The sequence below is a fragment of the Siphonobacter aquaeclarae genome (assembly GCF_900103285.1).
GTDB lineage: Bacteria > Bacteroidota > Bacteroidia > Cytophagales > Spirosomataceae > Siphonobacter > Siphonobacter aquaeclarae.
Map to the genome: position 1 here is coordinate 173,014 of NZ_FNGS01000011.1, position 47,526 is coordinate 220,539.

At 54.3% G+C, this 47,526-nt stretch carries 40 protein-coding genes (1 of these 40 only partly in view); 15 read left to right on the top strand and 25 right to left on the bottom strand.

The features are described from left to right. From BLR09_RS23665 to BLR09_RS23675, 3 genes are all read right to left on the bottom strand, one after another. Positions 1–505, bottom strand: partial view of a 3-oxoacyl-ACP synthase III family protein gene (locus BLR09_RS23665; RefSeq protein ID WP_093208540.1) — the 5' portion only. 440 nt of this gene lie to the left of the window's left edge; the window shows 505 of its 945 coding nt (coding positions 1–505); the start codon lies at positions 503–505; its stop codon lies beyond the left edge, outside the window. Between the two features lie 392 nt (positions 506–897). Further along, complete coding sequence (locus tag BLR09_RS23670; protein ID WP_093208542.1) at positions 898–2,793, bottom strand: DUF3857 domain-containing protein; 1,896 nt, start codon at positions 2,791–2,793, stop codon at positions 898–900. Position 2,794: 1 nt separating this feature from the next. Then, positions 2,795–4,732, bottom strand: a complete 1,938-nt coding sequence (locus tag BLR09_RS23675) for a DUF3857 domain-containing protein (RefSeq protein ID WP_093208544.1) — start codon at positions 4,730–4,732, stop codon at positions 2,795–2,797. Positions 4,733–5,030: 298 nt separating this feature from the next. On the opposite strand from BLR09_RS23675, the gene BLR09_RS23680 reads away from it, so the two are divergent. Continuing rightward, positions 5,031–6,092 (top strand): alkaline phosphatase, encoded by a 1,062-nt coding sequence (locus tag BLR09_RS23680; protein WP_143011208.1) that lies wholly within the window; start codon positions 5,031–5,033, stop codon positions 6,090–6,092. Between the two features lie 62 nt (positions 6,093–6,154). Here the strand turns inward: BLR09_RS23680 and BLR09_RS23685 are convergent, their stop codons facing one another. After that, entirely contained in the window at positions 6,155–7,954 is a 1,800-nt protein-coding gene (locus BLR09_RS23685; protein ID WP_093208548.1) for an acyl-CoA dehydrogenase family protein, read from the bottom strand. Positions 7,955–8,130: 176 nt separating this feature from the next. On the opposite strand from BLR09_RS23685, the gene BLR09_RS23690 reads away from it, so the two are divergent. Next, positions 8,131–8,628 (top strand): cytidine deaminase, encoded by a 498-nt coding sequence (locus BLR09_RS23690; protein ID WP_218126708.1) that lies wholly within the window; start codon positions 8,131–8,133, stop codon positions 8,626–8,628. Here BLR09_RS23690 and BLR09_RS23695 read toward each other — a convergent pair. From BLR09_RS23695 to BLR09_RS23705, 3 genes are all read right to left on the bottom strand, one after another. Beyond that, positions 8,625–11,138: a glycosyl hydrolase gene (locus BLR09_RS23695; protein ID WP_093208679.1), complete on the bottom strand. Its 2,514-nt coding sequence runs from the start codon at positions 11,136–11,138 to the stop codon at positions 8,625–8,627. The two genes, BLR09_RS23690 and BLR09_RS23695, sit on opposite strands and share 4 nt — an antisense overlap. Positions 11,139–11,340: 202 nt before the next feature. Next, positions 11,341–12,282: an ROK family protein gene (locus tag BLR09_RS23700; RefSeq protein ID WP_093208550.1), complete on the bottom strand. Its 942-nt coding sequence runs from the start codon at positions 12,280–12,282 to the stop codon at positions 11,341–11,343. A 102-nt stretch (positions 12,283–12,384) separates the two neighbouring features. After that, the gene (locus BLR09_RS23705; RefSeq protein WP_093208552.1) at positions 12,385–13,116 is read right to left on the bottom strand and encodes an SDR family NAD(P)-dependent oxidoreductase; all 732 of its coding nucleotides are present in this window, start codon (positions 13,114–13,116) and stop codon (positions 12,385–12,387) included. A gap of 108 nt (positions 13,117–13,224) precedes the next feature. Here BLR09_RS23705 and BLR09_RS23710 point away from each other — a divergent pair, with 108 nt between their 5' ends. From BLR09_RS23710 to gloA2, 4 genes are read left to right on the top strand one after another with little or no spacing between them, the layout of a single operon-like run. Then, a complete protein-coding gene (locus BLR09_RS23710; protein WP_093208556.1) occupies positions 13,225–13,971 on the top strand; it encodes a hypothetical protein in 747 nt (248 codons plus the stop codon). Positions 13,972–13,997: 26 nt separating this feature from the next. Continuing rightward, a complete protein-coding gene (locus tag BLR09_RS23715) occupies positions 13,998–14,726 on the top strand; it encodes an MlaE family ABC transporter permease (RefSeq protein WP_093208683.1) in 729 nt (242 codons plus the stop codon). A 35-nt stretch (positions 14,727–14,761) separates the two neighbouring features. After that, positions 14,762–15,511: an ABC transporter ATP-binding protein gene (locus BLR09_RS23720; RefSeq protein ID WP_093208559.1), complete on the top strand. Its 750-nt coding sequence runs from the start codon at positions 14,762–14,764 to the stop codon at positions 15,509–15,511. A 3-nt stretch (positions 15,512–15,514) separates the two neighbouring features. Further along, the gene (gene gloA2, locus BLR09_RS23725) at positions 15,515–15,898 is read left to right on the top strand and encodes an SMU1112c/YaeR family gloxylase I-like metalloprotein (protein WP_093208562.1); all 384 of its coding nucleotides are present in this window, start codon (positions 15,515–15,517) and stop codon (positions 15,896–15,898) included. A 224-nt stretch (positions 15,899–16,122) separates the two neighbouring features. Here gloA2 and BLR09_RS23735 read toward each other — a convergent pair whose 3' ends face one another. Both BLR09_RS23735 and BLR09_RS23740 read right to left on the bottom strand, forming a co-directional pair. Further along, the gene (locus BLR09_RS23735; RefSeq protein WP_093208569.1) at positions 16,123–16,716 is read right to left on the bottom strand and encodes a YceI family protein; all 594 of its coding nucleotides are present in this window, start codon (positions 16,714–16,716) and stop codon (positions 16,123–16,125) included. A gap of 49 nt (positions 16,717–16,765) precedes the next feature. Further along, positions 16,766–17,257 carry a MarR family winged helix-turn-helix transcriptional regulator gene (locus BLR09_RS23740; protein ID WP_093208573.1) on the bottom strand — a complete coding sequence of 164 codons (492 nt, stop codon included), beginning with the start codon at positions 17,255–17,257 and terminating at the stop codon, positions 16,766–16,768. A gap of 191 nt (positions 17,258–17,448) precedes the next feature. On the opposite strand from BLR09_RS23740, the gene BLR09_RS23745 reads away from it, so the two are divergent. Further along, complete coding sequence (locus BLR09_RS23745) at positions 17,449–18,279, top strand: MOSC domain-containing protein (RefSeq protein ID WP_176785655.1); 831 nt, start codon at positions 17,449–17,451, stop codon at positions 18,277–18,279. Positions 18,280–18,335: 56 nt separating this feature from the next. Here the strand turns inward: BLR09_RS23745 and BLR09_RS23750 are convergent, their stop codons facing one another. The 4 genes from BLR09_RS23750 to BLR09_RS23765 form a co-directional block, all read right to left on the bottom strand. Beyond that, positions 18,336–19,838: a RagB/SusD family nutrient uptake outer membrane protein gene (locus tag BLR09_RS23750; RefSeq protein WP_093208577.1), complete on the bottom strand. Its 1,503-nt coding sequence runs from the start codon at positions 19,836–19,838 to the stop codon at positions 18,336–18,338. Between the two features lie 56 nt (positions 19,839–19,894). Further along, a complete protein-coding gene (locus BLR09_RS23755) occupies positions 19,895–23,239 on the bottom strand; it encodes a TonB-dependent receptor (RefSeq protein WP_176785656.1) in 3,345 nt (1,114 codons plus the stop codon). Positions 23,240–23,427: 188 nt separating this feature from the next. Continuing rightward, positions 23,428–24,402 carry a FecR family protein gene (locus BLR09_RS23760; protein WP_093208586.1) on the bottom strand — a complete coding sequence of 325 codons (975 nt, stop codon included), beginning with the start codon at positions 24,400–24,402 and terminating at the stop codon, positions 23,428–23,430. A 9-nt stretch (positions 24,403–24,411) separates the two neighbouring features. Continuing rightward, the gene (locus tag BLR09_RS23765) at positions 24,412–24,960 is read right to left on the bottom strand and encodes an RNA polymerase sigma-70 factor (RefSeq protein WP_093208589.1); all 549 of its coding nucleotides are present in this window, start codon (positions 24,958–24,960) and stop codon (positions 24,412–24,414) included. A gap of 265 nt (positions 24,961–25,225) precedes the next feature. Between BLR09_RS23765 and BLR09_RS23770 the strand changes: the two genes are divergently transcribed. Beyond that, entirely contained in the window at positions 25,226–26,053 is an 828-nt protein-coding gene (locus tag BLR09_RS23770; protein WP_093208593.1) for a hypothetical protein, read from the top strand. Here the strand turns inward: BLR09_RS23770 and BLR09_RS23775 are convergent. The 7 genes from BLR09_RS23775 to BLR09_RS23805 all read right to left on the bottom strand — a co-directional run bounded on the left by BLR09_RS23775 (position 26,050) and on the right by BLR09_RS23805 (position 32,580). Further along, the gene (locus BLR09_RS23775) at positions 26,050–27,384 is read right to left on the bottom strand and encodes a hemolysin family protein (protein ID WP_093208689.1); all 1,335 of its coding nucleotides are present in this window, start codon (positions 27,382–27,384) and stop codon (positions 26,050–26,052) included. The two genes, BLR09_RS23770 and BLR09_RS23775, sit on opposite strands and share 4 nt — an antisense overlap. A gap of 105 nt (positions 27,385–27,489) precedes the next feature. Next, positions 27,490–27,717, bottom strand: a complete 228-nt coding sequence (locus BLR09_RS23780; protein WP_093208596.1) for a hypothetical protein — start codon at positions 27,715–27,717, stop codon at positions 27,490–27,492. A gap of 93 nt (positions 27,718–27,810) precedes the next feature. Then, positions 27,811–30,417 carry a cytochrome c biogenesis protein CcsA gene (ccsA, locus tag BLR09_RS23785; protein WP_093208600.1) on the bottom strand — a complete coding sequence of 869 codons (2,607 nt, stop codon included), beginning with the start codon at positions 30,415–30,417 and terminating at the stop codon, positions 27,811–27,813. A 21-nt stretch (positions 30,418–30,438) separates the two neighbouring features. Continuing rightward, entirely contained in the window at positions 30,439–30,858 is a 420-nt protein-coding gene (locus BLR09_RS23790) for a cytochrome c maturation protein CcmE domain-containing protein (protein WP_093208603.1), read from the bottom strand. A 14-nt stretch (positions 30,859–30,872) separates the two neighbouring features. Then, positions 30,873–31,082 carry a CcmD family protein gene (locus BLR09_RS23795; protein ID WP_093208607.1) on the bottom strand — a complete coding sequence of 70 codons (210 nt, stop codon included), beginning with the start codon at positions 31,080–31,082 and terminating at the stop codon, positions 30,873–30,875. 83 nt (positions 31,083–31,165) lie between these two features. Continuing rightward, a complete protein-coding gene (gene ccsA / locus BLR09_RS23800) occupies positions 31,166–31,822 on the bottom strand; it encodes a cytochrome c biogenesis protein CcsA (RefSeq protein WP_317039257.1) in 657 nt (218 codons plus the stop codon). 95 nt (positions 31,823–31,917) lie between these two features. Continuing rightward, positions 31,918–32,580 carry a heme exporter protein CcmB gene (locus BLR09_RS23805; protein ID WP_093208614.1) on the bottom strand — a complete coding sequence of 221 codons (663 nt, stop codon included), beginning with the start codon at positions 32,578–32,580 and terminating at the stop codon, positions 31,918–31,920. Between the two features lie 295 nt (positions 32,581–32,875). On the opposite strand from BLR09_RS23805, the gene BLR09_RS23810 reads away from it, so the two are divergent. The 6 genes from BLR09_RS23810 (at position 32,876) to BLR09_RS23835 (ending at position 39,299) form a co-directional block, all read left to right on the top strand. After that, complete coding sequence (locus tag BLR09_RS23810; RefSeq protein ID WP_093208617.1) at positions 32,876–33,103, top strand: FeoA family protein; 228 nt, start codon at positions 32,876–32,878, stop codon at positions 33,101–33,103. 19 nt (positions 33,104–33,122) lie between these two features. Then, entirely contained in the window at positions 33,123–35,228 is a 2,106-nt protein-coding gene (gene feoB / locus BLR09_RS23815; RefSeq protein WP_093208620.1) for a ferrous iron transport protein B, read from the top strand. 745 nt (positions 35,229–35,973) lie between these two features. Then, entirely contained in the window at positions 35,974–37,311 is a 1,338-nt protein-coding gene (locus tag BLR09_RS23820) for a sensor histidine kinase (protein ID WP_093208623.1), read from the top strand. Next, positions 37,308–37,688: a response regulator gene (locus BLR09_RS23825; RefSeq protein ID WP_093208625.1), complete on the top strand. Its 381-nt coding sequence runs from the start codon at positions 37,308–37,310 to the stop codon at positions 37,686–37,688. Before BLR09_RS23820 ends, BLR09_RS23825 begins: the two co-directional genes overlap by 4 nt. After that, on the top strand, positions 37,678–38,721 hold the full coding sequence (locus tag BLR09_RS23830; RefSeq protein ID WP_093208627.1) for an adenylate/guanylate cyclase domain-containing protein: 1,044 nt from the start codon (positions 37,678–37,680) through the stop codon (positions 38,719–38,721). The genes BLR09_RS23825 and BLR09_RS23830 overlap by 11 nt, the downstream gene beginning before the upstream one ends. Further along, entirely contained in the window at positions 38,721–39,299 is a 579-nt protein-coding gene (locus BLR09_RS23835; RefSeq protein WP_093208630.1) for an HD domain-containing protein, read from the top strand. The genes BLR09_RS23830 and BLR09_RS23835 overlap by 1 nt, the downstream gene beginning before the upstream one ends. On the opposite strand, the gene BLR09_RS23840 is transcribed toward BLR09_RS23835, so the two are convergent. From BLR09_RS23840 to BLR09_RS23860, 5 genes are all read right to left on the bottom strand, one after another. Beyond that, positions 39,282–42,446, bottom strand: a complete 3,165-nt coding sequence (locus tag BLR09_RS23840; RefSeq protein WP_093208632.1) for a cyclic nucleotide-binding domain-containing protein — start codon at positions 42,444–42,446, stop codon at positions 39,282–39,284. The two genes, BLR09_RS23835 and BLR09_RS23840, sit on opposite strands and share 18 nt — an antisense overlap. 28 nt (positions 42,447–42,474) lie before the next feature. Further along, positions 42,475–42,804, bottom strand: coding sequence for an L-rhamnose mutarotase (locus BLR09_RS23845; RefSeq protein WP_093208636.1), 330 nt, complete (start codon positions 42,802–42,804; stop codon positions 42,475–42,477). 15 nt (positions 42,805–42,819) lie between these two features. Further along, positions 42,820–43,974, bottom strand: coding sequence for a 1-deoxy-D-xylulose-5-phosphate reductoisomerase (locus tag BLR09_RS23850; protein WP_093208639.1), 1,155 nt, complete (start codon positions 43,972–43,974; stop codon positions 42,820–42,822). A gap of 3 nt (positions 43,975–43,977) precedes the next feature. After that, entirely contained in the window at positions 43,978–45,480 is a 1,503-nt protein-coding gene (locus tag BLR09_RS23855; protein ID WP_093208642.1) for a GH3 auxin-responsive promoter family protein, read from the bottom strand. A gap of 61 nt (positions 45,481–45,541) precedes the next feature. After that, positions 45,542–45,847, bottom strand: a complete 306-nt coding sequence (locus BLR09_RS23860) for a thioredoxin family protein (protein ID WP_093208644.1) — start codon at positions 45,845–45,847, stop codon at positions 45,542–45,544. 300 nt (positions 45,848–46,147) lie between these two features. On the opposite strand from BLR09_RS23860, the gene BLR09_RS23865 reads away from it, so the two are divergent. Continuing rightward, the gene (locus BLR09_RS23865; RefSeq protein ID WP_262507521.1) at positions 46,148–47,314 is read left to right on the top strand and encodes a pyruvate dehydrogenase complex E1 component subunit beta; all 1,167 of its coding nucleotides are present in this window, start codon (positions 46,148–46,150) and stop codon (positions 47,312–47,314) included. Positions 47,315–47,526 lie beyond the last annotated feature (212 nt).

Sequence of the window (47,526 nt, forward strand, 5' to 3'; positions counted from 1 at the left end):
CGCGGTCTGCCGAGAGAAACAACGCCGCAGCGCCGTCTCCCCAGAGGTGACCGGCAACTTTGTCTTCGTCATTGCTGTAAGCGGTGTTATTGTCAGACACCACTACCAGCGCACGCGTCGCTTTTTTCATGCAGAAATATCCCTGCACTACCTCGAGGGCATTCAGCAGGGACGAGCACGCCGAAGAAACCGACACCACCGGAATATCCGGAATCTGGAGGTCATGCTGGACAGCATGGGCCAGGGAAACGATGGTATCATACGGCGTATAGGTGGCCCCAACAATCAGGTCAATTTCCTGAACCGGGTAAGGCAGCAACGCCAGTCCCTGGCGTACGGCCTCGATGGCCATGGTATTCGTGTTTTCGTGAGGGGCGGCTTTCCGACGTTCTCGGATGCCCGTCCGCTCCACAATCCACTGGTCAGACAATCCATTCAGTCGGGCGAAGTGTTCATTCGTAACAACTTGCTCCGGCAGATAGCTACTTATCGCGTTGATATACATAAGGGTCAAGCGGGGAAAGCTCGCATTTGCACTTTGCCGTGATTTATTGCACTATGCAAAGAATGTGTTTTGTATTGAACTACGCAAATGGATCACAGAATATTCATAGAAGCTATTGATATAATCATACGTAAATTTACAATCTCTTCCTATTCGGTGTAACGTAAGGCTCGCATGCGCTGTATAAACCTTGCGTCCTCCGAAAAGTTCTCTCCAAAAAATTAAATAGTATGCTTGCATAATATTAGGTATGCATTCTATCTTTGAGCATCCCAATAGTATGTAAGCATACTATTACCGTATGTCGGAATTATGAATTTCATCGCGTAAAACTAAAAACCAGATCACCCGTCAGGATGAGGCGAAGGCAGCCCCTTCCCTCATCCAACGGGTCATTTTTCTTTCCAGACAGCCTGTACGCGATCGGCTTTTGCTACTTTTTTCCAGAAATCAATCCATGCTGCATAATCGGACGCGGGCCTTCGGACCGGCAGCACCTGCAACGTGCGGATATAGGTAAGTCCCTCCGGCCCTGCCATTGTTTTTGCGCGGTACGTCCCGAACTGGGTTTTGATTTCCACCGCCTCCGGAAGCCCCTCCAGCTGGTATCCTTCCGGTACGTGGCAGGTAACGGTATCCGCGTCCGTGAATCCCCGCTTCCAGATAAGGTCGTGTACGCGCGGTACCGTCGCATCCGGAACCGGCATCTTCCGGGAAAACTGAGCCAGCGGAACAAACAGGCGGTGATCGGTCAGCGTTCCTGCCTGCCGCATATCCAGGGTCAGTTCTTCCGTCATAACCGGACCGGCCGGCAGCGATGCATCTGACAGCTGAAAACGAACCAGGTCGAACGAAGCCAGGTGAATCTGTTGCAGCATCCATTTCCGCAGATCCTCTCCGGACGTAGTCTCCTTCACCTCCCGCAGGGTTTCCTGCTGAATACCGGTGTAGCGCGTTGCCATGTCCACCCGGGCGCTGCCCTTTGCATCCAGGCGTACGTTCACACGCCGGAATACGCCGTTTTGTTGCTCCTGATAGTCGGGCGTCCGGACCAGTTTACCCCCCGCCGGGGTTTCCAGCAAGGCATACCTTCCGCCGGTGAAACTGCCCATGTACCCCGGCTGGCCGTACTGGTCGGTACACTCCAGCCATACGGTATCCTTTTCCAGCGGCACACAAAGTACCTCGTGGTTGAATACCACCGACGGAAAGTCCGGCAAAATATCCGGCCGGCTTTTCCCCGCTGTAATGGACGCCGTAAACGATTGAATACCAGCCACTTTCAACATTCCTTTCAGGTAGTTGGAAAGCGCCTTGCAATCGCCGTACCCCTTTTCCGCAACGGTGGACGCGGGAAACGTCTGCCAGCCGCCGATTCCCACCTGAATACTGACATAACGGGTAGACTGCTGCAGGTGCCGGTATAGTCTGGCAATTTTGACGCGGGTATCTTTTTCATCCCTGACCAATTGCAGAACGGCTTGTTTCGTCGTTTCGGGCAATTCATCGCGTCCGGCATTCAGGTCATAAAAAAACTGACCGATTTCTTTCCAGGAAGCGGCGGAGCCTTTGTATCCCTCCATCTGAAAAGCATTCGGAGCCATCAGTACCGCCGGCCCGCAAACGGCATACGGATCCGTATAAGGTTCTTTTTCTCTCGGAGACAGGTTTCGAACCTCCCAGGTTTGAGTAAGGATGCCGGCTTCCTCCGTCTTCCGAAGCAGCTTCGCTCCGTTCAGCTCCCGGTACCGGACGCCGAGAGACGCGGGCACGCGCACCGTCAGGGACGACTGCTCCACGGCCGCCTCCTCATCCTGTTGCGGAAACCAGTACGGATAGAAGGCCGTAGACTTCGAAACAAGCTCATAGGCGAACTCTACCGTAAACGGGTAGACAGCATACCGGAAGGTTGCCTGCCGTACTTTGGAGTCGTCGTATAGCGAGTAGCTCGCGTGGGCGGAAGCATCGACGATATCCGATTTCTTCAGCCGTTTCTGCTCCTTGCCGGAGGCGTCGAGCAGTCGGCCTTCGAAGGACCGGATCCGGGCGTTTTTGTTGTAAAACACTTCTTTGGAGGCATAATCGAGCCCCCGTTCATCAAAAATCGTCACCACCTCCCGGACGCGCTCGACAGCCTCTCCCGCCGCCGTAATTTCAAATTCCTCTTCGCGGAGGCGGATAACCGCTCCTGCATCCCGCTTCAGCTCCGGACGGACACTGAAGGCGGGGTATTGCTGAGCCTGCGCCCAAAACGGCAGGCAACCCAGCAGCAACCAGATCAGACGCATGTTATTTCTTTTTGAGGACGACCTTCTCGGTATGTTTCGCGATAACCATGTCCATCAGCTGTTTGAGGTAAGGGTATTCGTCGGAGGTATAAACAGGCTTTTTAAGTTGCAGGCGGCTCACGAAGAGTAACTGCTTGTCTTCCGCGAGCTGCATCTGAAAAGTAAACCGGCCGCCGTCTTCCGGCAGCACGATTACCTTCGGCGCCGGAAGCGCCTCGGGAAGATACCCTTCCGGCAGGTTCACGGTAGCCATGACGACCTGCTCGGTCGGATGGCCAAAGTCGACCGGATACAACCGCGTAGCATGCTTGAACTGGTTGCGGGAAATCGCCCGGCCGAGGGACGGGTCCAGGTACAGCCTGTCGCCGGTACGGGTGCAGGCGTCCTCGTACGCGATCTCCGCCGAAAAGACGAAGCTTTTGGCCGGATCCTCGAGGAATTCCGCCTTTGCGTTTGAGACCGACCCTTCGCCCGACTGGCCTAATATCCAGGAACGTGCCAGTTTTTCCGTGCTGCTTTTTATTAACTCATGCCGACGGTTAAGCGCTTCATAACCCGACCAGGTATACGCTATTTTACCGGTCAGGCTGGCGTCGGCTTTGAGGTTGTACTCCAGGGAGATAACCTCCCGGCTCGTTACCGGTGCGAGGTAAATCCAGTCAGCCTTGTCCCTGTCTACAATGCGGCCTACTTTATTCAGACAGCGGTACGGCAGCGTGCCTAGCGGAAGATAGGCGTCGGTTGCGTCAAGAAAAACCGGCTTTCCGCCGATGTACGTGACGCCTACCACTTCGTTGAAATAGCTGAGCATCGGAAATTCGAGGAAGACCATACCGTTGTCACGGGTACTGAGCAGAACCGGAAATACCGGCAGATTCAATTCCCGTACCAGCCCGATCAGCAGCAGGTTAATTTCGGCCGAGTTACCTGTTTTCTGTTCGAAAATTGTCTTCGGCGTACTTTCAGACCAAAACCGTGATTTACCGTTCCAGGTCATCAGCTGGCGAATCGTTTTCTGGGCTTCCGCCACCATTCCGAGCGTATCCGGATGCGCCGCGCGAATAGCCTGGGCAAGCTCTTTCAGAAAACTGGTTTTCCGGAGATACCGGCCTACCTGATCGTCGTTAATGAGGCTTTTGTCAATGTCGGTCCAGCGGTTGGAGTAGCTCTTGACGATCCCATCGAGCGCACTGCGTTCGAGCTCAAACCGTAACCGGGCAAGGTAGTCTTCCGGGTTGGTAGTATAGGGTTCGGTGCGGATCGCCGGGACGTCTTCGACCACATACTGAAAATTCATACCATACCGGTCATCGTTGTCTGTCTTGTTGACTTTCAGCGGTCTGGGATTCTGGAAGATCGTACGGTAGTAGAGTTTAGGCGGAAAAAATCCGGCACATTCGCTTCGACGAACCGGAATATCGGATTGAAAAAACCAGTCTTTCGGTTGAAAAATAAAGTCCGACGCCAGCTCATACTGATACTCAATAATACATCCTTCCTGCACGTGGGGAAGGGTAAATTTAGTCAGGTACAGGCGGTCACCTGCTTTCGATTCAAACAGGGCCGATTTCCGGAATTCTTCCGATTGAATGACGCCGTTTTCCAGCCAATAGGTCCGCCCTCTTACGTTCACAACAAACTCTTCTGACCGGTTTCCGTTCCGGTATTGGGGGATGGAAATAGTCGCTCGCTCATATGCTGATTTCCGGAAGATTTTAATACGCCGGAAGAACTCCTGGCGGATTTTGTAGTATCCACCCTCCGGCTCCGGGAGGTTCAGGTAGGTGTAATCATCCAGAATAGCGGCATCCGCCGACGAATCGCCGGGATACACCGTCATCCGGAGATCATCCGCTGTAATCTTGGGAACAGATCGCTTCTGCGCAAAGGCAATACATCCTGAAAAAAGAGACAGGACGAGTACTAAAAAAAGTCTCATACAACTCGGAATACAAATTTCGGACAGCAGGTTAACGGAGGATAAAAAAGGAAAGCAGCGAAAGAAGCTACCGCAGGTAGTTTAGTGGAAAGGGGACATGTGTTATGGGGTTAAGGATCGTCGGACAAATAAAGAAAGAAGCCGGCTATTCCTGCATTTTCCCGTATGGAATATTTTCAAATGAATCCGTTTCATCAATTCGTGATTTTCTGCCGGCTGATCTTAACAATTTGTTGATTCATTGGCCGGAGAAATCTCTGCTTTCCCGCGGATTTTTGCCGGTTCAAACCGAACCACCATGTTTCGTTCTTTCTTTCTCTTGTTTTCTATGCTGGCGGTAGCTGCCTCGGCACAAACCGCCAAACGACCCAAAAACGTCATCCTGCTGATAGGCGACGGAATGGGCGTCAACCATGTGTATGCGGCCCAACTGGCGAACAAAGCGCCGATTCACCTCAACCGCTTCCCGTACCTGGGGCTGTCGACCACCCACCCTATCCGGGACTTCGTCACCGACTCCGGCGCCGGCGGCACTGCGCTCGCCATCGGGGTGAAGACGAAAAACGGCGCTGTCGGAGTCGATTCTTCCGGTACCCCCCACCCGTCCCTGGCCGAGCTCGCCAAACAACACAAACTTGCGACGGGTATCGTCACCACGTGCGACATCACCGATGCTACTCCGGCCGATTTCTACGCACACGTCAAATCCCGGAACGAACACGAAGCCATTGCAGGTCAGATGGTTAAGTCCGGACTTGACGTCGTCATCGGCGGAGGCATGAAGTACTTTGTTCAACGGAAAGACGGCCAGAATCTCCTCGAAACGTTTCGCAAAAATGGCTATACCGTAGCCGATACCTCAGCTGATTTTACAACGGCGAAGGGTGGAAAGCTCGTCGCATTTACGGCTTTTGTCAACCCGAAGAAAGTACTGGAAGGCCGCGGCCCCGAGCTTCGGCAGGGAGTCGAAAAGGCGCTTACTGTTCTCAACCAGAACAAAAACGGCTTTTTCCTGATGGCAGAAGGCTCGCAGATCGACTGGGGCGGCCATGCCAACGACCTGAAGTATATCCTGACCGAGACGCTCGATTTTGACCAGGCAGTAGGTGCAGCGCTTGACTTCGCTGAGAAAGACGGTGAAACCCTCGTCATTGTGACCGCCGACCACGAAACAGGCGGACTTTCATTGACCAACGGCGACTGGCGCAACGGCGTCGTAGAAGGCAAATTCACGTGGACGAACCATACCGCCAACCCGGTACCGGTATTTGCCTTTGGTCCCGGCGCGGAATTGTTCCGGGGTATCTTCCCGAATACGGATGTTCACCAGAAAATCCGTACCGCATGGTGGGGTAAATAATCCCTATCGGATACAAAAAAAGTCCTCCGGATGCACCGGAGGACTTTTTTATAGTATCAGGATCAGAAAGGATATCCTCCCGCTTCCAGTGCCGCGTGAGCAATCCTGCGCCGGGCTTCCTTCAGGTTATACGGATCGATCTTCGTAAACCGCTTCAAGCCGAGCAGCATTACATTTTGCTCGTCTCCTTCTGCAAAGCTCGTAATCGCCTGACGACCAGCCCAGGCTACTTTTTCGACCGCTTCGTGGAGGTATACCAGCGCAGCTTCCTTCTGCACGGCTACGGCATTTTCGCCCTTGATACCGATCAGTTTTTCAACCCGCAACAGCGCCGATTCCGCGGCATATACTTCGATCAGCATATCGGCCAGGTTCATGATGATTTCCTGTTCCTTGTCAAACGCCATCATGAATTTCTGCACGGCTGCTCCGGCTGTCATCAATACTGCCTTTTTCAGGTTTTTGATGACTTTCTTTTCCTTGATAAACAGGCCTTCCTCTTCTTCTGCACCGAAATCCGGGATACTCATGATTTCCTTCGAAACAGCCATAGCGGGTCCGAGGATATCGAGCTGCCCCTTCATGGCCCGCTTCAGAATCATATCCACCGTCAGCAGGCGGTTGATTTCGTTCGTGCCTTCAAAAATCCGGTTGATGCGGCTGTCACGGTACGCCCGCTCCATCGGCGCGTCGGCGGAGTAGCCCATCCCACCGTAGATCTGTACGCCTTCGTCCACGACATAATCCAGAACTTCCGATCCGTGTACCTTGAGGATAGCGCATTCGATGGCGAATTGCTCTACCCCCTTGAGCTTGGCTTCAGATTCGGGCATGCCTTCGGCGATGAGGGCCTGAATGGCGTCGTCGATGTTTTGACCGGCCCGATAGGTAGCTGATTCAGAAGCGAATAGCTTCACAGCCATCTCCGCAATCTTATGCTGAATCGCGCCGAAGCTGGCGATCGCCGTTCCGAACTGCTTGCGTTCCTTCGCATATTGAATGGCCTGGGCTGCAACGGCTTTAGCGCCACCGATACAGGCCGCCGACAGCTTGATACGCCCGATATTCAGGATATTGACAGCAATTTTGAAGCCGCCTTCCCGCTGGTACAGCAGGTTTTCAACCGGTACCTGGCAATCGTTGAAGAAAATCTGACGGGTATCAGACGATTTGATGCCCAGCTTGTGCTCGGGCTCGTTCATGGTGATACCGCCGAAGTCACGCTCGACGATAAACGCCGTCAGGTTTTTGTCGTTATCAATTTTTGCAAAAACGATGTAGATATCGGCAAAACCGCCGTTGGTAATCCACATCTTCTGCCCGTTGAGGACGTAATGCTTGCCATCGGCCGACAACACCGCCTTCGTCTTGCCCGAATTGGCATCCGAGCCGCTGTCGGGTTCGGTGAGGCAATATGCCGCTTTCCACTCGCCGGTGGCCAGTTTGGGCAGGTATTTGGCCTTCTGCTCTTCGTTTCCGTAGTAGAGAATCGGCAGGGTGCCGATTCCGGTGTGCGCCGACAGCGCGACGGCAAAGCCTCCGGACGCGCCGATTTTGTCGGTCACGAGCATGGACGTATTGAAATTCATCCCGAAACCGCCGTACTCTTCCGGAATCGACGTCGCCAGCAGGCCGAGCTCGCCGGCTTTGTTGAGTAATCCGACGATGGGTTCGTAGCTTTTGGCTTCGTCCAGTTCTTTCATCCGCGGGAGTACCTCGCGATTCAGAAATTCTTCGCAGGTTGCGGCAACCATCCGTTGCTCTTCTCCGAATTCTTCCGGAATGAACACCGAATCCGCCGGAATGTCCTGAATGAGAAACTCTCCTCCTTTTATAGAAGCTCCTGGCTTGGTAGCGATCATAGTCTGTTTGATTTAGATAGATATCCGAAAGTTCGACAAAGAAGTATTATTATGCAAGCATACTATTTTACTATTTTCAGAAGACGTCGCAGATACGGCTCCCAGCCCTATTTTTCTTTTCGGAGAAAACTTTTGCCGGCGCTTGCGCGTTACCTTCTTCCCTCCTCTTATGAACCATGATGAAAACCCTGCAACTCCGCATCCAGGTAAACGCCTACTCCACCGAAACTGAGCTGTCGGCGCCCGAGCAAACGCTGCTGGAACGTGCCCGAGAAGCCACTTACCAGGCTTATGCCCCGTATTCCCGTTTCCACGTAGGCGCGGCGGTATTGCTGGACGACGGCACCATTTTCACTGCCAATAACCAGGAAAACGCCGCCTTTCCCTCCGGCTCCTGCGCCGAGCAATCCGCCATCTTCTGGATCGGCGCCAACCATCCCGAGCGGAAAATCCTATCGATTGCCGTAGTAGCCCGGCCGGGAGACGACCGGATTTTCAAACCCGTATCGCCCTGTGGCGCCTGCCGGCAGGCTTTGCTGGAATACGAACACCGGCAAAAGCAGCCTATCCGGCTCCTCATGCTGCAACCCGGTGGCGGCGTGCTGGCTATGAACGCCATCGCTGATCTGCTGCCGGTGAAATTTGATGCGGATGATTTGTTTGACCGGGCCTAGCGACGCAGAACAACCGGTCCCAGCAACCCGGAAGGTTCCGGCTCCCATTTCGAGGCGTCGAACGGTTCGTACCGGATGCTGACAAAATTGATATCATAAAACTTCCGCCAGGGAAATTTCTCCGCATCCAGCGCGCGGATGCGGTTGGCGGACAGATTGGTGACGTCTACTTCCAGTTTGTTTTCTGCCTTCAGCAAGCCCGACGGAAGCCGGAGCCGGTGCGGGAGGCACCAGGTTTTACCGACTACCTGATCGTTCAGCCGAACCACCGCCGATTCCCGTACTTCTCCCAGGTCGATGTAGCCGTCTTTCTGGCCTTTCCAGGCTGCGGGCAGCCGGAACGAAAGCGTGTACCGGGCCGTGCCGCTGAAGGCTTCGCTTTCGACGTGATCGAGCTCCGTCCACGATACCAGCCGGGACGTACCCAGCGCAGGCGGCATTTTCGGCTCTCCTTCCAGAAAATCAATCTGCCAGATACCTGTAAGATTCAGCGAGTCTTTGAAAACGGGCGTCTCCGGCCAGGGTATTCCTTTGCGGCGTGACGGGTAGGTCTGAATGAAGACCGACTCGCCCGGTTCGAGCGCGAGCTCCAGCGACAGCGTACTGTCTGCCTGCTGCGCCACCGGCACATAGCCGGCACGCCCGTGAAGCGGGTCAAACAACTGGGCAGACAGGCCGGTTGTAGCCAGTCCAATCGGTCCACGGTGGAAGGAATCCGATAAGTTTGTAATAAAATAGATCGTTCCTTCGGCATTTTTCTTCCGGATAAAGGACAGACCCGGCAAGCGTTCGGCTTTCACACCCAAACCGGTCAGTCCCGAAACCACATCCGGACGGATCGTTACGAGCGGCCGCAATGCCTCTCTGCGCGTCTTGAATGCCTGTTCATCACGACGATACCCCGCCGTTTTAGCGGGAATATCCTGTTCAAAAAGAATGCGGGCGCCAGCCTTCGCCAGTCGCTCGAGCGTCCGCAGGGTTTCGTCCGGGAGGAATTCCGCAGCCGGAACAACCAATACCCGGTAGCTCGCACCACCGCCGGATACCAGCTTTCCTTCTTTCACCGAAAAACTTTCCAGCAAATGATCGGAAACAAAATCAGTTTGGTAACCTGCCTGGCGCAGGTGTGACGCAGTCGCGCCAAAGGGCGTATCGTTCAGCCAGCGGCGGGAATTGGCATGTACATCAAACAGAAAAGGCGCCTCTCCGGCCGCTACGCCGTGCCAGATATCCTGAATCGGGAAGTACAGCAATACCTGTGCATCGGGTTTTGCGGCCTGCAGGCGGGTCTGGCATTCGGTGATATACCGGTTCAGTTCCGGCAGATCTTTCCAGAAATGGCTTTGCTGATTGTAGTTGGTGGAGGCATAAAACAGCCAGCCCGGCCATTTTTCCCCCGGCGGGGAATAGGGAATACCGTGATAAAAGATGTGGTTTACTCCACCCGTAAACAACTCATCCACAATCGGTTTGATCTGAGAAAGCGATACCCGGAAATGCTCCCCCAGCCAGGTGGACGTTTCGGAGGAGACCAACGGCCGGCCTGTCAGGTGCGCGGCTGATGACGCAAACTGCATCGTCAGCGTACCCGGCACGCCGAAGCGCGTCGAATCATAGGCTTTGTCCAGCCGGTAGCCGGGAATCCGGTATTGTTTGCTGCCGAAGTATTCGGTTTCAGGAATATCAGCCAGCGCGTAGAGATCGAGAATATTGGCCGGCGAACCGTGAGCCTGATCACGGGTTACCTTTCCCTGCGTACGGGTCCAGTCGGTCCACTGTTTCGTAAACCGATCGTGAAGCAGTTCAGAAAATGTCGTATGGTAGTCGGCCCACATCCGGCGATCCTCCTCCGACAGGTCTTTCTTCTTTTGGAGGACAGACATGGGAAGCCTGTATCCCCGTCGGCGCTGAAATTCAGCAGCAAAATCGTTCGTCCAGTTTGCGCCATATACTTCATAGGAATCATTGTAGTACGACCGGATGCCGTTTCCGGCGGGGAGATTGGCCATGAAATGAGCCAGGTACCGGTCTACCGCTCCGGCGTCATACGGATTAACGACGAGGCCTTCGCCGCCCGGCGCTGCCCGTTTGACTTTTTGTCCGGTAGGTACAATCTGCAGGGAATCGTTCCGGAATTCGAACTTCCGCGCACCATCGGCTGTGGGTACCCACGGCCCGCCGTACGGCCAGCCCGTCCCGAGTGACAGGTCGATGCCCATCCCCCGTTTGGCGGCTTCGCGGACGGTGAAGGTCAGCATATCATTCCACTTCGGGCTGAGAAATGCGAGAAAGTCCTTTTCATATCCTTTGACCCCGTAGATGGGGATGATGTGCAGGCCTCCAAGCCCGGCTCCGGCGAAATCATCCAGGTTTTTCCGAATGCCTTCTTCGGTGACGGCGCTGCCCATCCACCACCAGTAGGCCCAGGGTTTGGCCGTGTTGACGGGGGTGGGAGACTGGGCCGTTGCGACGACCGAAAGGAACCAAAACAGGCAAACCAGGTACTTCATTCTGTTCAAATTAATCCCGCAAAAGAACAAAATAAAGCTGACAAAGCTGTCCGGCGCTGTCCCGATTCCCGGAAATGAAATAGGGTTTCTGTGGCGGAAACGAGGATTTCCTTCGAAAAACACAAAAGCCTATTGCGTTTACCTGACACAAAAAAAGCCGGATACCTGACGGCATCCGGCCCTTTTCTTCATGGCCTGCTGTTTATTCTCCGGCACCGGCGCCGTCCTGTACATCGAAGCACAGGGAAGCGGCGCCCAGCAGTCCCGCGTCGTTACCGAGGGTGGCACGCGTGATCTGGAGGGTATTGAGGTTGTACGGCGTCAGCCAGTATTGCAGGCGACGGTGTACCGCCGGCATGATGAATTCAAACGACGCCGACAGACCGCCTCCGATGAGGATCAGGTTAATATCGAGAATGCGGACGAGGGACGCGAGTCCGTCGCCGAGGATTTCCCCTACTTTATCGAAGATCTTCAGCGCCAGGTCGTCTCCTTCAACCGCCGCGGCAACGAGGCCGGTGGTTGAGATAGAGCCGTCGCCGGGAAGCTGGGTTTCTCCGGTATACTCTGCCCGCATGTTTTCAGCGAGCTGGAGCAGTTCGTTTTTGCCAATATTCCGTTCGAGTACCTTTCCGTTGGCAGACGGGATGTGGCCAGGCTCCATCGCATTGCCGTTACCACCCGTGAAGATGCGACGGTTGAGAATAGCCGCTCCGCCAACGCCCGTTCCGAGCGTGATGAAGATGTAGTTCTCGTCGATTTTCTCTTCGCCGAAGTAGAACTCTCCCAGCGCAGCTGCGTTAGCGTCGTTTTCCAGGAAAAACGAAACACCCGGAAACCGCTTGCTGAGGTACTCCACGAGGGGAATATTGTTCAGTTCGGGAATAGCTGTGATTTCAATGGGAGTTGTTCTTTTCCGGTTGATCATACCCGGAAGACCGATTCCGACTTTCGTGATGGAGGGATGATCGAGCAGTTGCAGGGAAATTGCATCTCCGAGACGTTCCTCAAAGTGTCCCGACTGCCGCCAGCTGAGCGTATCGTGGCTGTAAAAGTTGGAAATTTTACCCGTGGTAGCATCTACGAGGCCCATTTTGACGTTCGTTCCACCAACGTCTATCCCTAGGTACTGATTATCGGCCATGAATGAAGGAAACAGGTTTATTAAATTAATTTCAAAACTGGGGCGAAAATAGTGTTTTCTGCTTTTTATCCGGTTAAAATACGACGCCCCGCGTGAAAAAACTTACAGATCTCCCAGCTGCGGACGGACCAGAATTTCCTCTACCACAGCGGAAGGTGACAGATGGTAACACGTCCAGAGCAGTTCGGCCACATCCTCAGGCGCCATGAAACGGCTTTCAGGCAGGTCGGTACCGGCCCAGCTGTTGGTAAAGGTAGCCCCCGGCAGAATCGCCGTCACTTTCACCTGGTGGGTTTTGAGTTCTTCGCGGAGGACTTTCGTCATCCCCAGCAAGGCATATTTCGAGATACAGTAAGACCCGCCGTTGGAATAGGCCGTGATACTCGCCGTAGAGCAGACGTTGACGATGTAGCCTTTCTTCCGGCTGATCATCCCGCCGACGAGCGCGCGGGTGAGGTGGTAGGCAGAAGCGACGTTTACCTGCATGATGGTCTCAAAGGTCCCCTCCTCCTCGTTATGTACCTGTCCGGGCAGAAAAACGCCGGTATTGTTGACGAGGAAATCGACCGGACGGCCGAGGGAAGAGACAAACGCCGCGAACCGGTCCACGTCTTCCCGGCTACCCAGGTCGGCAGCCAGAATGAAAACCCTGCAACCCGGAAAGGCCGATTCCGTGTCCTGACGCAGGGTTTCGAGGTCGCTCCCATGCCGGGCTGTAGTCACAACGTCGAAACCGCCGGCCGCAAAACGGCGCAGGATCGCCCGTCCGATCCCTTTGGTTCCGCCGGTCACGACCGCCAGCGGCCTTGCTTCGTTATTCACTAATTCACTCATAGTCAATCAGTTAATTATCCGTTTGGTAACTTTCCCGAAAGATCGTCCGGAAAAGGGGATACAGAACGGGTCTACAATCGTTTAATTCGTAAAAAATTTAACCCCAAGATGCGAAAATACGCCCTTCTGTCGGGTTTGTTGCTGGTCGCTTCCCTCGTTCACGCACAATCGGATTTCTTCATCAAGGTCGGGGCCGGCCTGAGCATTCCATACGGAAAATTCGAAGACGCTGAAACTCAGGACCTCGCAAAGCTGGTCCGGACGGGTCCGAATATCGGACTGACGATCGGGCATGATTTCGGCCGTCACTGGGGCCTCGCACTGACCGGCGCCGTCTGGCAGCATGCCGTCCGGAATGAGCGGATGACAGAATACCTCAAAGAGCAGTACCTGCCGGCGGCGTATCAGCCGTATGTCAAGTCGCTGGGTACTTCCTCCAACAATTTTCGCTTCGTCACCGGGTACCTCTCCCCCTATTACGCTTTTTACCTGGGAGAACGCCTGCGTGTAGATATCCGGCTCAACGGCGGTATCATGTATATGCAGTTTCCGGTTATCCGCGGAGACGGTACGGCAACGAGCCCGCTCGACGGCAAGGACTATCCGCTGTCGGTTGTTACGGCTGAGTCGAGCGCTGCGTCGTTTACTTACGGAGCCGGCGGCAGCCTGACGTACCACGTCACTGGAGCGTTTCGTGTGTTTGCGGATGTGGACGGACTACGCTCCCATCCGAAGTTTGACGATATTTCTGTCAAAGGCAGCCTCGGACCGGTGACCCTCGACACCGTCCGGCCAGGCTTTACCCAAACCGCCGGAACGCTGAGTATCCGCTTCGGAGCGGGGTTTTTCTTCTGAACTAATTGATTACAGCCATGAATCTATTGACCAGACTGGGACGCTATTTTATTTTTCTGGGGATGTTGTTCCGGCGACGGGAAAAAGCTTCCGTCTATGCCCGGCAAACCCTGGAGGAGGCCGTCCTTCTCGGTATTGACTCCATTTTTATCGTTTCCATCGTATCGACGTTTATCGGAGCGGTAACCTGTGTGCAGACGGCCTACAACCTCGTCAGTCCATTTATTCCTGATTATGTCATTTCGCTGATTGTCCGGGACATGACGTTGCTGGAGCTGGCTCCGACCATCACATCCATCGTACTGGCCGGAAAGGTCGGTTCCAATATCGCCAGCGGTCTGGGTACCATGCGGATTTCGGAGCAGGTAGATGCCCTGGAGGTGATGGGTCTTAATTCGGTCTCCTACCTCGTCCTGCCGAAAATCCTGGCGGCGGTACTGGTTTTTCCGATGCTGATTACGATTGCCGGTTTTCTGTCCATCTGGGGAGGTTATGTAGCCGGTACACTCACCGGCGCGATCACCCCGGACGAATACATATACGGCATCCGGGCCGATTTTATCCCGTTCAACGTACCTTTCGCGCTGATCAAGACAGTGGTATTCGCGTTTCTGATCACTTCTATTTCCGCGTTTCAGGGGTATTATACAGAAGGCGGCGCTCTGGAGGTCGGCAAGGCCAGTACCACAGCGGTAACCAACAGCTGTATCGCCATCCTTGTGGCCGACTACCTGCTCGCACAGCTCCTTCTTTAATAAAGCCATGTAACGGGCCCGGCCCGGATGATACCATGATTGAAATTCAGAATGTAAGCAAAGCCTTTAACGGACGTCAGGTGCTCGACGGCATCTCCGGTAAGTTTGAACCGGGGAATTGCAGCCTGATCATCGGCGGATCGGGCACCGGGAAATCGGTGCTGCTGAAGTGCATCATCGGACTTTTTAAGCCGGAAGCCGGCAACGTGTTGTATGCCGGCCGGGATTTCTGGGAGGGCAACGCCGACGTCAAACGGGATATCCGCCGGGAAATGGGCGTACTTTTTCAGGGCGGGGCGCTTTTCGACTCAAAAAACGTCCTCGAAAACGTGAAGTTTCCGCTGGACATGCTGACGGATCAGTCGGAAAAAGAAAAGATAGAGCGGGCCGAATTCTGCCTCCAGCGCGTCGGGCTCGAAAATGCCGCCAAGCGCATGCCGTCGGAGATTTCCGGAGGGATGAAAAAACGGGTAGGCATTGCCCGGGCCATCGTGATGAATCCGAAATACCTGTTTTGCGACGAGCCCAACTCAGGCCTGGACCCGCTGACGAGTGTCAAAATCGACGAGCTCATCCAGGAAATTACCGATGAATACAAGATTACGACCGTCGTCATTACCCACGACATGAACTCCGTTCTCGGCATCGGAGAATACATCATGTTTCTGCACAAGGGTCACAAGCTCTGGGAAGGCAGCAACCAGAATATCCTCGACACGGACGTACCTGAACTTCAGGAGTTTTTATATGCGAACCAACTCATCCGCCGGATGAAAAATCACTGATTCATGCTGCTGGCCGTTCACCATATTGCCATTATCGCTTCGGACTACGCGGCGTCGAAACGTTTTTACACCGAAGTACTCGGGCTGGAAATCATCCGGGAAGTATACCGGGAAGCGCGGGATTCCTATAAACTGGACCTGGCGGTCAACGGGCACTACCAGATCGAGCTGTTCTCCTTCCCGAACCCGCCCGCACGTGTGAGCCGGCCCGAGGCGGCCGGCCTGCGCCACCTGGCCTTCGCCGTACGGGACCTCGAAGCGGCCATTGCCCGCCTCACCTCGTTTGACGTCGCAACTGAACCCATCCGGACGGATGAGTTTACCAACAGGCGGTTTACGTTTTTTGAGGACCCGGATGGGTTGCCGTTGGAGTTGTATGAGGAGTAGTTTTCGGTTTTCGGTTTTCGGTTTTCGGTTTTCGGTTTTCGGTTTTCGGTTTTCGGTTTTCGGTTTTCGGTTTTCGGTTTTCGGTTTTCGAGGGATTTCCGGATTCGTTACTAACCCTTAAAAACCTGCAAAACCATTCTCTCACCCAACTGAAAACAGTAATCAAAGGGAATAAACAGAAAAAGCCCGGATATGTCCGGGCTTTTTCTGTTTATTCCCTTTGACTACTGCACCGATGCCGTCGCCAGCGTCACGTCCAATTCAAACTCGTCGTAGATGGCTTTGTCACCGAGGTTATCGAAGAAGCTCTTCGAGCCGTACTTGATGTCATACTTGGAGCGGTCGATCGTGATTTTCGCCGTAGCCGTACCAGCTTTCGGGTCGACCGTAGCGGGGAAGGTTACCGGAGCCGTTTTGCCTTTGATGGTCAGGTCGCCGGTTACTTCGTACGCGTTGCCACCTTTCGGGGTTACTTTCGTTACCTTCAGGGTAGACGTCGGGTAGTTGGCTACGCCGAAGAAGTCGTCAGAAGAAAGGTGTCCTTTCAGCTTGCCGTTCATTTTTTCGTCCTTCACGTCGGTAACGGCCAGAGTGGTCATGTCCATCGTGAAGCTACCGCCAACCAGTTTCTTGCCATCGAGGAGGAGTTGGCCTTCTTTGAGGGCAATGGTTCCGCTGTGTTGTCCGGTTACCTTCTTGCCGAGCCAGTTGACGGTCGACTTGGCAGCGTCTACTTTCACGGGAACGGGTTTCTTGCCTGCGTTCACGAACAGGACAGTAGCAGCCAGAGCAGCAGCGAAGAATTTAATCGTTTTCATTGTGTGTTTCGATTGATAGATGGGAACTGGTTTTGTGTATAAGGAGGAATTAACTCTCTACAGGATTTCCGTCACAGTCAACGGATTCGGTCGACCGGATCTTGTCAAGCAGACCGCTTAGTTGCTCGGCTTCCTCGTCGCTTAACCGTTCGACGATATCCGCCTGCCACTCCCCGGAATGCCGGTCGATTTCCGCCAGCAGATCCAGGCCTTTTTCGGTAATACTCACGTCCACGGCCCGCCGGTCTTTCGGGCATTCCACCCGGTTAACCAGCTCTTTTACCACCAGCTTGTCTACCAGACGGCTGGCATTGGACATTTTGTCGAGCATCCGGTCAATAATCGCGTTGACCGTAATCGCGTTCGGGTGCTGTCCCCGCAAAATGCGAAGTACGTTGTATTGCTGAATAGACAACCCGAAGGGCTTCAAGGCATCGGCATGCCGGTTCACCAGCCAGTTATTCGTGTAAATCAGGTTTACCACGACCTTGTGATGCGGACTTGCGAACGTTTTTTGTTTTATTTCCTCTTCAATTGTCATGGCGTTGCTTCAATGTGGATGCAAATATATACATCAACATTAAATGTATATACATTGTATCGATTTTTTTCTTGTTAATAAATGTAAAAAGGAAGCTATAGGCTTTAAGCTGTAAGCTATAGGCAGTACACGCCGACGGGCATTCAGCGTATAGCCTACAGCTTAAAGCCTATAGCTTATCGCCACCAACTATGCCCCAAAACCTGCGTCTTTCCGAGCTGTGGATTTACCCGATTAAGTCATTGGGAGGTATTTCGCTTACTTCCGCCACGCTGACCGAACGGGGTTTAGCTCATGACCGGCGCTGGATGCTTGTCGACGAAACCGGCCGGTTCCTTTCCCAGCGTACTTTTCCCGAAATGGCCTTGCTGCGTGTTGAGCTGACCGACGACGCGCTCCTCGTCCGGCATAAAACCCGTCCCGTCGACCCACTGGTCATTCCGTTAGCTTCTTCTTCAACGAATACCGTCGACGTTCAGGTATGGGACGATACCATGCCCGGGCAAACGGGCTTCTCCGACGCCGACGCGTGGTTTACGGAAGTACTCTCCCGCCCCTGCCGGCTGATTTACCAGCCGGAGGCCACGCGGCGGCCGGTAGACCCCCGGTATGCCCATCACCACGAAATCACCAGTTTTTCAGACGGATACCCGTTTTTGCTGATCGGACAATCGTCGCTGGACGACCTCAACAGCCGACTCGAAACGCCGCTACCGATGCTCCGTTTCCGGCCGAATATGGTTTTTACGGGCGGTCCGGCGTTTGACGAAGACGCCTGGCATTCCTTTCAAATCGGCTCGCAGGCCTTTTTTGCGGTCAAACCCTGCGCCCGGTGCGTCATGACCACCATCGACCCCGAAACGGCTGAAAAAGGAAAAGAACCGCTCCGCACGCTGGCCCGGTACCGGAACTGGAACAGCAAAATCCTTTTTGGTCAGAATATATTGCCCGGTCCGGAGCTCGGTCGTATTTCAGTGGGAGACGAAGTCGTCGTCCACACCCGGAAAAATCCTCCGCTGTAAACAAATAAGCCGGAACGGGTCACCCCGCTCCGGCCGCTTTCACATGGGAAGATGGCCTATTTCCAGGCCGGATTCTGTTCAATCGCCGGGTTGGTATTGATTTCGTTTTGCGGGATCGGGAAGTAGGTATGCTTCGTTTCGTTGAAGAATTCCTTGCCGATTTTGTCGCTGTTCGCGATTTCCGTCTTCAATAATCCCCAGCGCTTCAGGTCATAAAACCGCACGCCTTCCCGGAAGAGTTCGATAGCCCGCTGGTGGCGGATTTCGGCCATGAGCTGGTCCTGCGTAAAGCCCGTTGCGAGGTTGGCAAGCTTGGCGCGGTTCCGGACCCGGTTGAGCGGCGCATAGGCTTCCGCCGCTTTACCCTGCATAGTCAGCGCCTCGGCGTACATCAGCAGGACATCGGCGAAACGCATGGCTTTCTCGTTGATTTCCGAAATGTAAATTCCCTCGTTGTTGTCTTTGTAGTTCTGATACTTCTTGATCATGGACTTGTATCCGAATACAAGCGAAAAGGAACTGAACGGCTTGTTGTAGAACGTCGCGCCGGGGTAATCCCAAACCAGTGAAGCATACATCCGGGGGTCAAAATCGCCCGTTGTCGTTTTTTCTTTCTGGAATTCGTTGAAAATCTTGTCCGTCGGCGATACTTCAAACCATCCCTGTACTTCGGAGGGCGCAAATTCCTGCGCAGTTGTCACCCCCTGCGATTCGTTGGCATTTTCCCCCGCCCAGGGTTGCGAGCCCCCTACGTTCTGGTTCTGGATTTCGAAAACCGATTCAGCGTTGTTATCATATTCCTTCAGAAAATTCTGACCGTAATCGGCCAGAAGCTGGTAGGTAAACGGCGCACTCATCAGCAGTTTGAACTCCGCTTCGGCTTCCGCCCATTTTTGCTGGTAGAGGTAGGCCTTGCCCAGGTAGCCGATGGCGGCTCCCTGCGTCGCCCGTCCGACATAGTCAGAGGAGTACGCAACCGGGAGGTCTGTTTTGGCAGCCTGTAAATCAGCCACTACCTGCGCCCATACGTCGGCTTCCGGCGACTGTTTTACAAAATACTGGCTCCGGTCCACCGGTACTTTCGTGATAAGGGGTACTGCTCCGAAATTGATGGCGAGGTGGAGGTAGTTGACAGCCCGGATGAATTTGGCTTCGGCGATAAACTGCTTTTTCGAAGCATCGCTCAGCGGCGAACCGGGCGCATTTTCGATGATCTGATTCGCCCGGAATATACCGGTAAACGCGCCGGAAAAGATGGAAGACGGTGTCCCCGTAGTGGGCGTATTCGTAAACGTAGATAACTGATAGAGGTCCTTGACGTCGTTCCGGATGAAGAAATCATCGCCCCGGCCGTTTGTCAGCTCAACGCCGCGCACGCCCCAGTAGCCGTTGTTCACATCCTTGAAAACCTTGTAGGTAGCCGCCATCGCAGAAAGGAAGTCAGCATCTGATTTCCAGTAGGTTTCAGCCGTAGTTACGTTGGGGTTAACGAGTTCCAGCTCACCGGTACACCCCATCAGGTGCGCCGCCAGAACCAGCATGCCTATGTATTTTTTCATATTCAGTTCGATTCAGAAGGGAAACTGCGGGAGAATACTCCCCTTCCCGGATGAGATTAAAACGACAGTTGAACGCCCAGCATGGAGGTACGCGCCAGCGGATACGCAACGTGACCGAAGTCGACGCCGCGGTCGAGGATCGACGACGTACGGCCCAGATCCGGGTTGAAGCCTTTGTAGCCCGTCAGCGTAAACAGGTTGTCAAAGCTCAGGTACAACCGGCAGTTCGAGATTTTCGCCTTATCGAGCAGGGTTCTCGGAAGCGTATACCCGAGTTGCAGAGTCTTCAGACGGACATAGGAGCCGTCTTCGAGGAAACGGTCAGACGTCTGGCTGTTGTAGTTCGGGTCGTTGATCACCGCGCGGGGAATGCCGGAGTGGTTCTCCGGCGTCCAGGCATTGAGGGTAGACTTCGCGTAGTTGTACTCTTCGCTCATGCCTTCCAGGTCCATGCGAAGGCCATTGTAAATTTTGTTTCCATACGTTCCCTGGAAGAAAATGGAGAGATCGATGCCTTTCCAGGACAGGTTACCACCCAGGCCAAACTGGAACTTCGGCGTCGGGCTGCCGGCATAAACGCGGTCGGCGTCTGAAATCACGCCGTCACCGTTGGCATCTACAAAACGGATATCTCCGGGAGCAGCGTTGGGCTGAATCTTGACGCCGTCTTTGGTATACGCGTCTACTTCGGCCTGCGACTGGAAGATACCATTGGTCTTGATCAGGTAAAAAGCGCCGATCGGGCCGCCTGCCTGGGTGACCGTCGCCGAAGCGCCGTGGTGCGTCGGCTGTCCGCCAAAAATCTGCTGGCTACCCGTACCGAGCTGATCTACCTGGTTTTTGATGGACGTAAACGTTCCCTGTACCTGATAGGTCAGCTCTCCGACCTGATTATTATAGGTCAGACCCAGTTCAAAACCGCGGTTCGTCACCTGCCCGGCGTTGATATACGGGCTGCTGCTCGACCCGGTGGAAATCGGGATGGGTACCTGAAGGAGGATGTCGGAGTTTTTCCGGACGAAGTAATCCATCGTCACGTTCAGCTTGTTGTCAAACAACGCGACGTCCGCACCGATATCAGAGGTTTTGGATGTTTCCCATTTGATGGAGGAGTTGGCAAACGCCCGCTGAATCGAGCCGGCCCACAAGTGCTGATCCTGCCCGATGACGTAGTTGGCGTTGAGGGAAATAACCGGACTATACTGGTAATCGGTCAGTTCCTGGTTCCCCAGTACCCCATAGCTTGCGCGGAGTTTCAGGTTATTGATCGTCTTCTTCAGCGGGGCAAAGAAGTTTTCGTTGGCGACGTTCCAGCCTAGTGCGACTGACGGGAAATTGCCGAACCGGTTCGTCGATCCGAAACGGGAAGATCCGTCCCGGCGGAACGTGGCCGTCAACAGATAACGACTGTCGTACGAATACACCGCGCGACCCAGGTAGGAAACCAACGCGTTTTCGTACAGATTACTACCGGCAGCCGTGTTGGTAGTACCTGCATCGATTACCGTAATGCCGTCCGGCATGCCGCTCTTGGAAGCGCTCAGGGTACGCGTAGCGCCCTTCTGAAAGGTAAACCCGCCAAGGAGCTGGAAGTTGTGCTTGTTGATCGACTTGTCCCAGGTCAGGGTATGTTCCTGCAGGAAAAGCGTTCCTTCTCCGCGGCTTTCGCTGAGGTCGGCGTTTTCGTTGAGAAATAGTGCGCCTACTTTGTACGGATTCGTGTAGTCGTAATTATAGGTATTCGTGTTGGTATAGCCGACGTTGTACTTGTACTTCAGCCCCTGCGCGAGGGTGAGTTCGGCGAAGAGGTTGATGACCGCGTTGGTCGACGAGTTCTTCGGGTCTTCGAGGTACAACTGCGCGACGGGGTTGGCGATGTTTGTCACCGGTCCGTAAGCCCCGCCAAAACCGCCGACGGCTGTCTTATCATAAATCTGGAATACCGGTATCATTTTCAGCGCGGAGCCAACCGGGCCGCCACCCTGTCCGCCCCAGCCGCCTGCGGAAGTACGCCAGCGCTCGCGCGAGAGCAGAATGGTCTCCCCGATCCGGATACGGCCTTTCGTAAAGTCAGATTTGACACGGAGGTTCAGGCGGTTGTAGTTCGTCAGCTTGACGATCCCATCCTGATCCATGTACCCGCCGGAAACGCTGTAGTTGTAGTTGTCGCCGCCGCCGCTCGCACTCAGCTCGTAGTTCTGCATGGGCGCGGTCTGGTAAATGGCCTTTTGCCAGTCGGTTCCGGCGCCGAGGGTTTCGGGATTCTTCGCAATATCAAGCGTCGGCAAACCGGCCGCCTGGTGCGCGCGGTTGCTGACGGTAGCCCATTCGGAAGCGTTCAGCACGTCGACTTTGTGCGCCAGCTGCTGCACGCCGAAGTAGGCGTTGAAATCAATTTTGTTTTCGCCTTTCTTGCCCGTTTTGGTTGTAATCAAAACGACGCCATTCGCCGCCCGGGAGCCATAGATAGCCGCTGCCGAGGCATCTTTCAAAATATCGATCGACGCGATATCCGAGGGAAGAATGTTGTTGATGTTCGCTACCTGTACTCCGTCGACGATATACAGCGGGTCATTGTTATTCAGTGAACCGGCGCCGCGTACCAGAATACGTACGCCGGAGCCCGGGTTACCTCCTGCCGATTCAATACTCACCCCCGGTACGCGGCCCTGGAGGGCTTTTTGCACCGTATTACTTCCCTGTGAGCGCAGATCAGAAGGCTTCACGGTAGCGATCGAACCCGTCAGATCTGACCGCTTCTGCGAGCCGTATCCCACGACAACCACTTCGCTCAGGGCCTGGGTATCCGTTTGCAGTTGCATATCCACGACCGTCCGGCCTGCGCCGATTGGCGCTTCCTTTGTTATATAGCCAACATAGGAAAACACGAGCGTTCCGTTGACCTGGGCGTCCGGCACGTTCAGTTTGTACTTACCGTCCTTGTCTGTTACCGCGCCGGTGGTGGTACCCTTCAGGGCCACGTTTACACCGGGAAGCGGCTCGCCTTTTTCATCGGTGACCGTACCGGTTACCAGCTGCTCGATTTCCATGCGGATATCGGCCGCGGGGATAAAGGATTGATTCTGACGACGGAGCAAAATGCGGTTACCGACTACTTCATACGAAATCCGGAGTTTTCCCAACAGCTCGTCGAGTACGTTGGACAACCGTACCCTGTTCACCGCGAACGACACTTTCTGATCCGTCTGAATAGCGGAAGAGCTGTAAACAAAGCGGATATCAGCCTGCTCCTCGATCTGTTTAAGGAGTTGTTTGACGGTTACTGATTCCGCGCGGACCGTAACCTCCCGGTTCAGCACTTCCTGCGCCCGCGCCGGGTGGGCAAACGAAAGGCTGCAGAAGAGGACAGCCAGCAGCAATTGGGTACATGTGATTCGCATAGCCAACAAGACCAGCCTTTTGTTTAATAGGCGTTTCTTCATAGATTCAAGCGTTTTTGTAGTAATACAGAAGCAAAAACAGATCACTCCCGGCTGATTTTCAGCCCGGCAGTATGCCGCCGGTAATGCTCGCACCATTACCGGCTTTTTGATGATACAGGGTATCCTTCAGCTATACAGGCTGTTTCTCAGCGTTTTCCGCCGCAGCCGTCTCCCTGAATAAACAGGGTCGTTCCCCTCCGCTCAAACGTCGCGTCAATCGATTTACAGACAAGGTCCATCTGGGTAAAAAGAGGGAGGTCGTTCAGGTCTCCGGTAAACACACACTGGTCAAACAGGTGGCTTTCCAGGACGATATCAATGCCATAGGTTTCTTTCAGCAGCTCCAATACCCGGGGCAGCGGCGCTTCGTCAAAAACGAAGCTCGCCTTCTGCTCGGGCAGGCGGATAACCGCCGGTGTGTCGACAATCCCCGGCAAAAGCCGCTTGGAATGCTTGTCGAACGTAATTTTCTGGTTAGGTGTCAGAATCATGCCGTCCCGGGTGTTTCCGCCCGTTCGGGTTGCGTTGTTATAGACGGCGACGCGACCGGTTGCGACCTGCACCTCGATCGACCGCGCTTCGTCGTACGACCGCACTGTGAAGCTCGTTCCCAGTACCTGCGTCACCAGGTCGCCGGTATGCACGATAAACGGCCGGGAAACATCCCGTTTGACTTCAAAAAAAGCTTCACCGGTCAGGTATACCTCCCGCGCCTTCCGCGCAAAACGGGGCGGATAGGTCAGCCGGCTTCCCTCCTTCAGCGTTACCAGGGTGCCGTCTTCGAGGCGGATCTGCTTCAGGGGGCTGTCGGTATTGTGGACCATGACGCCATCCTGTATTTCCGGCCGCGGCTCCTGCCTGATCCAGAAAAGGGAAATGACGACGAGGATGGCCGCAGCAGCAGCCCACAGGGACCACAGGCGCCGGGTCCGGGGAAACAGGTCCGTTTCCAGCCGCACCCGGATCCGCCGGCCGGTATCGGCGCGCTCCTGCGGAGTCAGCGGAGCCGGCGCCTTACCCGTTGTCCGGTCGGCCCACTCACGGATCAACCGCTCCTCTTCGGGTGTGCATTCCCCCGCGAGGTACTTTTCCAACAGTTGGTCGAATGCGTGCTGATTCATGGGTTCGGCTCAGTTGTCATACATCTGAAGTCCCTCCTTGAGGACCTTCAGGGATTTGGTGATATGGTATTCGACGGCCTTTTCGGAAAGATTGAAGCGGTTGGCGATGTCTTTAACCGACTGGTTCTCAAACCGGCTCATCCGGAATATCTCACTTGTACGCTCCGGAAGGCGCTTCATTACTTCTTCCACCGCTTCTGACAGGTCTTCGAAATCGAGGATTTCCTGGGTGGAGTACGACTGACGGATTTCATTCAGAATCAGGTACTCCTGGTACTTCCGGTGGGTAATTTTCGATTTGATGTAATTGGTTGCCAGGTGCTTGATCGCCACGACGAGGTAGGAACCCAGGTGGCGGATGACGAGCGACTCTCTTCGGTTCCACAGGTTTTCAAAGAGATCGTGAACGAGCTCTTCGGCTTCTTCGCGGGTGCCGGTCGACTGATACGCCACGCCGTACAGTGTGTACCAATAGCGGTTATACACTTCCTCGAAGGCCTTTTTCTGGCCTTGCTGCAGGAAATCCACCAATTGCTCGTCGGTTAAGCGTCCCATCATCCAGCGGCTGAATTTGTGGTATAGTCAATCATCTCCGGCAAAACCCTAAATGATTGTAGAATTTCTTCAAAAAATCCAGTAATAGTTTGAGTTATATTACTTTTCAAATATATTATTCGACTCACAGAAACCAAGCCTCCTGCGACGGATACTCGTGTCTTTGCGACACATACTGCTTTTTCACTACTTCTTCCGCTGACAAAGTTTTTATTGACGAAGCGGTCAGAAAAACTCTATTTTTGGCGCCCGATATCTGATTACTTGCGTGCTGAAAAGATTACAGGAATTACACTGGCTTAACCTGGATGTGGCCGCCGGCGCCGGACTTTGCGCGGCAGCTGCCTCCCGGCTGCCGGACGGCGCCGGACCTGTCAACCGCATGGCGATTGTGGTACTCATGCTGACCGTATGGGTGATTTATACCGCAGACCGCCTGCTCGATGTCCGGAAAAAGCCTGTCCCATCCACCCCACGACACCGGTTTCACCTGGCCAACGCCGGGTGGCTCTGGAAGCTTACAGCCGGCGTTGCTGCGCTGGCAGGAGGCCTTGCCCTGACTTTACCAGCCGGGCTCCTTCGTTCCGGAGGAATCCTCGCTGGCATTGTGGCAGCGTATCTGCTCCTGGTCAACCGCCTGGGACCCAAGAGCAAATTGCACCTCTTCAAGGAGCCGCTGACGGCCCTGGTCTATACGGCCGGCGTATGGGGAGTAGCTTTTTCGGGAAAAGAAGCAATTGCCTGGGAAGAAAAAGCGCAGGCGGGTATCTTCCTGCTGATCGCTTTTCAGAATCTGCTGCTCTTTTCGTGGATGGAAACGCGCGCCGGCAAGCCGCCGGTACCTAACCTGTCGAGTATACTGCGGGAGGGGTTTTCGGACGTACTTTTTGGATTGTGCCTGGCAGGTATCATCGGGCTGTTTCTGGCGATCAGCTTTACGGAGCTGGTCCCCTATCAGCGCCGTTTTGCCTTTACGCAGGTACTGATGAGTCTCGTCCTCGTCGAAATTCGTCGGGATTATCGCTTTTACCTGAAAAATGAACGGTACCGCTGGGTAGGCGACGGCATCTTTCTACTGCCGTTCTGGCTCTTTTAGTGCCGGATTTCTTTGGAAGGCTTGCGTTCTTCGGGAAGTGCGCCGGTGATCGTCATCTTGACGGTATCAATCCGGGCGTCTTTCATTTCCACGATCTGGAACTGGAAAGGATACAGCAGCACCGTTTCATTGGGCTGCGGGAGGTCTTCGTTGATGGTAATGATCAGGCCGCCGAGGGTATCGTAGTCTCCTTCAGGCAGGTTCCAGTTGTACTTCTCGTTGAGGTAGTCGATCTCGTGGCGGGCCGAGAGCAGGTAGGTACGGTCGTCCAGCTTCTTCTCGATGTAGTCTTCCGAATCGTCGTACTCGTCCTGAATATCTCCGAAAATCTGCTCGATGATATCCTCCAGGCTGACGAGGCCGGAGGTACCGCCGAATTCGTCTACTACCAGCGCGACGCTCTTACGCTCCTGCGTGAACTTCACCATCAGGTCCTGCGCCGACATCGCCTCGGGAACGATCAGAATCGGATTGAGAATACTTTCGATGTCTTTCGGCTTTTTGAACATCGCCAGGCCGTGGCAATAGCCGATGACGTCCTCGATGGTTTCCCGGTAGATCAGAATTTTGGAGTGACCGCTTTCCTGAAGAATCTTTTTCAGACCCTTCATACCGTCTTCGATATCAATCGCGACAATCTCTGTCCGTGGAATCATGCAGTCACGCACCCGTACCTGCCTGAACTCCAGCGCATTATTAAATATTTTGGTATCTACGTCCGCCACTTCCTCCTTCTTCCCTTCCGGTACGTTGATGTTTTCCAGGTAGTTCGAAAGGTCGGTTACCCCGAAGATCGGTTTGACCTCGGAGTAATTCAGCCGTAGTACGTTCACGATAAACCACTTCGACGCCGAGACAATGACGTAAACCAGCGGGTACATACCGTAATAAACGATCCAGACCGGAATAGCCAGAATTTCCAGAAAAACGTCAGGATTGAGCAGGAAAAGCGATTTCGGTGTAAACTCTGCCACCGCCAGAATCAGGATCGTAGCCAGCAGCGACGGCAGCAGGACGTGAACAATATCGTTGTTGAGAAAACCGAGCGACGGAGGCAACTGCGATAGCCAGAGTTCAAACTCGTGGTGCAGAAACCCTTCCATGTAAATCCCGTACACAACCAGGGCCAGCGTATTGCCGATGAGCATCGTCCCGATAAACTTGGACGGCTGCTTGAGAAAGGCCGACATGATCTGCCCGGTCACGACTCCCTGCTTGGCCTGAAGCTCGAAATACAGCTTATTGGCCGATACATACGCCATCTCGATGCCCGAAAAAAAGGCCGAGGCAAGCATGGAAATCAGAATGATCAAAAATTCCTGGGAAGTCATGTACTCTTTTTTGTCGTGAGACGGGCACGTCCGGTTTCCCGCCAATCTACCCGCAAAATACGGAGAATACCGTAAATGAAAAGCCCCGCGCGGGCGGGGCTCTGGTTATTTTTTCCGGGGATTCCTGGGCGGAGCCGGCTTGTTTGCCTGCTCTTTCTGGAGCCGCTGGTTCTTGACATACTGAAAGGCCATGAGGCAGGCTACCGAAAACATCACCCAGAAGTACGACTCCTTCCAGCTCACCTGCCCGGCGATAATCTCGCCGACCCAGATCATCAAAAACCCCACGGCAGCGGACAGGAGGAGGATTTCTTTGAGAGAATAGTCTTTCATTGCTTTGCGAGTTTTCGGTTTTCAGTTTTCGGTTTTCGGTTTGCCCGTCGAGGTACAAAACCGAAAACTGAAGACAGAAAACCGGCAACCGATTTATCCCGCCACACTCTCCCCAAATCTCCGCTTCGTCGAAAGGAACATGCCCACGACCAGAAGGCCGGTGCCGATCCAGAGGAGGTTGATATGGGGCTTTTCGATGGCTTTCATGACGATGTAGTCCCGCTGGGTCGCGTTGACGCCAAACGTAAACTTGCCTGTTTTGGGGTCGATCTGCGTGAGGCGTACGCGGAGGCCGAGCTCGTCGCTCGTGGCAGCGCGGAGGCCTACGTTCCGGTCTTTGATGAAGTAAACCGGATCAACAGTCACGCTCCGTCCGCTCTTGTCAAATACTTCGATGTCGGCTTTGACTGCAGCATCACCCGGTCCGAGTGCCACGCCTTCCACTTCCTTCACCGGCTGTACACCGCGGAACAGGGCTACATAATCATTCAGGAACAGGGTATCGCCGATGGCTACCGTATAGTTTTCAGTCTCACTCCACTGGCGCTCCTGATTCGGCATCGGGGCATCCATGATGTGCGTGTAGATATCCCGCTTCACCTCGTGACGAATCGCCGGAGAGACGGCATTGCCCATACGCGGGTTGATCTGAATCCGGGGGAAGAGGCTGAAGATCTTGCCGTCCTGCTGCCGGTACTCTACTTCGTAATAGGTGTTTTCGGGGAATACCTCGAGGGTATCTCCCTTCTTGTGGTAAGTCTTGCCGTCGTGCGTCAGGTCCTTGAGTGCCACCGCGTGGAAGTCGTTCTCGATCAGTTCAACCGATTCCCGCGGGACATAGCCGGGCATATCCCGGGCCTGAACATACTTGCCTTTGTAGGTAACGAGGTACTTGTCGAGTTGCTGTGGCTGGTTGAGCCAGAGCAGCTGGTTTTCGACGTTTTCCTTCGTGGCTACGTTCTTGTCATTGAAGATAATCAGACCCGATTTATTCTGGGAAACGACTTTCGAGTACCCGGCCGAAAACAGAATCCCGATCAGCATCAGCGCTACCCCGATGTGGGCGACTGCCCCGCCGGAGAGCTTCCATTTGCCTTTGAGTACTGTGACAATGGTCGTGAAGTTGGTCACGATCGAGAACATCGCCGTCAGGAACAGAATAATGTAGGTGACGTTCGATACGCCCATCAGCACAATCAGAATGCCCGTAGCCAAAAGAGTAATCACCAGCGGTGTGGAGAATACCTCCCAGGGGCCGAGGTTCAGGCTTATCCCTTTTGCTTCGACAACCATCTTGCCTTTCGCTACGCGCTCGGGCTGCTCGCGCTTGACCTTACCCCACCAGAAAAACTGCCCGATACCGTTCAGAATCACAATCACCACGAAGAACCATTGCTGGAACTGGGTGTAGTGCTTAACCTGATCGGCGGGAAGCGCCAGGTTCGATTTGATGCCGAAGTTGGCCAGCAGGGTATTGTACACCGGAATAGACGTCGTCACAATCACCTGGAATGCCGCCATGCAGATGACCGTCGCCCCGCAGAAAATCCAGAATTCACGGCTGTAAGTCGAGATTTCCTTTTCGGAAGAAGGCATGTCTTTCCACCGCCATACCAGCAGCGCAATAGACCCAATCGTAAACGTCAGCAGGTAAATAAGCAACTGCCCGGACAGACCCAGATCGGTAAACGAGTGCACAGACGCATTTCCGAGAATACCGCTGCGCGTCATGAACGTCGCATACAGGACCAGCACAAACTGCGCAATCACCAGAATAGCCGAAATGCGAAGCGTACTCTTATTATTCTGATAGATAATCATCGTGTGCAGCGCACCGACGAGTACCAGCCAGGGAACGTAAATGCCGTTTTCGACAGGGTCCCAGTTCCAGTAGCCTTCGAAGTTGAGGGTTTCATACGCCCAGATGGCACCCATCATGATCCCGACGCCAAGAATAAGCGCACCTACGCCTGTCCACGGCAGAGCCGGTTTGATCCAGTTTTTGTATTCTTTCCGCCAGAGACCGGCAATGGCAAAAGCGAACGGTACCAGCGTCAGGGCGTAGCCGAGGAAGAGGGTCGGCGGGTGAATGACCATCCACGGGTTCTGGAGCAACGGGTTGAGGCCGTTTCCGTCTTCCGGAATGAAATCAGGCTTCATCGCCCAAACCGGCCATTCGGGGTGCGCCTCACGCAGGAGCAGGAATGGCGACGACCCGATTTTGAAATCGAGACCGGGAATGACCACGCCCAGGATCATCGAACATAAAAACGCCTGCACCAGACCGAATACGGCCAGCGTTGGCGCCTCGAATTTCATTTTCTGCTCCGCCTTGCTTCCGTTGAAGTACCGGATCAGGACGAGGCCGATCATCGCCAGCCAGAAAATCCAGAGCAGGAAACTACCCTCCTGGTCCTGCCAGAACGAAGAAATGACATAATACCCGGGGAGCGACCGCGAAGAGTTATCCCAGGAGTAGTGATACTCGTAATAGTGGTTGTAAATGATCCAGTACAGACTCGCTACGACCGTCACGACCGACACGGCATGTATCCCGAAAACGATCCGGGAGAAACGCTGCCATTTCGGGGCCTCGAGCGTGTTGCGTGACGCCTGCGCGTACCCGTAGGTCGCGAGCAGCGCCGTCACGAACGAACTGATGATGGCCAGGTGGCCGGTATTTCCAATCCAGTAATGCATGAGCGTTCAGAAAGAGGTCGGTTACTTCATCGCGGTGGGCGCCTTGGCGTCGTTGTACTTCGACGGGCACTTCAGGAGCACCTGATCGCAAACGAAAATGCCGTTTTCCATGCGGCCGATCACGACCACTTTTTCAGATTTTTCAATATCCTGCGGCTTTGGCTCGTGGTAGATTACCTTCCGGGCAATGCCCTTGTCGTCCACCAGCGTAAAAGTCAGCAGGTTGGCATTCACAGCCGGGTTGTACTCCATTTCCTGGATCTGACCGGCCATGTCTTTTTTGAGGTTTCCGACGACGTGCACCTTGCTGTCATCCCCCTCCGAGGCCATTTGCTCGGCTTTGGTAAAATCAACGTAGGTACTGGCATCTCCTGCCGTCGTAATCAGGATGAAAATGGCTGCGGCAATGACCGCAATCCCGAGAAGATGTATTTTTTTCATCGTGTTGCCCGAAGTTACTTCTTGATCTGATTTTCGAGTCTGGAAAGCTTTTTATCCAGGTTGAAGAGGTAAGCGATGAGTCCGGTCAGGACGACGGCGATGACCGCCACGACCACGTAAATCTTGCCGTTGGACCGCATCGTATCGGCCATTTCAACGTCGGTCTGGGCAAAAAGGTTGCCCGAGAGCAGGAGGAGCAGCAAAAATAAAACAGACTTTTTCATGTATAACGGGGATCGTGACCCGGTTAATCTCGTTAGCAATAAACAAAGGGACAGACTTCCGGATATACCGGCAATGACTTTCCTCACTCTTCTACGATGGCCAGCAGGCGGCGGTAACGGATCCGCAGCGTCGAAATCCAGTAGCCGAGCAACATCATCATGATAATCGCCGGGTAAAAAACCAGCTTCATGCTGTGGTCGGAATCGTAGATCTTGAATCCGGGATTACCGCCGTTGCCCGGGTGCAGGGAATCCGTCGCCAGGCGCGGCAGAATAATCGTCAACGGAATGAATGCCGCAAATGCAAAAATATTATAAACGGCTGATATTCTGGCCCGTTGCTGGTCGTCCCGAAACGAACCGCGCAACACCCAGTACGCCAGGTAAATGAGCATGGCGATTTCGGTCGACAGCAGTTTCGGATCCTGCGGCAAAGCACTTCCCCAGGTATATTTTCCCCAGATAGCGCCCGTTACAAACCCGAGAATACCAAAAACCAGGCCTGTATTGGCAAGCTCCACCGACTGCAGATCGTGATCCGTTTTTCCGCTCCGGAGGTACTGTACCGCATGCCAGACCGACAGGGCCAGCAGCAGAATCATCGCAAACCAGAGTGGTACGTGGAAGTACAGGTTCCGCGCGGTTTCATACAGAATCGGCTGGCGCGGAATGGGCATGAGAATGCCACCCGTGTACACGTAAATCATGAGGAGAATGCAGAGGTATTTCCACCAGGACATAGTCAGTTTTCAATTTTCGGTTTTCGGTTTTCAGTTCCGCAGCTCATCCCGGTTTCCCAACTGACAACTGCAAACGGTAAACAGAAAACTGCTTTTCAGCTTTTCCACAGAAACGGAAACAATATCAACGACAACACCCACACAATCGCGTTCAGCGCGAGCAGGGTTAGTATTTCATCGGTACTGAAGCTCCGGTCGATGCCGTCGAGCGCGTTTTTCGACAGTTTCAGTAATACCAGGAGCATGGGAATAATGATCGGGAAACTCAGCACCGACATCAGCGTCGGGGAATTTTCGGCCTTGCTCGCTATGCCGGCGACCATCGTCAGCGTGCCGGCAAAACCCATGGCTCCCAATCCGATCGCGACGAGGTACATGCCCGGATCTCCTACCGGATTTCCCATCACAAAGGCATAGACGACATACCCCAGCAGCGACAGAAGCAGCATCAGCCCCGTGTTGTACAGCATCTTCGAGAGGATAATCCCGAGCGGACTGGCCAGCGAGTAGTAATACAGCAGCCGGCCGGCTCTCTCCTGCGTGAAGCTCTTGGCAATTGCACTGACCGCCGTAAACAACTGGATAATCCAGAACAGCGTATTCCAGGTAATCGGCTCGAGGTGACCGGCCTTCTGACGAAAGCTCAGGTAACACACGAAAATGGTACTGACCAGATACAGCAGCATCCCGTTCAGGGCATACCGCTGCCTCCATTCCAGACGTATTTCCTTTTCGATCAGGGCACTGACTTCCTGCATGAACACAACCGGAGACGAATCTCTTCCCGTTTTTGCCCGCAAAGGTACGGCACAAATCCACTGGTTGGTTCAAATATTCCAAAACTGGGATGAATAGGGGAAGGTATGGGATGAGTGAGGCGAAGCAGAGGGCATGGGGCATAGAGCAGCGGGTGAATCAGCCGGCCCCATGCCCTCTGCCCCATGCCCCCTGCTCAAAAATTCCCGCCCAACTTTGGAACTATTTCCTATTTTTGTGCCTCTTTTAGAATAATTCCAAATAAAGAATTCGTTTTCTCACGGATTCGTCCGGACTATGGCAACACGCAATTTATCTCAGCTTAAGCTTGGTGAAACCGCCGTTATTTCGGGGTTCAGAGATACGCACCTGGCTCTCAAGCTACTGGAAATGGGTTGCCTGCCCGGAACGGAAATTCGGCTGACGGCCATCGCTCCCCTCGGCGATCCGATCTGCCTCCAAGTGGGCGGCTATACCCTGTCGCTCCGGCTGGATGAGGCGGCGGTCGTCGACATCCACGAATAGTCCTTTTACCCGCTGAGAAATGAATCCCATCATCGCATTAGTAGGCAATCCGAACTGTGGAAAAACGTCTTTGTTCAATGCCCTGACCGGCCTCCGTCAGAAAACCGGAAATTTTCCAGGAGTAACGGTCGACCGGAAATCCGGCACCATGCGCCTCGATTCGCAAACGGACGTCCGGATTGTCGACCTTCCCGGTACCTATAGCCTGTATCCCAAGTCGCCCGATGAGCAGGTGGTACTCGACGTGCTCGCCAACCCGCAGAGCCCGGATTACCCGAACGTGACGGTGGTCGTTGCAGACGCTTCCAACCTCAAGCGTAACCTGCTGCTGTTCAGCCAGGTCGTTGACCTTGGTTTTCATACCATTCTGGCGCTGAATATGGTCGACGTGGCCGAAGCCCACGGTCTGGAACTCGACGACGAGCTCCTTTCCGAGCGCCTCGGGGTACCGGTCGTATTCATCAACGCCAAGTCCGGCGAAGGCCTCGATAACCTCCGCTTCGCCATCAAAGGCGAACTGCTGGAACATGCCGAGCGCCCGAAGCCGACCTATCCCCTTACCCGTATTTCCAGGGATTTCATCGAAGAAGTCAAGGACAAATTCCGCATCGATAACGACTACCTCGCCCTGCTCATGGCGGGTCAGAGTCAGAAGCTCCGCTTCCTGAGTCAGGAGCACAAAGGGCAGCTCGAAGACATCAGCTTGCGCCACCGGTTTGAACAAACCGACTTTCAGGCAAAGGAAACGATGGACCGGTATGCGCTGCTCGGAAAAATTGCGGAGGAGTCTGTCCGCCCGAAAAACAACGTGCGGCCCAAAACGCTCACGCGGCAACTCGACCGGATTCTGCTGCATCCGGTATGGGGGTACCTGGCCTTTTTCCTGATTTTACTGCTGATATTCAACTCGATCTTTTCTCTTGCCGAGTATCCGATGGACTGGATCGAAGCCGGCGTAGCGGCGCTCAGCGACTGGGTTAAGTCAGTACTTCCGGAAGGATTACTGACCAGCATGCTGACAGACGGGCTCATTGCCGGCATCGGAGGTGTCGTGGTCTTTATCCCCCAGATCGCCTTCCTGTTTACATTCATTTCCTTGCTGGAAGAATCCGGCTACATGGCCCGCGTGATGGTGTTGATGGACAAGCTCATGCGGAAAGTAGGCCTCAACGGCCGGAGCGTAGTACCGCTGATTTCCGGCGTCGCCTGCGCCGTTCCGGCCATTATGAGTGCGCGGACCATCCAAAGCCGGAAAGACCGGCTGATTACCATTATGGTGACGCCGTTGGTTAGCTGTTCGGCCCGCCTGCCGATTTTTACGGTGATGATCGGACTGGTTGTACCCGAGAAGACGGTCTATGGTATATTCAACTATCAAGGCCTGGCGCTGATGGGCTTTTACCTGATGGGTTTTGTTTCGGCCCTCGTTTCTGCCTGGGTGATGAAGAAGATTCTGAAGGTCAAGGACCGGAGTTTCTTTGTCATGGAAATGCCTGTTTTCCAGCTTCCGCGCTTCAACCACGTTGCGCTGACGGTATGGAATGCCGTCAGGGCGTTTGTCATGGAGGCCGGGAAAGTTATCGTAGCGGTTTCGATTATCCTGTGGGTACTGGCGAGCTACGGTCCCGGCGATTCCTTTGAAAAAGTCGAACAACAGGTACGGACCGAACAGCCTTCGCTCCCGGAAGAAGACCTGAAAAACGAAATAGCTTCTGCTCAACTCGAAGCTTCTTATGCCGGCCGGTTCGGGCACTTCATTGAGCCCGTCATCCGCCCGCTGGGGTACGACTGGAAAATCGGTATTGCCCTGCTGACGTCTTTTGCCGCGCGGGAAGTATTTGTCGGCACGATGTCAACGATCTACAGCCTTGGCGGAGATGACGATACGGATACCGTCCGGAACAAAATGCGGACGGAAATCAACCCGGAAACGGGCGGACCCCGGTTTACGCCGGCGGTAGCCTTCTCGTTACTCGTCTTCTACGTTTTCGCCATGATGTGCATGAGTACCCTCGCAACCACCTACCGCGAAACCAAATCCTGGTGGTATCCCTTCATCCAGTTCACATACATGACCGGCCTGGCGTATGTGGCAGCGTTTGTGACGTACCAGGTGATGGTGTAGCAGGCTGTAAGCTATAGGCTATAAGCACCGGGTACGGGAGCGGCATTCTGTTCAATTAGAAGAAGAGATACTGAATAGAGAACGACTACTCTATTCAGCATCTCTTCTTTTGCTTATTGCTTACTGCCTATAGCTTATCGTCTGAATCTCCTTTTCGATCCCCTTCCCCCACAAAAAGCGAAAAGTGGTCAGTTAAACCGGCCACTTTTCTATGTCACCTGACGTCCGGAGAAGATTTCAGAGTCCTTCGCGAGGTACTCCCGTCTTTTCCTCATCGATCCGGGAATTGCCTTGTTCTTCCGGAAGTAACCGCGTCCGTTTGGTGCGCTCTCAGGAGCCGAAAATGTCCGATTACAGATAGAATCGGTTGCATTCCGTTAACAAACGAAGTGTCTCCAGTATTTTTCCCGTACTACCGTGACCAGCACGGCACCGCTCGGGAAAAACAAAGAACAAAATGATGGATCGTTTTGAAATTCCTCAGGGTCTTTCTCATATCCTTCACCTGCTGTTCCTTTCACCTTTCACGTCCGATTGACGAATTGAAGTTACAAAAATTCCGATCCAAAACCAGACAAAAGTGATATTTTTTATAACTATTTCATTTTCAGCTATTTGCTGTTTTTGACTCCTTTTCCGTCCTGCGGGAATTCTCCCCATCTGTCCTTTTCACTCCTCAAATCGCCTCAAACACGATTATTCACCGATATTTCCTTTTTTTGAAAGAAATCTCCGAACTGCGCAGATGAACCTGCTTTCCTTTCTGATCCTGTTTTTTGTTTTCCGGTACCTGAAACGGTCGGCCCGCCCGGCCATTCCGAACTGGGATCAACTCCTTCTCTGGGCCAATATCATCACCGGACTGCTTTTTCTGATCGAAGCAAACAAAGGCACAGGAGTACTCGGCCTGCTGTGGATGGCTATTCTGACGGGGTATGCCTACCGGACGCCGGAACTGGAATTTTTCCGCCCCACACTCGTCCCGCTCCTTCCCTACCTGTTTTTGTCGGTACTCGAAAAACTTGCGCGCTGGTTTGTCCCGAAGTTTTACGACGAGTATGAGCTCTATTTTGAAATTGCGACGTTTGCCGCCTTCATATGGGTTGCCGCTACCTGGATGAACCTGCGCAAGCAGGAAAAGGCCCTGGCCGTGGAACGGGAAAAGCGGCAGCAGGAAGAAGAAACAAACAAGGTCATCGCCGCTCAGAAAAATGAGCTGGAGTACCTGGTTGAGGAACGTACCGCCGAACTCCGCGCCCAGAAGGAGGAACTCGAGACAACGCTCGAGCACCTTCGCGCTACCCAGGACCAGCTTATCCAGAGCGAGAAAATGGCCTCGCTCGGCGAGCTGACAGCCGGTATCGCCCACGAAATCCAGAATCCGCTCAATTTTGTCAATAATTTTTCGGAAGTATCCGTCGAACTCATCGACGAGCTCCGGGAAGAAGAAACAAAGGACAAACCGGATACGGAACTCATCTCCGATCTCCTCGAGGACCTCCGGCAAAATCTCGAAAAAATATCCCACCACGGCAAGCGTGCCGACAGCATCGTCAAGGGCATGCTCCAGCACTCCCGCGTGAGTACGGGTCAGAAGGAAGAGACCGATCTCAACGCCCTGGCCGACGAATACCTCCGCCTTGCCTACCACGGGCTGCGCGCCAAGGACAAAACATTCAACGCCAAACTGGTCACGGAGTTTGATCCCGCTTTGGGGAAGGCAAACGTCATCGCCCAGGACCTCGGCCGGGTACTACTCAACCTTTTCACCAACGCCTTTTACGCCGTTACTGAAAAGAAGAAAGCCCTTGGCGGAGCCTTCGAACCGCAGGTCTCCGTTCAGACCCGGCGCCAGGCCGACGGCATCGAAATACGCGTACGCGACAACGGTACAGGTATGCCGGAAGCCGTTCGCCAAAAGATTTTCCAGCCCTTCTTTACCACCAAGCCTACCGGTCAGGGCACCGGCCTGGGGCTATCCCTCAGCTACGACATCGTCACGAAAGGGCATGGCGGCACACTCGACGTCCGGACGAAGGACGGCGAGTACACCGAATTTATCATTCATATACCCGCCTCATGAAAATACTGGTTGTGGACGACGAGCAGGATGTTCGCCTGCTGTTTGAACAGCGGTTCCGCCGCGAGATACGAAACGGAGAACTGTTTTTTTATTTTTCTTTTTCGGGAGAAGAGGCGCTGACCTTTCTCCGCGATCACCCTTCCGAAGTGATTCTCATTCTTTCTGATATCAATATGCCCGGCATCAGCGGCCTGGAACTGCTCGGCGAAATCCGCCGGAACAATCCCCTGGCCCCGCCGGTTGTGATGATGATCACCGCATACGGAGACGAGGAAAATCACCGCCGGGCGCTGTCGCTCGGAGCCAACGATTTCCTCACCAAGCCACTGGATTTCAGCGCGCTGAAGGAAAAACTGAAAGGAATTTATGAAGGCTAAGATTTTGGTTGTCGACGACGAATCGGACCTCGAACTGCTCATCAAGCAGAAATTCCGCCGGCAGATACGGGAAGGAAAGTATGAATTTGTATTCGCCCAAAACGGCGTCGAAGCCATACAGCAGCTCCAGGCGCATCCGGATATTGACATCGTCCTGAGCGACATCAACATGCCGGAAATGGACGGGCTCACACTGCTCGTCAAGCTCAGCGAGCTCAATCCCATCGTCAAGGCGGTCATTGTATCAGCCTACGGGGACATGGACAATATCCGCACGGCCATGAACCGGGGCGCATTCGACTTTCTCTGCAAACCGATTCAGTTTGACGACCTCGAAGTCACCATGCAGAAAACCCTGCAATACGTGCAGCAATTGCGGGAAACGCTTCAGGCCGTCAAGGAAAACAACATTTTGCGGATGTATGTCGACGAAACCGTGCTCAAGTTCATGGCCCGGTCAGAATTCGAGACTTCCCTTACCGCGAGCGAAACGATCGACGGCAGCGTGATATTCCTGGATATCAGCGGCTTTACCGCTATTTCGGAGCGGGAGCCGGCCGATGTCGTCGTCCGTCTCATCAACAAGTATTTCGATGTGATCGTGAAGGAGATTATTGCGCAGGGCGGGTATGTCGACAAGTTCATGGGCGACGCGGTGATGGCCGTTTTCCGGGGAGAATACCACCTCGACCGATCCATAGAAGCGGCGCTGGCCGTCCGTGCCCAGATCGGAACCATTGAGGAAACGCTTTCCAATCAATCGTTTCTGCCGAAGGTTTCGATAGGGATTAATTCGGGGGAAATGGTATCGGGGAATATCGGATCTGCGTCGTTGCGGCGACTGGATTATACCGTTATCGGAGACACGGTCAATACGGCACAGCGGCTTCAGTCGGCCGCCAAACCCGGCCAGATACTCGTCACGGAGGCGGTATTCGCGCAGATCAAAGAATCGTTTCAGGGGACGCTTCTGGGAGAGGTATCCCTCAAAAACAAAGCCAATCCGGTCAGTATCGTTGAAATTCTCGGGTAATGAATCTCTCCGCAGCTGAAGCTTTTTTGTGGAACCTGCTTGAACAGGAGCTCCCGCATAACCTGTACTACCACGGCATACACCATATCCGGGATGTTGTCGCGGCGGCGGCCCGGCTCGCCGAAGCTGAAGGCGTTACCGGGCAGGAAGACCTGAAATTGCTGCATACTGCCGCGCTCTACCACGACTGCGGCTTCATCAGTACCTACCAGCAGCACGAGGAAGCCGGCTGCCGCATTGTTGAAGCCAACCTGCCCGAATTCGGTTACGAACCTTATCAGATTGAGGTTATCTGTGACATGATCCGGGCGACGAAGGTACCGCAGGACCCCCTGACGCACCTCGAAAAGATCCTGTGTGACGCCGACCTGGACTACCTCGGCCGGCCTGATTTCGAATCCATTGCCGATACCCTCTTCCGGGAGCTATCGGAGCGGCACCTGGTACCTGACAGGGATACCTGGAATGACATACAGATCCGGTTTCTGAAAGCGCACCGGTACTGGACCGATACGGCGATCGCCACACGCCAGCCCGGCAAACAGCAGCATTTGCAGGAACTACTCGACGCGCTCTGACGCACTGCCCGTCAGCGCGTCGTTTTGCTTGCGGATGCGGCTGCACAGCACGCGCATGATGTTGCGGAGTACCTCCGGCCGTTCTTCCATCAGGTCGTAGAAGTCGTCCTGATTGAGACGGAAAAGCGTTGCGTCAGACAACGCCGTGACCGTCGCCGAGCGCGGTTCCGCGTCGAGCAGCGCCAGTTCTCCGAACAACTCTCCCTTGCCCATTTCGGCAAGCAGGACATCGTTGTCGTAGATACCTACTTCCCCCGAAAACACAACAAAAAGGCTGTCGCCCGGATCTCCTTTTCGGAATACGTTTCCGCCTTCGTGGATTTCCGTGACTTTCAGAATCGGGATGATACTGGCCAGGACATTTTCCGGTGTACTGGCAAAAAGAGGCGTGTTTTTGAGCATCCAGACCATCTCCGCCGGGGAAATGGTTTCAGAAGCGACGGCGTGGCTCATAGTCGTCAATTGAGGGTGGCTGGCTTCCAGCTCGCGGAAGAGCTGACAGGCCTGATCACGTAACAGCAGGGCCGCGCGTGCGGCGCCTTCGCGGAGAAGGGCGTCAGAAGCGTCGGTATACCGGATGAAAAGCGCGGGTTCTCCCGCATCCGGCGTCCAGTGGCGTAGGGCGACGCTGACGGTCCAGTCCGAGAAAATAGTCCGGCCATCCGTCAGAATCCGTCGAATCAGGGCCGCGCGACCGTTGAAATCATCGGTAACGGGCCGCATGGAAGGCTCTGCCAGGTCGCGGAGAAAAAGATATACCGGTCTGGAAACCAGGTTTTCAAGTATTTCGAGGGAGTTGGCACGACGCTCCCTTGAGGGGTGCGTCAGTCCGAGCCGGGCATTGGTAATCGTCTCAGGATCATGCAGGAGAGACAGCAGCGACAGTACCCGCTTCTGGATGCGTTCGAGTTCATACCGGATGGTATTTTGCCATTCCGCTCCGGAAATACGTCCGGTACTTTCCTGGAGAAATCCGGCTAATTCCATTTCCTCGTCGAGCAACGCAATAAACGACGCCTGACCCTCCGTTTCCCGGGCGAGGTGCCCGAGTGCCCATAAGGCAGCTTCGCGGACATTCCGGTCAGGATCGGCGACAAGCTTCACCAGTACCTGCCGGCTTTCCGGCGACCGCACCGAACCGCATAAACGAGCCAGCGCTATCCGGAAAGAAGCAGACGCTTCAGGTGTCCATCGGCCAATCGCCGCTGGTAAACTTCCCTCCCCGATCTGGCGCAGGCCGGCAAGGCCGGCACGACCGAGCGTTGGATGTCCAAGCAGAGGCGCCAGAGAAACGGCATAAAGCGGGTTCGCGGAGCTTCCGGCAGCCTCGATGGCAGCGGTACGCACGGCGCCGTCTTCGTCCGATAAGCTTCGTTCAATAAACTCCGAATACCCTTTCTGCCCGCCCAGAATACCCAGTGCGACAATTCGCTCAGCCGGTTCGGCAGAACGGGCAAACTGTTCCAGGCTTCTTTTGGCGAGTGCATCGTCGGGATTTTTCTGCAAAGCGCCGCGAATGGCGCCGCGACGGACCGGCGGTTCGCCTTCCGTCAGCAGTGCTTCCGTGCGGGCCCGGTTTTCGGTGCGCGCAAGGCATTCGGCTGCTTTTTCTTTTACCCGACTGTCTGAATCTGTCAACAGAATGTTCAGCGTTTCGTCGGGTATTGCTGTCAGCACATCGAGCAGCCGGAGCCGCACGGGCTGCGACGCATTCTTCACTAACAGCTCCGGTCCTTTCCGCTGGAGGTAGCCCGGGTCCTGATGCAGGAGCCAGTCGACCGCCGTCAATACCCGTTCCGGTTTCTGGCTTTGAAAATCGCGGTGAACAGCGGTTTTCAGTTCACTTGGAAAAGCGACCTGCTCACCGGCGAGAAACCGCAGGGCCAGTGCCTCCCGAAGCGTATGCATGTAAAAGACATATGCTTTCCGGTACAGCGCGAGCGCCGCAACGGGGAAAGCGACCCATATCCACGAAATCACTCCGTCGGAGTGGGCTGTCAGCCAAAGCAATAGCCCGGCAAAACCGAGACCGAGCGGCTCGTAAAGCGCCTTCACCAGGGTATGCCCCTGCAAACGCTGATGCGGAGAAAGCGGCTGGAACAACACCAGAAAAACCGGGTCAAACAACGTCTTCCGAAGTACTTCCAGCACCAGGTACAAACCGCAGGAAATAGCCATCATACGGGCTTCCGGTACACCCTCGGTCCGGGCATAGGCGGCGATGATGAGGCCGGGAACCGCTACTGCCGGCAGCAGCAGAAGCGACCGCCGCACACCGAGGCGATCAAGCGCCCGTCCCGAAAAAATCAGCTTTCCGATCATCGCGACCAGGTAGGTAGCGGCCAGCAGAAAACTGACATATTTAATGACATCGGCCTGGTCGTGGAAGCGATGTTTCACGTCCATGAAGAAGCTGAATTCCACGCGGGCCATGAATACCGCAATCGCGACAATACCCAGGCTGAGGAAAAACACGAGTTCACTCCCTCCGAACAGCTTCCGGAGCCAGCGGGAGGCCTCCCGCCCGTGGTGCGTATGCTCTCCGCGCACTTCCACCGCATGCGAGCGGACGATGCGGTTCAATGAGTATAAAGAACCGAGAAAGGCCAGTAAGGAGATAAAAAGGAGCGTAATCAGGTCAGCGTGAGCATGTACCAGGGCGGTCAGAACTGCACCCAGCGCCTTGGCCGGCATATCGCCCGAGCTGATAACGCTGAAGAGACGCTTCCCCTGCCGGGTATCGAAAACAACGGCCGATACGCCCCAGAATTCGAGGCTCGTCAGCAGGTAAATCAGCCGGTAACCGACCATGATCGAGATCGCAGCGGCGACCGAATGTCCCAGCCAGACCAGCAGGATCACCATGGCTGTGAGCAGGGCTACTGTCCACAAAATCCGGACCGAGAGGTTTCCGAGCCCCAGGTGGTGTTCAAAATGGGCATAGACTTTCCCTGCCAGCACCAAAATCAGCGCGGAGGCCATGTAGGCGAACGGCAGGCTCGTTTCCGGTTCGTTTTCCAGCAGGATGGTATTCGCGGCTACGTAAACCTGAATAGTACCGATCCCGATAAGAAAATGATGCAGGAAGAAAAGCCAGACCGTCCGGGCTTCGTGGGGTCGTATGCCCAGGTAACGTTGGAATCGCATGCAATACGGCGTTCGCGGCCGGGTATTCTTACAACTTAAATATCTGATCCATCAACAGCCATTTTTCGCCCGGTTTGGCCATCGGAAGCGCCTGCTGGTAGCCCCACATGAGCTTTTCCCAGGCCTGGACGTGAGGATTGGCAGCGTCGGCTGCCGCCTTGGCGTCAAACGAAAACTCATCCGTCGTTTCCATAATCATAAACAGGCGGTTACCCAGGCGGTAAATCTCCATGTTGGTGATTCCGGCTTCGCGGATACTGGCGTCGATCTCGGCCGGTATTTTCTCGTGGTACTTTTCGTATTCGGCGATCTTCGCGGGATCGTCCACCAGATCAAGAGCTAAGGCAAAACGTGGCATATACTGCGGTTCGGTTTAGGCATGTGAGAAGCGCTCGCGGGCTATGCGCCGGGTTTCGGCGTCGGTCTGAACGTAGTCGTCATAGTCCGGCTGAGCGATGTACGGAATACGGTCCAGGCAATCTGCGATCAGGTCTGACATCTCGAGGAAGCCGATCCGGTCGCGGAGAAACTCCTCCACCGCTATTTCATTGGCAGCGTTGAGAACGCAGGGCGCATTTCCACCCGCGTCCAGCGCCCTGAATGCCAGCGCCAGGTTCCGGAATGTATCCGTATCCGGCTGCTCAAATGTCAGCGACGGGTAATCCAGAAAATTGAACCTCGGAAACGAAGATGGCAGCCGCTGCGGATAGCCCATCGCAAACTGAATAGGCAGGCGCATATCGGGCAGGCCCATCTGGGCTTTCATCGAACCGTCCTCAAACTGAACAAGGGAGTGAATGATACTTTGCGGGTGAACGATTACTTCAATTTGTTCCGGGGAAAGGCCGAACAGCCATTTCGCTTCGATTACTTCCAGTCCCTTGTTCATCAGACTGGCCGAATCAATGGTGATTTTGGCCCCCATGACCCAGTTCGGGTGCCTCAGCGCCTGTTCCTTGGTTACGTTCCGGAGAAACTCCCGGTTTTTTCCGCGGAACGGTCCGCCCGAGGCAGTCAGTACAATTTTCTCAATCGGATTGTGAAACTCCCCGACAAGGCACTGGAAAATCGCGGAATGCTCCGAATCCACCGGATAGATCGCCACGCCCTTCTTCGCGGCTTTTCGCGTAACAAGTTCGCCGGCGACTACCAGCGTCTCCTTGTTGGCGAGGGCAATGGTCTTGCCGGCATCTACCGCTTTCAGCGTCGGAAGGAGACCGGAATAGCCGACCATTGACGTCAGTACCAGATCCACCGTATCCATCTGAGCTACTGATGCCAGCGACGCTGCGCCGGAATATACCTTGATACCGAGCGGATCGAGCGCCGAGAATACCTGATCGTAGAGTTCTTCGCGTCCGATGACGGCCACATTCGGCCGGAATTCGGCAGCCTGTTCAATCAGGAGAGCGGCGTTGTTCTGGGCCGACAGCACTTCGATCCGAAACGCGTCGGGATGGCTCCGGACGACGTCCAGGGCCTGGGTACCGATCGAGCCGGTCGAACCTAATAGAGCGATATTCTTCATCAACTACTCCGCAAAATGTTTCAATTCCTCCGCTATTTTCCGATCGTTCGACAGGCGGGGCACTTTGTTCTGACCTCCCAGCTTACCCTGCCCCTTCATGTAATCGATGAAGGCGGCTTTGCGGAGTGTCGTGATTTTGAGCTTCCGCAGAATGGAACCGGTGATGAGGTCGTCGTAATAAACGTTCAGTTCCGTCAGCCGGCGATCCACGTCGTCGTTGAACTTCGTCAGGTCTCCCGGAGGCTGATCGAACTCCACAAACCACTCATGGTAGGGCAAACCGCCTTCCGGGGGCGTCACCTGCGGCGCGACGGTAAACTCGACAACCCGGGTTTCGGGCTGGCGTTCGACCGCATACTGCATGGCTTTTTCTACTTCTTCGCCGATGACGTGCTCGCCAAAAGCGGAAATAAAATGCTTGATACGGCCCGTTACGACGAGACGATACGGGTCTTTCGACACAAACTTCACCGTATCTCCAATGTTGTAGCCCCAGAGACCGGCATTGGTATTCATAATCACAGCGTAGTTCTTCCCGATCTCCACATCCTGGATAGAAACCCGCGTGGGATTTTCGTTGAAGAACTCCTCCGCCGGAATAAACTCGTAGTAAACACCCTGGTTCAGCAGTAGCAGCAGTCCGGGGTGAATCTGGCTGTCCTGATAGGCGATGAAACCTTCGGAAGCAGGGTATGTTTCGATGGAATCGACCTTATTCCCGATCGAATCGAAGAGCTTGGCCCTGTACGGTTCAAAATTGACGCCGCCGTAGACAAACAACTGAAATTCAGGGAATACATCTTTGATCTGTTTGCCGGTCCGGGCGATAATCCGATCGAAATACATTTGCACCCACGGCGGAATCCCGGAAATAAGGGACATCGGCTGGGGCAGGGTTTCGTCGATGATGCGGTCGAGCTTGGTTTCCCAATCGTCGATACAATTGGTTTCCCAGCTGGGTAACTGATTGGTTCTCAGGTAACCGGGAACATGGTGATTGACAATGCCGGACAGGCGCCCTACGTGAATACCGTGTTTCACGATCATCTCGGGGCTGCCGGAGAGGAAGATCAGTTTTTTGTCCAGAAACCCCGACTTACCCGTTTCATGTACGTAGCTGAGGAGAGCGTCCCGGGCGCCGTTGATATGAAAACCGATGGACTCATGGGAAAGGGGGATATACTTGATACCGGAAGTAGTACCCGATGTTTTGGCAAAATACAGGGGTTTTCCCGGCCATAAAATATCCGGCTCGCCGTGGGTAACTTTCTCGACGTAGGGCTTGAGTGCTTCGTAATCCCGGACGGGCACGGCCTCCCGGAAATCAGCCTGGGTCCGGATATCTTTAAAATAGTGATTCCGCCCAAATTCTGTGTTTTGGGCGGAATCCAGCAACTTCCTAAACCAATATTCCTGTATCTCAGCGGGTTTACGTTCCCACTGACGACGTTTCGAGACCATCCAGGCCGCCACGGGCCTGGCCAGAACTGACCGAATAGGTACCATCAACAATGAATCAAAAGCTCAGGAAGCAAAAGTAGCATAAACTTTCCTTCCTGCTATGCCTTCAGACGGCATTCGCTGTGAGCGTCGATTCCAACTGAACCAGTGTCTGGGCATCGGTCAGCCCTTCGTGCCGCCAGATTTCCTGTCCGTGCCGGAGGCCGAGGACGGTCGGGTTGGAATGAATCTGAAAGCGCTGATACAGTTCATCCTCGCTTCCGCAGGCTACGCGCAGCAGGCGGGCTTCCTTCGGATGCTGGCTGACAAACCGTTCCAGAATACGTTCTGACTGGCTGACGGCGGGACTGTATTGCTGAAACACAAGCATCAGAATACACTCGTCGCTCTGAAGAAATTCTTCCAACGTCATGATAATCGGGTTAAGATTCGGTGAAACTCAGGTCATGACACGCTACTCAACAGGCTAACCGTCAGAAAATCAGGCAATAGATTGTCTATTTTCTCAACAAAGCGCACCCGGCATATACGTCGGGCCGAACGTCCAATCAGCAATCGGGGGAAAAAGGGGTAATGTCGTTCAGAGGAAAGCTCTACTCATTTTCTCAACACGCGGGATTCGGTTACTAATTAACAAAATACGGTGCTCGTCTTCAAGGGTTTAGGGATATTTTTTAGCATGTTTCCGGGATTTTTTTTCGTTCTTTTCGGAATGCCGCCGAAAAGGGAACCCTCCAGACGCGGATTCTCTGGAAGGATTACGACCTGTAAACACGTTCGCCGGCAAAAGATTTCCCCGGAAGACCGGAAATCCTTGTCTATTCCTGATCCGTGGCTAATTTTGGAAGTCTTTACGAAGACGCTCAAGCAGGACATTACGACAGATACTCTGAACATGAGAGAATTGCAATTTCGGGAGGCGCTCCGCGAAGCCATGAGTGAGGAAATGCGGCGCGATCCCCGCGTTTTTTTGATGGGCGAAGAAGTCGCTGAATACAACGGTGCCTATAAAGTATCCCAGGGGATGCTGGACGAATTTGGTCCTGAACGCGTTATCGATACGCCGATTGCAGAGCTTGGCTTTGCGGGTATCGGCGTAGGGGCAGCCGCAAACGGGCTCCGTCCGATCGTTGAATTCATGACGTTCAACTTCTCGCTCGTCGCGATCGACCAGGTCATCAACTCTGCCGCCAAGATGTATGAAATGTCAGGCGGACAGTACAATGTACCCATCGTTTTCCGCGGACCCACCGGCAATGCCGGCCAGCTGGCCGCCCAGCACTCGTCCAACTTCGAGAGCTGGTATGCCAACACGCCTGGTCTCAAAGTCGTGATTCCTTCGAATCCCGCCGATGCCAAAGGGCTGATGAAGGCGTCTATCCGCGACGACGATCCGGTTATTTTCATGGAGTCGGAACAGATGTATGGCGACAAGGGCCTCGTTCCCGATGGCGAATACCTCATTCCGCTGGGCCTGGCAGATGTCAAGCGCCAGGGAACGGACGTAACCCTCGTCAGCTTCGGAAAAGTTATCCCCCGCATCGTGGTACCGGCTATTGAAGAACTCGCCAAGGAAGGTATTTCGGTAGAACTGGTAGACCTCCGCACGGTTCGCCCGATCGATTATGCAACGGTGGTTAATTCTGTAAAGAAAACCAACCGCCTCGTGATCGTGGAAGAAGCCGCTCCGCTGGCCTCTATTTCTTCGGAAGTAGCCTACCACGTACAACGGTATGCATTTGACTACCTTGATGCTCCTGTTGGCCGCGTAACCAGCCGGGACGTTCCCCTGCCGTATGCGCCGACGCTGATCGAAGAGGTACTCCCGAGCCCGAAGCGCGTAGTGGACGCCGTTAAGGCCGTTCTGTACCGTCGCTAGGACCGGGATCATATTCATCTAAAAGGCTGCTTCCTGACGGGGGCAGCCTTTTTGTTGTTTATGGATTTCTATTTCTCACAGAAAACACAGAATTCACAGAAATAATAGGCAAGACTAAAACGGTATGTACCCTTCTGTGAAGTCTGTGTTTTCTGTGAGAAATAAAAAATCAGTTATGTACCGATCTATACTTCAGGTTTATTGTCTCACAG

Bases quoted from the DNA above. Each gene is read 5' to 3' on its own strand.
- BLR09_RS23840 (WP_093208632.1), bottom strand. From the start codon at position 42,446: ATGCGATTCCAACGTTACCTGGGCATACGACCCCACGAAGCCCGGACG.
- BLR09_RS23720 (WP_093208559.1), top strand. From the start codon at position 14,762: ATGATTGAAATTCAGAATGTAAGCAAAGCCTTTAACGGACGTCAGGTG.
- BLR09_RS23750 (WP_093208577.1), bottom strand. From the start codon at position 19,838: ATGAAAAAATACATAGGCATGCTGGTTCTGGCGGCGCACCTGATGGGG.
- BLR09_RS23685 (WP_093208548.1), bottom strand. From the start codon at position 7,954: ATGATCGCTACCAAGCCAGGAGCTTCTATAAAAGGAGGAGAGTTTCTC.
- ccsA (WP_317039257.1), bottom strand. From the start codon at position 31,822: ATGTCCTGGTGGAAATACCTCTGCATTCTCCTCATGATTTACGTGTAC.
- BLR09_RS23860 (WP_093208644.1), bottom strand. From the start codon at position 45,847: ATGACGTTGGAAGAATTTCTTCAGAGCGACGAGTGTATTCTGATGCTT.
- BLR09_RS23795 (WP_093208607.1), bottom strand. From the start codon at position 31,082: ATGAAAAAGTCTGTTTTATTTTTGCTGCTCCTCCTGCTCTCGGGCAAC.
- BLR09_RS23700 (WP_093208550.1), bottom strand. From the start codon at position 12,282: ATGGCCGATAATCAGTACCTAGGGATAGACGTTGGTGGAACGAACGTC.
- ccsA (WP_093208600.1), bottom strand. From the start codon at position 30,417: ATGCATTACTGGATTGGAAATACCGGCCACCTGGCCATCATCAGTTCG.
- BLR09_RS23695 (WP_093208679.1), bottom strand. From the start codon at position 11,138: ATGAAGTACCTGGTTTGCCTGTTTTGGTTCCTTTCGGTCGTCGCAACG.
- BLR09_RS23845 (WP_093208636.1), bottom strand. From the start codon at position 42,804: ATGCCACGTTTTGCCTTAGCTCTTGATCTGGTGGACGATCCCGCGAAG.
- BLR09_RS23790 (WP_093208603.1), bottom strand. From the start codon at position 30,858: ATGAAAAAAATACATCTTCTCGGGATTGCGGTCATTGCCGCAGCCATT.
- BLR09_RS23805 (WP_093208614.1), bottom strand. From the start codon at position 32,580: ATGCAGGAAGTCAGTGCCCTGATCGAAAAGGAAATACGTCTGGAATGG.
- BLR09_RS23760 (WP_093208586.1), bottom strand. From the start codon at position 24,402: ATGAATCAGCACGCATTCGACCAACTGTTGGAAAAGTACCTCGCGGGG.
- BLR09_RS23810 (WP_093208617.1), top strand. From the start codon at position 32,876: ATGGCAACACGCAATTTATCTCAGCTTAAGCTTGGTGAAACCGCCGTT.
- BLR09_RS23675 (WP_093208544.1), bottom strand. From the start codon at position 4,732: ATGAGACTTTTTTTAGTACTCGTCCTGTCTCTTTTTTCAGGATGTATT.
- BLR09_RS23745 (WP_176785655.1), top strand. From the start codon at position 17,449: ATGCCCCAAAACCTGCGTCTTTCCGAGCTGTGGATTTACCCGATTAAG.
- BLR09_RS23865 (WP_262507521.1), top strand. From the start codon at position 46,148: ATGCCGCCGAAAAGGGAACCCTCCAGACGCGGATTCTCTGGAAGGATT.
- BLR09_RS23775 (WP_093208689.1), bottom strand. From the start codon at position 27,384: ATGACTTCCCAGGAATTTTTGATCATTCTGATTTCCATGCTTGCCTCG.
- BLR09_RS23850 (WP_093208639.1), bottom strand. From the start codon at position 43,974: ATGAAGAATATCGCTCTATTAGGTTCGACCGGCTCGATCGGTACCCAG.
- BLR09_RS23820 (WP_093208623.1), top strand. From the start codon at position 35,974: ATGAACCTGCTTTCCTTTCTGATCCTGTTTTTTGTTTTCCGGTACCTG.
- BLR09_RS23755 (WP_176785656.1), bottom strand. From the start codon at position 23,239: ATGCGAATCACATGTACCCAATTGCTGCTGGCTGTCCTCTTCTGCAGC.
- BLR09_RS23705 (WP_093208552.1), bottom strand. From the start codon at position 13,116: ATGAGTGAATTAGTGAATAACGAAGCAAGGCCGCTGGCGGTCGTGACC.
- BLR09_RS23680 (WP_143011208.1), top strand. From the start codon at position 5,031: ATGTTTCGTTCTTTCTTTCTCTTGTTTTCTATGCTGGCGGTAGCTGCC.
- BLR09_RS23765 (WP_093208589.1), bottom strand. From the start codon at position 24,960: ATGATGGGACGCTTAACCGACGAGCAATTGGTGGATTTCCTGCAGCAA.
- BLR09_RS23670 (WP_093208542.1), bottom strand. From the start codon at position 2,793: ATGCGTCTGATCTGGTTGCTGCTGGGTTGCCTGCCGTTTTGGGCGCAG.
- BLR09_RS23830 (WP_093208627.1), top strand. From the start codon at position 37,678: ATGAAGGCTAAGATTTTGGTTGTCGACGACGAATCGGACCTCGAACTG.
- gloA2 (WP_093208562.1), top strand. From the start codon at position 15,515: ATGCTGCTGGCCGTTCACCATATTGCCATTATCGCTTCGGACTACGCG.
- BLR09_RS23735 (WP_093208569.1), bottom strand. From the start codon at position 16,716: ATGAAAACGATTAAATTCTTCGCTGCTGCTCTGGCTGCTACTGTCCTG.
- BLR09_RS23835 (WP_093208630.1), top strand. From the start codon at position 38,721: ATGAATCTCTCCGCAGCTGAAGCTTTTTTGTGGAACCTGCTTGAACAG.
- BLR09_RS23690 (WP_218126708.1), top strand. From the start codon at position 8,131: ATGATGAAAACCCTGCAACTCCGCATCCAGGTAAACGCCTACTCCACC.
- feoB (WP_093208620.1), top strand. From the start codon at position 33,123: ATGAATCCCATCATCGCATTAGTAGGCAATCCGAACTGTGGAAAAACG.
- BLR09_RS23855 (WP_093208642.1), bottom strand. From the start codon at position 45,480: ATGGTACCTATTCGGTCAGTTCTGGCCAGGCCCGTGGCGGCCTGGATG.
- BLR09_RS23740 (WP_093208573.1), bottom strand. From the start codon at position 17,257: ATGACAATTGAAGAGGAAATAAAACAAAAAACGTTCGCAAGTCCGCAT.
- BLR09_RS23825 (WP_093208625.1), top strand. From the start codon at position 37,308: ATGAAAATACTGGTTGTGGACGACGAGCAGGATGTTCGCCTGCTGTTT.
- BLR09_RS23780 (WP_093208596.1), bottom strand. From the start codon at position 27,717: ATGAAAGACTATTCTCTCAAAGAAATCCTCCTCCTGTCCGCTGCCGTG.
- BLR09_RS23710 (WP_093208556.1), top strand. From the start codon at position 13,225: ATGCGAAAATACGCCCTTCTGTCGGGTTTGTTGCTGGTCGCTTCCCTC.